This is a genomic window from Methylobacterium sp. Leaf104 (assembly GCF_001422885.1).
Lineage (GTDB): Bacteria > Pseudomonadota > Alphaproteobacteria > Rhizobiales > Beijerinckiaceae > Methylobacterium.
In genome coordinates this window covers 166901-222397 of the sequence record NZ_LMMZ01000012.1, presented here as the reverse complement: position 1 = coordinate 222397, position 55497 = coordinate 166901, and the positions used below count along the sequence as shown (strand labels likewise).

The window sequence follows — 55497 nt, the reverse complement described above, 5'->3', positions numbered from 1 at the left end:
GCGGACAGAAAGACCCAATGTCGTGACATCATGATCAGGTCTCCGTCCGAGAACAGGCGCAGAGACACGCGCATCGATTCGATGTCGCGCAATCATGATCGCGACAGGAATCCATGAAAACTGGAAACTTCGGGTCATGTACTCGAAAACAGGTTTATCTCTCTGTTGTCGACTGTCGGTGAGCGCGCGGCGGGTGTTCTGTCCTAGCGGCAATCCTCGCGGGATTCGACCGAGCCGTTCCGTGGGTCAGGATCGGCCGAGGGCGGCCTCGATCAGCCGGACGCCGTCGGCGCTGTCCCACTCGGCCGGTCCCTTCATCACCCCGAGGGTGCAGCCCCGCCCGTCGACCAGCAGGGTCGTGGGCAGGCCGAGCGACCCCGTGGCCTTCTGGACCGCCGGCAGGACGCGCCCGCCCGGATCGGCATAGTAGGCCAGCCGGGCGATGCCGTTCTGCTTGAGCCAGGCGGGCGGGGCGTCGAGGTTGCGGGTGTCGACGTTGATCGCCACCACCGCGAAGTCCGGTCCGCCGAGGCGGCCCTGGAGCCGGTCGAGGGCCGGCATCTCGGCCTTGCAGGGCGCGCACCAGGTCGCCCACAGGTTCACGAGGCGCAGGCCCGTCACGCCCGCCAGGGTGGCCTCGGCGCCCTCCGGTCCCCGGAAGGCGAGGGCGGGCGCGGGCACCGGCGGGGTCGCGACCTGGAGGGCGGCGATCTCCCCCCGGGCCAGGGGGGCGATGCGGGCCGCCGCGGCGGCCGAGTCCGCGCAGGGACCGGCGGAGTTGCCGCCGGTCGAGCCCGTCCCGTATACGGCAAGCCCCGCCGCGGATGCGGCGACGAGGACGGCCCCGGCGATCAGCGCGGATCGGCGGCCGGGCATCATCGTTGCGTCCGGGGGCGGGCGGGCAGGGCGGCTGGAAGGACGTTTGAGAACATGAGCAACCGGATGTGGGGCGGGCGCTTCGCGAGCGGTCCCGCCGAGATCATGGAGGAGATCAACGCCTCCATCGGGTTCGACAAGCGCCTCGCGCCCCAGGACATCCGCGGCTCGCTGGCGCATGTGGCGATGCTGGGCGAGGCCGGCATCCTGCCATCCGCCGATGTGGCCGCGATTCAGGACGGTCTCAAGGCCGTGCGCGCGGAAATCGAGGCGGGCGGCTTCGTGTTCCGCCGCGAACTCGAGGACATCCACATGTCCGTCGAGAGCCGCCTCACCGAGATCGTCGGCCCGGCGGCCGGGCGCCTGCACACGGCGCGCTCGCGCAACGACCAGGTCGCCACCGACATGAAGCTGTGGGTGCGCGACACTCTGGACGGCCTCGACGCGCAGGCGGCCGACCTGCAGCGGGCTCTGGCCGAGAAGGCCCTGGCCCATGCCGGCACGGTGATGCCGGGCTTCACCCACCTGCAATCGGCCCAGCCCGTCACCTTCGGGCACCATTGTCTCGCCTACGTGGAGATGCTGGCCCGCGACCGCGGACGTTTTCGCGATGCCCGCGCGCGGCTCAACGAGTGTCCGCTCGGCGCGGCGGCGCTCGCCGGCACCTCCTTCCCCATCGACCGGCACGCCACGGCCGCGGCGCTCGGCTTCGACCGGCCGACCGCGAACTCCCTCGATTCCGTGGCGGACCGCGACTTCGCCCTCGAGTCGCTCGCCGCCGCCTCGATCTGCGCCGTCCATCTCTCGCGCTTCGCCGAGGAGCTCGTGGTCTGGACCTCGGCCCAGTTCAACTTCGTGAAGCTCTCCGACGGCTACACCACCGGCTCGTCGATCATGCCCCAGAAGCGCAACCCGGACGCGGCGGAGCTGGTGCGCGCCAAGGCCGGCCGCGTCATCGGCGCGCTCACCGGGCTCCTGATCGTGATGAAGGGCCTGCCGCTCGCCTATTCGAAGGACATGCAGGAGGACAAGGAGGGCACCTTCGACGCCCTCCAGGCGCTCTCCCTGTGCCTGGCCGCCATGACCGGCATGGTGCGCGACCTCGAGCCCAACGCGCCGGTGCTCGCCCGCGCCGCCGGCTCCGGCTACGCCACGGCGACCGATCTCGCCGACTGGCTGGTGCGCGAGCTCGGCCTGCCGTTCCGCGAGGCGCACCACGTCACCGGCCGCCTCGTCGGCGCGGCCTCCGCCCGCAATGTCGGGCTGGAGGAGCTCTCGCTGCCGGAGATGCAGGCGGCCGAGCCGCGGATCACGCAGGCGGTCTACGCCGTGCTCGGCGTCGAGAACTCGGTCTCGAGCCGCACCAGCTACGGCGGCACCGCGCCGGACAATGTGCGGTCGCAGGCGGAGCGCTGGCTCGCGGCGCTCGGGCAGGCCTGAGGCGAAAAGAACCGGACTCGGGGCAGGTGCGTTCACGGCTCAGCTATGTGATGCTGTGTAGGACCCTGACCCGAGCCCCTCGGAGATCTTCCCATGCCCTCTGAAAGCTGGATTGCGCCGGATGACGTCCCCGCCCTCGCGGCCGAGGCCACGGCCCTGATCGACGCGACCCTGAGCCGCCTGCCCGAAGCCGACCGGGCCGCGTTCTGGGCCTCGGTGCGCAAGTGCTACAACACGCCCTACAACGACCCGAAGCCCCGCGCGCTGCCGCGCCTGCAGGTGTCCGAGGCGTCCGAGGCGGCGGGTCCGGCCCCCGCGGACGGCCCCTCCCTGTCGACGCTGGCCGCCCCCGCCCTCGCGAGCGTGATGGCGGCGCTGCCGGGCGTCTTCTCCGCCGAGCCCCACGCCGCCTGAGGGCTGCGGGTCGCGCAATCCTGAAACCGGCGTCCCGCGGCGCCGCACATCCGGACGGTCGGCCGGGTCTCCCGGCCCGGCGATGTCCCGAAGGGTCTTCCATGGTTCCTGTTCTGCGACACGGCCTCCGGCTCGGGGCCGCCTTGCTCGTCCTGTCCGGTCCCGCCGCCCTCGTCGGCGCCCCCCATCCCCTCGCGGTCGGCCGGGCTCAGGCCCAGGAGGCCGCCCCCGAGGAGACGCAGGCTCCGGGACGCAAGACATCGCGCCGGGCGCGCGAGCGGGCGTCGAAGGCTGCCGTGACGGCGCCCGGCATGCAGCAGGCGACGCCGGTGGCGATCTTCGGCGACTGGAACGTCTTCGCCAACGGCCAGGGCAAGGCCCGCGTCTGCTACGCCATCGCCCAGCCGCAGACGCGCTCGCCCAAGACCCTGAAGCGCGACACGGCCTACCTCTTCGTCACCGTGCGCAAGGCCGAGAACGTCGCCAACGAGGTCGCGGTGATGCTGGGCTTCCCGGCCAAGCCCGCCGGCAGCCAGGCCAAGGCCAATGCGGGCGCGGCGCCGACGGACCCGACCCTGAACCTCGGCGCCACCCGCTACGGCCTCGTCACCAAGGACAACAACGCCTGGCTCCAGAACCCGGCGGAGGAGACCCGCGTGGTCACCGAGATGACGCGCACGCCGAAGCTCCAGATCAAGACCACCTCGCTGCGCGGCAATCCCACCAGCGACGAGTACGCCCTGGCGGGGTTCGGCGACGCGATGAAGCGCGCCCGCGAGGAGTGCAAGTAGAGGGGCCTACGTCACCGCCCGGGCCGCCTCGGCCCGGATCGCCGCGAGGGTGAGGTGGGCCGGCGGGCCGTCGCCGGCCAGGTTCAGCCCGTCGGCCCCGGTGGCGAGGAGGAGCGACAGCGCCTCCCGCAGCGAGGCCCCGGCCGCGATCGCGGGGGCGTCCGGCAAGAGGCCGGGGCTCGCCAGGCTCCCGGCGGTGATGAGGGCGAGACGGCGCAGCGCCCGGTCCTGCCCGACGAAGCCGGCGACGAAGGCATCGGCCGGTGCGGCCAGGAGGCGCTCGGGGCGGTCGGCCTGGACGATGCGCCCCGCGCGCATGAGCACGACGCGGTCGCCCATCCGCATCGCTTCGTCGATGTCGTGGGTGACGATCAGCACGGTCTTGCCCAGGCGCCGCAGGATGGCGCCGATCTCGGCCTGCAGGCGGTCGCGGGCGACGGGGTCCACCGCACCGAAGGGCTCGTCCATGAGCAGGACCGGCGGGTCGGCGGCCAGGGCCCGGGCCACGCCGACGCGCTGGCGCTGGCCGCCGGACAGTTCGTGCGGGCGGCGCGCCCGGTACTGCGCCGGATCGAGGCCGACGAGGTCGAGCATCGCGTCGACCCGCGCGGCGATCCGCGCCCGGGGCCAGCCGAGCAGGCCCGGCACGGTGCCGATGTTGTCGGCGACGCTGCGGTGGGGAAACAGGCCGACGCCCTGGAGCACGTAGCCGATGCGCCGGCGCAGGGCGACGGGATCGCCCCGCATCACGTCCTGGCCGGCGACCAGGACGCGGCCGGCATCCGGCTCGACCAGCCGGTTGACCATGCGAAGGGTGGTGGACTTGCCGCAGCCGGACGGGCCGATCAGGGCGCAGACGCTGCCCTCGGCGACCGCGAGGTCGAGGGCGTCGACGGCGGGGCGCTCGGCTCCGGCGAACCGCTTGCTGACGCCCTCCAGGCGGATCACGGGGCCGGCGCGCGGCCCGGCGGCCGGGGCCTCAGCAGCCCCTGCACTCAGCAGCCCTTGCAGATCGAGCCCATGGTGGTGCGCATCTTGGTGTCCCAGGCCTTGTCGCGGGCGGCGGAGGCGCGCTGCGCCTTGGCCATGTCGCCCTCGGTGGAGGCGCGGGTATAGGGGGTCTTGCCCGCCTCCGCGCGGCCCGGCGGCTTGGTCACGCCGGTCGGGGCGACGTTGCGCTGGGGCGTGCCCGAGGACGGCTGCGCCAGGACCGGTGCGGCGCCGAGGGCGAGGGCCAGGACGGAGGCGGCGACGATGCGGGACATGATGGCGGGGAATCCCTGACAGGTGACGCGGTGCCGGGACGACCGAACGTGACAAGTCCCGCGACCCGCTGATCCCACGCGTCTACGACGGGGACCGTTCGGGATTATGGCATCTCGGCCGCACGGCGCGAAGGACGGGCCGGGCAGCGCGTGCGAAATGGCACCCGCGTCGGGGGGCATCGGATCGGACCGTGCTCAAGGTCCGCTGAGGAAGCCGATCCGCTCCCGCGCCGGCTGGCCGAGCCAGAGCAGGACGGCGCCGATCACGAGGGCGATCAGGGCGGCCGGCGCCAGGGTCAGGGGCAGGACCAGGATCTTCCAGAGCCAGGGGGCGACGCTCTCCACCGTGCCCTGGAGGGCGTTCGCCCGGTCCTTGAACAGCGTGAAGGCGAGGTCGCTGACGCTGGTGACCCGCAGGCCGTTGTTCGCGATGGAGCGGGCGCCGTCATAGACGAGGCAGACGAAGCCCGCCGCGAGGAAGACGAGGCCGAGGAAGCGGCTGAGGAAACGGACCATCGCACCCGATCGCACCCGCCGGCATCCGCGCCGGCCGAAGGGCTGAGTAGGAGGGCGCGCCGACGGGCGCAAGCCACCGAGGTCCCGGCCCGCCGGCCGCGCGGTTTGCGCCGGCTCGCGTTCGCGCCATATGCGGGCCTTGGGCCGCGCGGCAGGCGGGGTCCGGCCGCAACCCGAGACCCGACCCGAGCCCATGCGCGACGCCTCCACGCTCCTCGATCCCGCCGACCCCGATTCCGTCCACCCCTTGCCCGCACCCGGCGAGACCGCCCCGCCCCTCGGTCTGGTGATCTTCGATTGCGACGGGGTGCTGGTCGACAGCGAGCCGATCAGCCTGGCGCGCCTCACGGCCGGCCTCAACCGCATCGGCGTCCCCATCGACGTCGAGACCGTGCGGGCGCGCTTCGCCGGCACCTCGATGGCCTCGATCATGGGCCACATCGCGCAGGATTACGGGATCGCGGCGCCGGAGGGCTTCGTCGAGGCGGTGAAGGCGGACACCCTGCGCGCCTTCGACACGGAGCTGCGCGCGGTGGCGGGCGTCGCCGCGGCGGTGTCCGCCCTCGGCCTGCCCACCTGCGTCGCCTCCAGCAGCGATCCCGTGCGGCTGCGCCATTCCCTCGGGCTCACCGGGCTGCTGCCGCTGTTCGAGGGACGGATCTTCTCCTCGACCATGGTGGCGCGGGGCAAGCCGGCGCCGGACCTGTTCCTGCACGCCGCCGCCACGATGGGCGTGGCGCCCGAGGCCTGCCTCGTCATCGAGGACAGCGTTCCCGGGGTCACGGCAGCCCGGGCCGCCGGCATGCGCGTCGTCGGCTTCAGCGGCGGCGGCCACTGGTCCCACGACCCGGCCGCCGCGGACCTGACCCGGGCCGGCGCGGCCCGGATCTTTCGCGATTACCGGGACCTCGCCGCCGTCATCGCGGCCGTCTGACGGGGGTCGCGAAGGAAGCAGGCGTGCCGGGGACCGGGCGGGGCGGTTTCTGCCACGGACTGTGCTGCATTCGGAAGATCGATCCGTTGACGAAACGCAGCGGGATGAGCATCTTTGAGACGTTCGGCGACGCCATTTCGTGTCGCCGGGCCGCGGTGATTTGAAGTGTGTAGCTTGCGCCGCGTCATCAAACGCTAAAGCACCGCGATGCGCTCGCGCCTCGTGGTCCTTCTTGGAAAGGATGACTTGCCGTGACTGTCTGCAACGCATGCTGGCCGCGGGGCGATGCCTCGCTCCCCCGGACCTCGGATCTCCGGTCCCAACGCGGATGCTGTCGACGCTGACCGCCCCGTCGCGTCCCACCATTCGTCTTTCGCCGGCTCCGCGCCGGCCACCGGAGTCCTTGTCATGCCCCATCTTCAGATCGAGGCCGAGCGGGCGCTGAATCGCCTGCACGCGGTCCCCAGCTTCGTGGATCACCGGGCGGAGCGCGCCCGCAACCGCCTCCATGCCGAGCCCGCCCCGGCCCGGATCATCGAGATCGGCGAGGTCACCGCCGGGATCGCCGTCCCGGAACCCGGCGGCGTGCGCTTCTTCTCGTCGAGCCGCGACTTCGCCCCCCTCGACGGCACGGTCTTCCGCAGCGTCGAGCAGGCGGCCCGCGCCGCCCGGGACCGGTTCCGCAGCCGGACCCGTCCGGCCGCCGGCGCGCGGGCGCCCCGGCTCCAGGCCGTCTGACGGGACCGGGCCGCCCGCCTCAGACCGGCCAGGCCGCGTCGCGGTAGGCCCCGTCCCAGAACAGGTATTCGAGGCGGGTGGCCTGGGCGTAGGCGTGGTGCATGCGCGCCCGGACCTCCGGCGAGGCGCCCCGGGCCGCTTCGTCGGTGGCGGCGATCATGGCGGTCACCGCTTGGGCGAAGTCCTCGCCCGCGTAGGTGTCGATCCAGGCGCGGTACGGGTTGTCGGCCCGCACCCGGGAGACGATGTCCCGGCCGATCTCGGCGTAGATCCAGAAGCACGGCAGCAGCGCGCCGAGCACGACTTCGTAGGGCTCCGCATAGGCGGTGGCGATGAGGTAGGAGACGTAGTGGTCGCAGGGCGGCGAGAGCGGGGTCTTGGCGAAGGTCTCGGCGTCGATGCCGTAATCGCGGAAGAAGCCGCCGTGGAGCGAGCGCTCCACCACGATGGCGGTCTCGGCCGCCCGGGCGAACTGCACCATCCGGTCCGGGTTCGGCGCCTTGGCGGCGGCCAGCGCCAGGGCGCGGCCGAAGCCCACGAGGTAGTGCGCGTCCTGCACGATGTAGTGGATGAAGCGCGCCCGGGTCAGGGTGCCGGCGGCGAGCTCGGCGTTGAAGGGCATGGTGCGGATCGCCTCGTAGGCCGCCGCGTTGCGGGTCCAAGCGTCCGGCGAGAAAGCCCCGGATGACGAAGCGTCCGGCGAGAGAACGTCGGTCATGCCCGGCTCTCCCGCTCGAAGGACAGGGTGACGCCGTGGCGGGCGCGGGCTCCCGGCGCCAGCAGGCGCTGCGAATCCCGATCCTTGAGGTCGCCGGCGAAGCCCGCCCAGTCGGCGTGCCCGGTCCAGCATTCCAGCGAGAGGAACGGGGCCGTCGGCTTGGTCCAGACCGCCAGATGCGGGAAGTCCGACGCCGCGAGGCGGATCGCCGTGCCGTCGGGTCCGGTGAAGCGCATCCAGGCACTCGCCGCATCCCGGAAGACCAGGGCCTCGGTGAAGAGGGCCGGATCGAGGGGCAGGGTGTCGCCCGCCAGGGGAATCGGCCGCTCGTCGCGCAGGAGCAGGCCGCCCGGCCCGACCTCCGGCGCGAAGGGGCGCTCCGGGTGCTCGAAGCGGACCGCGTAGCCGCCTCCGGCCGCGCGGGTGCCGCCCGCGAAGGGCCAGGGGAAGGCCGGGTGGAATCCGAGCCCGTAGGGCAGGGGCGCCGTGTCGGTGTTCTCGATCCAGATCTCGAAATCGAGGAGCCCGGGGCCGACCCGCGCGGTGATGTCGAGGCGGAAGGCGAAGGGGTAGTGCACCCGGGTCGCTTCGCTGTCGGTGAGGCGCAGGCTCACGCCATCCTCGGACCGCTCGATCACCGTGAACGGCAGGTCGCGGGCGAAACCGTGCTGGGGCATCGGGTAGGCCGCCTCGCCCACATGGACCGTCGCGTCGGTGGAGGCGCCGACCACCGGGAAGAGCCAGGGCGCGTGCCGGTTCCAGTGCGCGGGATCGCCGCTCCAGAGATACTCGCGGCCTCCGACCTGCCAGGAGACGGGCTCGGCCCCGTCGGCGTCGATGACCGCCTGCGTGCCGTCGCCGGCCGTGATCGTGATCCGTTCGCCCATCGTCGTCCTGTCGTCCGGCTGGCCGCCCCCAGCGCGAGGGCGGCGGGAGAGATCCTCAGCGCGCCTTCAGCACCGCCCGGCAGGCGGCGGGAAGCGCCGCCATCGTCATGGGCGGCCTCGGGCGCGGCGGCGTCGTCGCGGGCTTCGGGTTCAGGATCGCGTCGCTGAACCAGTAGGCCAGCTCCTCGCCGCAACCGTCGCCGGAGGGCGGCGGCGCCTGGTCGCCGCACTGGTCCTGGCCGGCCGGGCAGGCGAGGCGGATGTGGTAATGGTAGTTGTGCCCGTACATCGGCCGCACCTTCGAGAGCCAGGCGCGGTCGCCGCCGGCCTCGCGGCACAGGGCCTTCTTGATCGCCGGGTTGACGAAGATGCGCGCCACCTCGCGCTCCTGCGCCGTCATCCGGATCAGCTTGAGGTGCTCGGGGGTCCAGACCTGCGGGTCGATGTCGAGGCGGTCGGGACGGACCACGTTGGTGGCGGAGGTCTCCTCGCGCTCGGCCCGGCTCATGCGGTGGTCGGGCATCGGGGTGAGCCAGATGTCGGCGTCGAGGCCGAGCTGGTGCGAGGCGTGGCCGGTGAGCATCGGGCCGCCGCGGGGCTGCGACATGTCGCCGACGAGGAGGCCGTTCCAGCCGATGCGGGGCGCCTTGGCGGCCAGGCGTTCCAGGAAGTCCACGAGGGGCGGGGTGCCCCACATCCGGTTGCGCGACAGGCGCATCACCTGCCAGTTCGGCCCGTCGACGGCCAGCGCCTCGCCGCCCGAGAAGCAGCCCTTGGCGTAGGAGCCGTAGGCGTGGGCGGGGCCGGGCGCCGGGGTGGTGGCGCGGCCGAACAGGGCCTTGGCCGGCGTGTCCGGCGCGTCCGGGTTGGCGAGCGGCGGCAGGGGCTTCGGGTTGACGCTGCCCCGGTCCTGGGCCTGGGCGGGCAGGCAGAGGCCGAGCAGCAGGAACGTCGCGAGGCGAAGGCAAAGGGTCAGCGGAGGGCTCCCGGGATCGCGTCCCCGCGGGGCGGGGCGCCGAGGATCTGTGACGGGCGAGGGGCGAAGTCTTGCGAGGAGTCGAGGTCTTGTGAGGAGTCGAGGTCTTGCGCCCACGCTAGTCCATCGGGGATCGCCCCGTCGAGGGTCCGCGGCGCCGCCCTATTCCACCGGCGCCACGGCGATCCGGATCGTGTCGGCGGGCGCGCCGCTGATCAGGAGGGTGATCGGCGCGGTGCCGAGCTGGAACCGCACGCTCTTGGCGAGCATCGGGCAGCCGGGACGCATCGTGCTGGCGGTCGGGGGGCGCGTGGTCCGGCCGTCCTGGCTGACATCGATCCAGGCCCGGTCGGACAGGGTGACCTGATAGGCGCCGGGGGCGAGCGGCGCCTCGAGGTGCAGCGCGCCGCCGTAGGAGCCGGGCGTCGGCTCCCGCGAGGGCGCGAAGGGCGGGGCGACCTCGGCCTGCGGCTTCAGGACGAGGATCGCGGCCGGCATCGCGGCCGGCAGGGTGCCGCCGGCCTCGACCCGCGGCAGGCCGGCGGCCGAGAACCAGGCCTGCTCGCGCAGGAGCGACCAGTCGAACCGGGTGCAGGCCGCCGGGTCCGCGGCCGGCAAGGCGCCGGGCTCGCGGGATGGCGGCTCCTGCGCCCAGGCCACGGGGGCGGACAGGGCGAGGAGCGCGATCGCGGCGAGACGGCGCATCGTCCTCAATCCACCGCGACCAGCACGTCGGAGGACTTCACCACGGCGTAGGCCTCGCCGCCCACGGTCAGCTTCAGGCTGTCGACGGATTCGTTGGTGATCGAGGCGGTGACCAGCTGGCCGCCGGCGATCTCGATCTTCACGTGGGCCGTGGTGGCACCCTTCTCGACCGAGACGACCTTGCCCTTGAGGACGTTGCGTGCGCTGATCCTCATGACGACGGATTTCCTACCTTGTCCCGGCCCGGACGGATGGGGCCGGCGCGGCGGGACGATGCCGTCCGGGCCGGCGCGGTGCAAGCCGTCCGGATGCAACCCAGCACCGGAGCCCACGCGACCGTGACCGGCCTCACGGGGCCTCGTCCTCCTGCGCGCTCTCCTCCGGCGCGCTCTCCTCCTCCGAGACCCGCCGGCGCGAACCCCATTCGGCGAGGACGGCATTGAGGTCGTCGAGCACGAAGTGGCGGGCGCTGTCGCGGTCGTAGCCCTCGTCCAGCAGGGTGTCGTACTCGGTGAAGACGTGGCGGGCATAGGCCACGAGGGCGAGCCAGGCCGCGTTGTCCGGACGCGCGTTGCGCAGGCCGGGACTGGCCAGGGCGCGGTCGATCACGGCCTCCGTCTCGAAGTCGGGCAGGCGCGGGGCAAGCTGCGCCAGGGCCGCCGCCACGGCGTCCCGCCGGTTCATCGCCCGTCTCCCATCAGCGCCGTCCTCCGCCCGTCCCGCTCGGCCACGGGGTGCGCGACGCCGCCGGAAAAGTCCACGCCCGCCGCTCGGGGGCAGCGCCGGCCGGCCGGCGGAAGGGCCGCTCCCGCCCGGATGCGGGCTCGCCTCCGAACCCGGCCGGGCGCGAGTGATTCGACGCTGTTTACAAGGTTTCTCGCCGCCACGGCGGACTGGTCTGTGCCAGGATGGGATTTCGAGAGGGCTGCGCACTTCACCCCTCCGCAGAGACCACGTAGATGATGCGTCACGACTGCCTGATGATTTGTCGTGAATTGTTCGATAATGAATTGGTGTCAAATGTTGAGGGTCGGGCTCAGGAGCCGGACCGCACACCACGTTGACGGACCCTCTCGTGACCCAGGACAATTCCGTTCTCATCGTCTCGGACAGGCCCCAGATCGCGGCCCTGCTCTGCCGCGCCGTCGAGAACGTGGTTGCCTGCCGCTGCATCGAGCCGCGCGAGGCCCTGCCGGCGACGCTGCCCCTCGTCGCGGTGGTCGACGTCAGCGGCGACCCGCGCCTCGCCGCCACCTGGATCGCCCGCTTCCACGGCTTCCGGATCGCGAGCCTGCAACTGACCAACCAGGCGCCCGCCACCCGCGGCCGGGCCGCCGTGGCCACGCGCACCCTGCCGGCGGACGCGCCCCGCACGACGGTCCTCGCCACCCTGTTCGCCCTCGTGGACACCTGGCAGGCGGCCCGCCGGAGCGCCGTCGCCGCCCCGGTCCGGAAGGTCCGCGACATCGCCGAGCGGGCGCGGGCCGCCGTCGGCCTGGTGGCGGGCGCGTTCCAGGCCGCCGGAACCGGGCGGCCCCTCAGCGCCGAGGAGATCGATACCGGGACGGAGCTGATCCTGGAGGCGGTCTCGGATTCCGGCATCCGCACCTGGCTCGACGTCATCCAGAGCCACGACCAGCAGCTCTACCAGCACTCCCTCAGCGTCGCCGGCTATGCCGCCGCCTTCGGGGCCGGCCTGCGCCTCGCCCGCGCCGACCAGAAGCGCCTGGCGCGCGCCGCCCTGCTGCACGACGTCGGCAAGGCGAAGATTCCCCTGGCGATCCTGAACAAGCCCGGCTGCCTCACGGACGAGGAGATGGCGGTGATGCGCACGCATCCGGTCGTCGGCGCCGACCTCCTCGCCGCCCAGGGCGGGTTCGACGAGGCGACCCTCGGGGTGGTGCGCTACCACCACGAGATGCTCGACGGCAGCGGCTATCCCGACGGCCTGAAGGGCGCGGCGATCCCCGACCTCGTGCGCCTCGTCACCATCTGCGACATCCACTCGGCCCTGACCGAGCGGCGCCCCTACCGCGATCCGCTGCCCCACGCGGAGGCCTATGCGCTGATGCAGGGCATGCTGCCCAGGCTCGACGCCGACCTCCTGGGGGCGTTCCGGCGGGTGGTGCTCCAGGGCGTGCTCGACGACGCCGTCGCCTGACGCCCCCGGTCCGGGGTCCGGATCGACCCGGGCGGTGAAAATCCTGGCATCATAATGCCTGTCGAACGGGATCATCTCCCGATGCGGCGCAGGCCGGAGAGATCCTCTCCCGGGTGCCCCGCATTCAAAAGAACGTTTCATTGATTCTCGGGCGTGCAACGGGCACGTTTTCGACAGATCGGCGCCACGGAAGTTCCGCGGCCCAACCTGTTGTTTCAGAGCGAAGACCTTCGAAATTTCCAGTGCCGACCGACGCTCGTCTTGAGCGGAGGCGCAGGCACGTCCGGATGTCTTGGCGCCTACGAGAGTCGTCCCATGTCGCTGCCCCGCATCGTCGGCTTCACCGCCAATCTCCAGCGCCCCTCCAAGACCCGGGCGCTCGCCGAATCCCTGGCCGAGGCGGTCGGCACGCAGGTGCGGGCCGATATCCGCCTCTACGACATGCTGGATGCCGGCACCGGGCTCGGCGCCGCCTGGTCGCGGGACCTGCTGCCGCTCCCGGCCCGCCGCATCGTCGAGGCCATCGAGGGCGCCGACGCGCTCATCGTGGGTTCGCCGGTCTACAAGGGCGCCTATACGGGCCTGTTCAAGCACCTCTTCGACTTCGTCGACCCGGCCGCCCTGGTGGGCAAGCCCGTGATCCTGTCGGCCACCGGCGGCGGCCCGCGCCACGCCCTCGTGGTCGAGCATGCCCTGCGTCCGCTCTTCGGGTTCTTCAGCGCCCACACCATCCCCAGCGCGGTCTACGGCTCCGACGCGGATTTTCGCGACGGAATCCTCGTCGACCCGGGCGTGAAGGCCCGCATCGCCGACGCGGCGGGCCAGCTCGCGGACCTGCTCCAGGCGCGGGCCGCCCGCGCCGGGACGCCGGAGGCCGCGGCCCCCGTCGCCGCCTTCGCCAGCGCCGGCTGACGGCGACCCGGCGATGCTCTCCCGACGCAACCTCGTCGCCGGCGCCCTCGCGGCGGCCGCCCTGCCCGGGCCGGCGCTCCGGGCCGCCGAGGGCGGCACCTTCCGGATCGGCTACCAGAAGAACGGCATCCTCGTCGTCGCCAGGCAGCAGGGCACCATCGAGCAGGCGCTGAAGCCCCTCGGCGTGTCCGTGCGCTGGACGGAGTTCTCGTTCGGACCTCCGGTCCTCGAGGCTCTGGGCATGGGCGCCATCGATTTCGGCCAGACCGGCGCGCCGCCCCCGGTCTTCGCCCAGGCCGCGGGCAACACCCTGCTCTACGTGGCGGCCCAGGATGCCGGCGGCTCCGGCGAGGCCATCCTGGTGCCGCAGGGCTCCTCCCTGACGACGCTCGCCGACCTCAAGGGCAAGCGCGTCGCCTTCGCCAAGGGGTCGAGCGCGCACTACCTCGTCGTCCGCGCGCTCGAGAAGGCGGGGCTCGCCTACACGGACATCGAGCCCGTGACCCTGGCGCCGGCGGACGCGGCGGCCGCCTTCGCGCGCGGCGCCGTCGACGCCTGGGCGATCTGGGACCCGTACTTCGCCATCGCCGAGCGCCAGCCCGGCACCCGCATCCTGGCCAGCGCCGCCGAGATCGAGAAGCCCACCAACTTCTTCCTCGGCAACCGGGACTTCACGCAGGCCAACGCCCCCGTGGTCCAGGCGGCGGTCTCCGCCCTGGCCGAGGTCGCGGGCTGGTGCGAGGCGCATCGCCCGGAGGTCGCCGCCCTGCTCTCGAAGGGCACCGGCGTGCCCCTCGACGCGACCCGGCGGGCCGTCGACCGCAGCGTCTACGTGATCGCACCGCTCTCCGAGCCGGTCATCGCCGGCCAGCAGCGCGTGGCCGACCGCTTCCAGGCCCTGGGCCTGATCGCCAATCCCATCCGCGTCCGCGATGCCGTGTGGACGCCGCCGGCTCCCCCGGCGAGCAAGGGCTGACATCCGATGACGACCTCCCTCAGCACCCGCACCCTCGAGCGCCTGACGCCCTGGCTGGTGCCGGCCGCGATCCTGCTCGGCTGGCAGGTCGCCGCCTCCACCGGCCTCGTCTCCACCCGCTTCATGCCGGCGCCCTCCGGCGTCGTCGCGGCGGGCTGGCAGGCGGCGCGCAGCGGCGAGCTCTGGACCAACCTCTCGATCAGCTTCGCCCGGGCGGCCGTCGGCTTCCTCATCGGCGGCGGCATCGGCTTCGCGCTCGGCCTCGCCAACGGCCTGTCGCGGCTCTCCGAGCGCCTCACCGACACGACGCTGCAGATGATCCGCAACATCCCGCACCTGTCGCTGATCCCGCTGGTGATCCTGTGGTTCGGCATCGACGAGGAGGCCAAGCTCTTCCTCGTGGCCATCGGGGTGTTCTTCCCCGTCTACGCCAACACCCTGCACGGCATCCGCTCGGTGGACCCGCAGCTCGTCGAGATGGGCCGGGTCTACGGCATGTCGCCCACCACCCTGTTCCGGCGCGTGGTCCTGCCCGGCGCGCTGCCGTCGATCTTCGTGGGCCTGCGCTACGCGCTCGGCATCATGTGGCTGACGCTGATCGTCGCCGAGACGATCTCGGCCTCCTCGGGCCTCGGCTACATGGCGATGCAGGCCCGCGAGTTCATGCTGGTGGACGTCGTGGTGCTGGCCATCGTGATCTATGCCGGCCTCGGCAAGGCCGCCGACGCCGTGACCCGTCTGCTGGAGCGGCGGTTCCTGGCCTGGAACCCGGCCTACCGGAACGCCTGACGCGGCGGCACCCCTCCCGAAATCCTCTTCTCCCCTTCGACGGTCCGTCCCATGCTCGCCACCGCCCTCCGCGTCCCCGAGGATTCCCAGATCCGCGACCCCAAACCCCGCGAGGTCGCCGCCCAGCGGGCGCCGGCCCGGACCGCCCCCGCGCCCTCCGCCACGGGCATCGGCGTCACCATCCGCGACCTGACCAAGGCCTTCGACGGCCACACGGTGATCGAGGGCCTCGACCTGCACATCCCGGCCGGTCAGTTCGTGGCCGTGGTCGGGCGCTCGGGCTGCGGCAAGAGCACCCTCCTGCGCCTGATCCTCGGCCTGGAGCAGCCGAGCGCCGGCCGCATCGCCCTCGAATCGCGGGCGGTGCGCACGCCGCCGAAGCGGATCATGTTCCAGGAGCCGCGCCTGCTGCCCTGGGCCCGGGTCGTGGACAACGTCGCGGTGGGCCTCGGCGAGGGCGGCCCCAGGGCGAAGCGCCGCGCCCGGGCCGAGTCGGCGCTGGCCGAGGTCGGCCTCACCGAGAAGGCCGGCAACTGGCCCGCGACCCTGTCGGGCGGCCAGCGCCAGCGGGTGGCGCTCGCCCGCGCCCTCGTCAGCCACCCGGGGCTCCTCGCCCTCGACGAGCCCCTCGGGGCGCTGGACGCCCTGACCCGCATCGACATGCAGGCGATGATCGAGCGGATCTGGCAGGCGCAGGCCTTCACCGCGATCCTCGTCACCCACGACGTCGCCGAAGCCGTGGCGATGGCCGACCGCATCCTCGTGGTGGAGGCCGGCCGCATCGCCCTCGACGTCGCCGTGGACGTGCCGCGCCCCCGCCGGCGGGGTGACGCCGACCTCGCGGCCCTGGAAGGCCGCATCCTCGACCACCTGTTGTCCGAGCGCGCGCCGTCCTGAGCGCCGCGCCCAGCCCCGAGAGAGTTTTCCCATGACCGGACAGACCGACGTTCTCTGGTTCCTCCCGACCCACGGCGACGGCCGCTACCTCGGCGCCCAGGAAGGCGCCCGCGACGTCTCGATCTCGTATCTCCGCCAGATCGCCCAGGCCGCGGACGAGCTCGGCTATTACGGCGTGCTCCTGCCCACCGGCCGCTCCTGCGAGGATTCCTGGGTGGTGGCCTCGGCCCTGGCGCCCCTGACGAAGCGCCTGCGCTTCCTCGTCGCCGTGCGCCCCGGCCTGCAGGAGCCGTCCATGGCCGCCCGCATGGCCGCGACCCTCGACCGGATCTCGGACGGGCGCCTGCTCATCAACGTCGTCACGGGCGGCGACCCCGTCGAGCTGCGCGGCGACGGCGTCTTCCTCGACCACGACGAGCGCTACGTCGTGACGGACGAGTTCCTGCACATCTGGCGCGGGCTGATGTCGGGCGAGACGGTGTCCTACGAGGGCAAGCACCTCAAGGTGGAGGAGGGCCGGGTGATCTTCCCCCCCGTGCAGGCGCCCTATCCGCCGCTGTATTTCGGCGGCTCCTCGCCGGCCGGCATCGAGGTCGCGGCCGAGCATTGCGAGGTCTACCTGACCTGGGGCGAGCCCCCGGCCGGCGTCGCCGAGAAGATCGCCAAGGCCCGCGAAGCCGCCGACCGCAAGGGCAAGACGTTCTCCTACGGCATCCGCCTGCACGTCATCGTGCGCGAGACGGAAGGGGAGGCCTGGGCGGCCGCCGAGAACCTGATCTCGCGCCTCGACGACGCGACCATCGCCAAGGCCCAGGCGACGCTGAAGCGCCAGGATTCCGTCGGCCAGAGCCGCATGATGGCCCTGCACGGGGGCGACCGCACCAAGCTCGAGGTCTCGCCGAACCTCTGGGCCGGCGTCGGCCTCGTGCGCGGCGGCGCCGGCACCGCCCTCGTCGGCTCGGCCGATCAGGTGGCCGACCGGATGAAGGAGTACATCGACCTCGGCATCGACCGCTTCATCCTCTCAGGGTATCCGCACCTGGAGGAGGCCTACCGCTTCGCCGAGCTGGTCTTCCCCAAGCTGCCCCTGCGCGCCACCACCGGCGTCGCGCCCACGGGCGCCCGCAACAACGGTCCGTTCGGCGAGGTCATCGCCAACGACATCGTGCCCAGCCGCCGCATCGCGGCGCATTGAGCGAGCACGCTCCTCGCAGGAGAAGGCAGCTTCCCTCCCCCCTTGCGGGGAGGGACTGAGGGTAGGGGCGCCGCCGCCGGCTTCCGCCCCGCGAGGCTCACCCAACCACCCCACTCCGACTCTCCCCGCAAGGGGGAGGAGGGTCATGCCGCGACGAGGAATCCCCCCATGCCCGCCGCCATCCGCGCCCACGCACTCCGCTCCGACGGCACCCGCCGCGCCTGGATCCTCCTCACCGCCCTGGCGCTCCTGACCTTCGGTGCCCTGCACGCCCGCGCGGACGAGAAGGTGATCCGGATCGGCTACCAGAAATACGGCACCCTGGTCCTCCTCAAGGGCAAGGGCCTCTTGGAGCAGCGCCTGAAGCCGCTCGGCTACCGCGTCACCTGGGCCGAGTTCCCCTCGGGGCCGCCCCTGATGGAGGCGCTGAACGCCGGCGCCGTCGATCTCGGCTCGGCCGGCGAGGCGCCGCCGATCTTCGCCCAGGCCGCCAACCCGGACCTGCTCTATGTCGGCCACGAGCCGGCCGCGCCGAAGGGCGAGGCGATCCTGGTGGCCAAGGACAGCCCGATCCGGACGGTCGCGGACCTGCGCGGCAGGAAGATCGCCCTCAACAAGGGCTCCAACGTCCACTACTTCCTGGTCCGGGCCCTGGAGCAGGCGGGCGTGCCCTACGAGGCGGTGACCCCGACCTTCCTGGCGCCGGCCGACGGGGCCGCCGCCTTCGCGCGGGGGGCCGTCGATGCCTGGGCGATCTGGGACCCCTACCTCGCCTCGGGCGAGCGCAGCACCGGCGGCCGCATCCTCGTCGACGGCACCGACCTCGTGCCCAACCGCCAGTTCTACCTCTCGACCCGCGCCTTCACGGCGGCCAACGGCCCGGCCCTCGACGCGACGCTCGCGGCGATCGGCGAGATCGACGCCTGGGCCAAGGACAACACCGACGCGGTGGCGGCCGAACTCAGCCCCTCCGTCGGCATCCCGGCGCCGATCCTCACGGTGGCCCTGCGCCGCCTCACCTACGGGGTCACGCCCCTGAATGCCGAGACCACCGCCGACCAGCAGAAGGTCGCCGACACCTTCCACCGCCTCGGCCTGCTGCCGAAGCCCGTGGACGTGGCCTCGGCAGTGAGGAAGCCCGGGAGCTGAGGCGGCTCAGCCCGGCAGCACCGGCGCCTTCACCCCCGGCAGGCGGTCGAGGTCGGCCGGGCTCAGGCGGGTATGCGCCGCCACCAGGGCGTGCGGGGTGAGGGCGAGCCACTGGCGCAGGGAGATGTCGGCGTAGGTCGGGCTGCGGAACATCTCCAGGAAGGTCAGGGGCGTCGTGCCGGTGTTCTCGATGTAGTGGCCCATGGCGAAGGGCACGTAGCCGACGTCGCCGGCCTGGTAGTCGAAGGTGCGGGCCTTCGATTCCGAGCCGAACACCGTCATGCGGCCCTGGCCCGCGATGTAGAACTGCCACTCGTCGCCGTTCGGGTGCCAGTGCAGCTCGCGCAATCCCCCGGGCTCCAGCTCCACCAGGGCGGCCGCGATGGTCTTCGAGGCCTTGAACACCGAGGAATCGGTGATGCGCACGGTCCCGCCCGGCAGGCTGAGGGGCGCCTGGGCCAGCATCCGGTGGCTGAAGGGTTCGGGCACCGGGCCGGCGCCGCCCATCCGGTCCGCGTCGAGGGGGCCGGGCGTCGGCCCCGGGAAGATGTAGAGCTCCTTCTCCGGCACGCCCGCGAAGGCGCTCTCCGGCAGGCCGAAATTCTTGGCCAGGATGTCTCTCGGCGTATGCGCCAGCCAGTCGGTCAGGAGGAAGGTGGAATCCTCCGAGAACCCGCCATCGTCGAAGACCAGCAGGAACTCGCAGCCGTCGACGCCGTCGGCCGACAGGCCCTGGATCGAATGCGGGATGCCCGAGGGAAAGTACCAGAGGTCGCCCGCGCCGACATCGTCCGCGAAGGTCCGCCCCTGCGCATCCACCGCGGTGATCCGGGCCTTGCCCTTCAGCATGTAGGCCCACTCGGCCTCCTTGTGCCAATGCATCTCGCGCACCACGCCGGCGCCGAGCCGCATGTTCACGCCCGCCATCGCCGTCGACACGGGCAGTTCCCGGATCGTCGTCTGCCGGGCCCAGCCGCCCTCCTCGAGGCGCATGTGGCTGTCGGCGAAGGACCATTTCAGGTTCGGCATCGTGCCGTGGTCGGTCCGGGGCGGGCGGAGGGTGAAGGGGTCCTCGGCCTCCCGGGCCGGGTTGCGCGGACCCAGGATCGCGGCGCCGTCCTTGCCCCGGATCGGGCTCTGGGCCGTGGGCTGAGCGTTCGCCCCGGCGACGGTGAGGAGGGATCCCCCGGCGGCGGTGGCGGCCAGGAGGCTTCGGCGGGACAGGTCCGTCATGGGCATCGGGTCTCGGGCATCGGGTCACGTGTGGCATCCGGGGACGCCGCTGGGCGCCCCCTCGCCTCCGGTCAATCGGCCCCGGCCGAGGCCGTTCCGTGCCTCACGGCCTCGTGCGGCCGCCCGTCAGGCCGCCATCTCGGCCGGAGCGGCCGGGCGCTCGCCCTGCGCTCGCAGGCGCTCCAGGAAGGCGGCCGCCAAGCGCCCGCGCGTCGCCGGGTCCGCGCTGCCCTGGCGCAGCAGCACCCGGTTGTCCTTGCGCACGATGTGGGCGTGGACGGGCACCTGCAGCGGCGGCGCGTTCGGCCGCAGGTCGGCGGCCAGACCCTGCGGCCCGCCGCTGAGGCGGTGGATGCCCAGCGCCAGGCAGCCGACCCGGAGGCGGGCGAGCGCGATCAGGTCCTCGAAGGGGGCGGGCGGCGGGCCGAAGCGGTCGACCACCTCGCTGCGCAGGGCCTCGACCTCTTCCGGGTTCGCGAGGCGCAGGGTGCGGGTGTAGAGGCTGAGCCGCACCTCCGGCTCGGGCACGTAGTCGGCCGGCACCGCGCCGGAGAGGCCGAGGCGGATCTCCGGGTTCCAGTCCTCGGCGGGCTCGCCCTTGGCGGCGCGCAGCGCCAGGTGCAGCAGGTGCTGGTAGAGCCCGAGGCCGATGAGCTTGACGTGGCCGGCCTGGTTCTCGCCCACGAGGTCGCCCGCCCCGCGCAGATCGAGATCCCGGGCGCTGATGGCGAAGCCCGCGCCGAGGCGGTCGAGGGCCTCCAGCGTCCGCAGGCGCTTCTCGGTGGCGGGCGTCAGCGGGCGGTCGGGGCGGCTGAGGAGGTAGACCACGCCGCGGCGCTGGCCGCGCCCGACCCGGCCGCGCAGCTGGTGCAGCTGCGACAGGCCGAAGCGCTCGGCATCCCAGACCAGCATGGTGTTGGCGCGCGGCACGTCGAGCCCGCTCTCGATGATGCTGGTGGCGAGCAGCACGTCGCCCTCGCCGTCGGCGAAGCGCACCATCACGTCGTCCATCTCGGCGGCGTTGAGGTCGCCATGGGCCACCCGGGTCTGCAGGTCCGGCACCAGCCTGGCGAGGCGGGCCGCCATCGGGGCGATGTCCTCGATGCGCGGGCAGACGACGAAGCTCTGGCCGCCCCGCCGGTGCTCGCGCGTGAGGGCGTCGCGCATCGTCTCGTCCTCGAAGGGCGCGATCACGGTGCGGATCGGCTGGCGCACGGAGGGCGGCGTGGCGATGACGCTGAGGCTCTGGAGCCCGACCAGCGCGCTCTGCAGCGTGCGGGGAATCGGGGTCGCGGTCAGCGTGAGCACGTGGCCGTCGCCCGCCGCCTCCCGCAGCCCCTGCTTGATCCTGGTGCCGAAGCGCTGCTCCTCGTCGACGACCATCAGGCCGAGATCCGCGAAGGCGACGCCCTTGGCCGCGAGGCAGTGGGTGCCGACCACGAGGCGGATCGCGCCGTCGGCCAGCCCCGCCTTCACCCGCTTGGCCTCGGGGGCCGAGACGAGGCGGGAGAGGTGGGCGACCTCGATGCCGAAGCGGGCGAAGCGCCGGGTGAAGGTCTGCACGTGCTGGCGCGCCAGCACCGTGGTCGGGGCCACGATCGCCACCTGCTTTCCGGCGAACACGGCCGCGGCGGCGGCGCGCAGGGCCACCTCGGTCTTGCCGAAGCCGACATCGCCGCAGACGAGGCGGTCCATCGGGCGGCCCGAGGCCAGGTCCGCCATCACGCCGGTGACGGCGCTCGCCTGGTCGGCGGTCAGCGCGAAGCCGAAGCCGGCGGCGAAGCGTTCCATTTCGCGGTCGGGCGGCACCAGCACCGGCGCCCGGACCGCCCGGCGCTTCTCGGCATCGGCCAGCATCACCCGGGCGGCCCGGGCCATGCAGGCCTCCGCCTCGAGCCGGCGGCGCCCCCAGCTCCCGCCCTCCAGCTTGTCGAGGGTCACGGCCTCGACCTCGGAGCCGTAGCGCCAGATCCGGTCGGCCTGCGAGACCGGCACCATCAGGATGCCGTCGCCCGCGAAGCGCAGGCGCAGGGCGTCCTCGCTCCCGCCGTCGCCGGTGCTCACCGCCTCCAGGCCCTCGAACACGCAGAGCCCGTTGTCGCGGTCGACGGCGACGTCGCCGATGCGCAGCTCGACCTCGCCGATGGGCAGGATGGCGCTCGGGCCTCCGGCCGTGACGGTGGCGGCGTGCCCGCCGAAGAGGTCGGCGGCGGCGATCACCGCCATCCCCGCGCCGGGCACCCGGAAGCCCGCCTCGATCGGGGCCTCCAGGGTGAGGAGCGCCCCGGGCTTCGCCGCGACGGCCTCGGCCCAGGCCCGCACCGGCCGGGCCTTGCGTCCCAGCGCCCGCTCGGCGATGCGGACCAGCCGCGCCAGCGGCTCGGCCGGCCCCGTGAGGAGGATGCGGTCGCCCGCCGTCAGGCGCTCGCGCAGGGTCTCGGCCAGGGCCGTGTTCGGCCGGGCCCTGCGCACGAAGACCGGCATGGTGAGGTCCCGGGCCTCGTCCGCCTGGGCCTCCGCGACCCGGCGCGCCGCGAGCTGGGCGGCCCAGTCCTCGGGGCCGAGGTAGAGGCCGCCATCGTCGGCCCCGCCGCGCCGGGACCGGGCCGCGGCCTCGCGGCCGTCCGCGATCTGCTCGAAGAAGGCCTGCGCCCGCTCCTCCGCCCCGTCCTCGACGACGAGGCGCGCCTCGGGCACCTGATCGAGGACGGTGACGAGGGACGGGTAGTACCGGGCGAGGCCGTGTTCCTGGCCGGTGAAGGGCACGAGCCGGCTCTCCGAGCCCTCGGGCAGGACGATCTCGGTGGCGGGGTCGATCACCAGCACGTCGGCATCGGCCAGCGAGCGCTGCGAGACCGGGTCGTAGGAGCGGATCGCGGTGACCCGGCCCGCCTCGTACTCGATGCGGCAGGGCCGGTCGGCGGCGGCCGGGAAGACGTCCACGGTGCGGCCCCAGACCGCGACCTCGCCGGGCTCGTCGACCCGGTCGTCGAGGATGTAGCCGAGGCGCTGCAGGAAGGCGGAGATTGCGGCGGGATCGAGGGCGTCGCCGACCCGCAGCTCCAGGCGCGCCTGCGCCCAGGTCTCGGCCGGGGGCACGCGCTGGATCAGGGCCGGGGCGGTGGTGAGGACGATGTCGGGCAGGGCGGCCGTGTCGGTGAGCCAGCGCAGCACGCCGGTGCGCGCGCCCATCACCCCGCGCGAGGGCGAGGCGCGGTCGTAGGGCAGGCAGTCCCATTCCGGGTAGATCGCGACGCTGCGCTCCGGCGACAGCGCCCGCAGGATCTTCGCGATGCGGTCGAGCCGGTGGCTCTCGCGGGCCATGTGGACCAGGGGCCTGCCGGTCCGGGTCAGGTCGAGGAGGGCGACCGCCAGGGCGCCGGTGGGCACGAGCGGCGCGACGGTCTCCGGGGCGGCGGCCGTCGGATTGGCCTCGGCGGCAGGCTTGGCCTCGGCGGCAGGCTTGGCCCCGGCCGTCGCCTTTGCCTTGGCGGAAGGTTTTGCCTTGGCGGAAGGCCTGGCCTTGGCCGTCGCTTTTGCCTTGGTCGGCCCCTTGGCCGGCTCCTTGGCCGTCGCGGTCGAAGCGGGAGACGACGCGGTCCTGCGTTTTGCCATATGGGGTGTGCGCTGCCCGGCTCGAGGATGGGACTCGGGAAACGCGGCCGGCGGGCCCCCGGCTCCGCGCTTTCGCCGTCCGTCCCCAGTTTGTCGCAGGCCTGTGGATCACATCTCCGGGTCGGGCGCCGCCTCCAGCCGGCCTTGCGCGATGGCGGCCTGGAAGGCGGCGAAGTCGGCCTCGTTCTGGTCGCCGTAGGCGAAGGCCCAGTCCGCCAGGGCCTCGCGCAGGTCGCAGTGCCGGTCGCGGCCGCAATAGCCCGCGATGGCGGCCGCGTCCCCCGTGCGGGCGTGCGCCCGGGCCAGCAGGGCGCCGTAGGCCCAGGAGAAGGTGATCAGCGGCTGCCCCGTGAGCCCGGCCACGGGGATGTCGCCCTTCATGTTCTTCATCTGGCGCACGTAGAACGGCCGGTCGTCGATGGTGGTCCAGCCCAGCAGCGGGTCGCCCACCGCCTGGAGCAGGCGCTGGCCGTAGATCACCCGCTCGCCCTCGTGGTCGCCGTAGGCGTCGGGCATGCCGGCGAGGTAGGGGGCGTGGGCCGGCGTCACCGCCTCCTTGACCTGGAGGAAGAGCACGTCCTGGTCGGAATTCCCGCACAGGAGGGCGACGTAGGCGCGGGTGCCGACGCTGCCGACCCCGACGACCCGGTGGGCGACGTCCACCACGTGGTAGCGGCTGAGCATGAACCGGCGCTCGCGCGGCAGGGTCTCGGCATAGTGCTCCAGGCCGCCGATCACCGCCTCGCGGGTCTCCGCGTCGACGCCGGTGAGGATCGGGGGCTCCTCCTTGAAGCGCCAGCCGCCGTCGGTGCGGCGCTCGCCGACCCGGGCGAGCAGGCTCTTGTTGTGCTTCCTGCGCGCCTTCTCCACCGCCTTGGCGATGACGGCCTCGGAATGGGCGTCGATGGTGAGGCCGGCGAAGTCGAGCTGGTCGGCCCGGGCCGCCTGGTGCCAGACATCGAGGGGTCCCTGCGGCGCCAGCTCGGTCATGGTGTGCTGGTAGCCCGCCACCGCCGCGCGGGTGGCTTCGCGGCGCTCGGCCTTGCCGACCCCGTCGGTGCGCGCCGCCACCTCGATGCTGGCCACGAGCCGCTTCAGGTCCCATTCCCAGGGGCCGATCGTGACCTCGTCGAAGTCGTTGAGGTCGAGGACGATGTCGCGCTGGGGCGTGCCGAACAGGCCGAAATTGGCCAGGTGCGCGTCACCGTTCATCACGACCGCGATGCCGCTGCGCGGGGTGTGGGCGAGGTCCCAGGCCATGACGTGCGCGGCCCCCCGCAGGAAGGCGAAGGGCGAGCTCGCCATGCGGGCGACCCGCAGGGGAATCAGCCGCTCCTGGCGTCCGCGATGCGCCGCCTCGATCAGGGAGACCGGGTCCGGCCGGTTGCCGGGCGGCGTCCAGGCGGCGTGGGCGGCGTGGGGCACGACCGCGCGCAGGGCCTTGCCGGCGTGCCGGCGCGTGTCCCAGGGCTCGCCCGCCTCGCGCAGGTTGATGCGGGGGATGTCGGCCAGGGGCGCCAGCAGGATGTCCTCGGCCTCCTGCTGGATCTCGGTCGCGCTCGATCCGTCGGCGCGAAGGCTGACATCCTGGGGGCATTCCATGCACGGTCCTCACACGCGAATTCGTGAAGGACAAATCTTGACCGTTTGCGATCGTTCCCGGGGCAACACGTCTCAGCACCGGCCTTCATCCCGGCCAAAAGTCGTGCGCACCCGTCGCCGGAGCTTTCGTGCGAGCGGACGTTGCGCCGTCCTGCAACGATCCGGTCGACCGTTCGATCACGTCGAAGATCGGAAGCCTTGCAGGGTGGAGGCCGGGGTCCGGATTTGAACCGGACGTGCGAATCCTTGCGGGGATCCTGGCTCTACACTCACCCACCTGGCCGAAGACCAACAAGCATGGATCTTTCGATGGATCAAGCGGACGACATCTTGGATGCGATGAATCCGTTAGCGAAGCATGAAGATCAATTCGGTCCATGCCGCGCCGCTATTCTGGACGATCCCGATGCCCGTCGGCGCGATGCTTCTCCCGGCCCCCGGCCGCGGCGGCCTGATCCCTGCCGGTGCCTCGCCGGCCATTCCTGCGGGCCGTCGCCGATTGACCCGCGCGGACAAACCGCGTTCTTGAGCGCGGCGATTCAGGAGTGCTCGACCGATGTCCGTAACGTCCGTCCCGACGACGCCCTATGACGACCAGAAGCCGGGCACGTCCGGCCTGCGCAAGAAGGTGCCGGTCTTCCAGCAGGCGCGCTACGTCGAGAACTTCGTCCAGGCGATCGTCGACTGCATCCCCGACCGGGCGGGCACGACCCTGGTGCTCGGCGGCGACGGGCGCTTCCTGAACCGCCAGGTGGTGCAGACCACCCTGAAGATCGCCGCCGCCAACGGCTTCGCCCGCGTGCTGGTGGGCCGGGGCGGCCTGCTCTCGACCCCGGCCGCCTCCTGCGTCATCCGCAAGCACGGCGCCATCGGCGGCGTCATCCTGTCGGCGAGCCACAACCCGGGCGGGCCGGAGGGCGATTTCGGCATCAAGTTCAACACCGCCAATGGCGGCCCGGCCCCCGAGACCGTCACGGCGGCGATCTACGCGCGCACCCGGGCCCTGACCGAATACCGGATCGTCGAGGGTCCCGACCTCGACCTCGACACGATCGGCGAGACCCGGCTCGGCGACATGACCGTCGCGGTCATCGACCCGGTGGCCGACTACCTCGCGCTGATGCGCGAGCTCATCGACTTCGACGCGATCACCCGCCTGTTCGCGAGCGGCTTCCGCATGCGCTTCGACGCCATGAGCGCGGTCACCGGTCCCTATGCCCACGCCATCCTGGAGGGCGTGTTCGGGGCCGAGCCCGGCACCGTCCTCAACGGCACGCCGCGGGAGGATTTCGGCGGTCACCATCCGGACCCGAACCCCGTCCACGCCCACGACCTCTACGCGCTGATGCTGAGCCCCCAGGCGCCGAATCTCGGCGCGGCCTCGGACGGCGACGGCGACCGCAACATGATCGTGGCGCCCGGCCTGTTCGTGACCCCGAGCGACAGCCTGGCGATCCTGGCGGCCCATGCCCACCTCGCCCCCGGCTATGCCGAGGGGCTGGCGGGCGTCGCCCGCTCCATGCCGACGAGCCGGGCGCTCGACCGGGTGGCGGCGTCGCTGGGCATCGCGGCCTACGAGACCCCCACCGGCTGGAAGTTCTTCGGCAACCTGCTCGATGCCGGCCTGATCACCCTCTGCGGCGAGGAGAGCGCCGGCACCGGCTCGAACCACGTCCGCGAGAAGGACGGGCTCTGGGCCGTGCTGATCTGGCTCAACATCCTGGCGGTCACGGGCAAGCCGGCCGACGCCGTGGTGCGGGACCACTGGACCCGGTTCGGGCGCGACTACTACACCCGGCACGATTACGAGGAGATCGATTCGGAGGCCGCCAAGCGCCTGATGGAGGGCCTGCGCGCCAAGCTCGCCGGCCTGCCGGGCCGGAGGCTCGGCGACCTCACCGTCGCGGCGGCGGACGACTTCCGCTACGTCGATCCCGTCGACGGCTCCGTCACCGAGCAGCAGGGCGTGCGCGTCACCTTCGCGGAGGATGCCCGGGTGGTCTACCGACTCTCCGGCACCGGCACGGCGGGCGCGACCCTGCGGGTCTATGTCGAGCGCTACGAATCCGCCCCCGACCGGCTCGAACTGCCGGTGGCGGAGGTGCTGGCCCCGGTGGTGGCGGTGGCCAACGCACTCGCCGACATCGCCGCGCTCACCGGCCGCTCCGAGCCGAGCGTCGTCACCTGAGGCGCGAGGGGGCGCACCGGCGCCCGTGATCCGGCGCCCGTGATCCGGCGTCCGTGATCCGGCGTCGCGGTCCGGAACAGGGCCGGGCGCCGGTGCCTTGTCCCCGCATCGATCGAAACGGTGCGAGGAGACGGGCCGACATGACGCTGCAAGGCAGGCACGCGCTGATCACGGGCGCGGATTCCGGGATCGGGCAGGCGACGGCCGAGCTGTTCGCCCGCCAGGGCGCCGACGTCGCCATCACCTACAACACCGACGCGGACGGCGCCCGCGAGACCGCCCGCCGGGTCGAGGCGGCCGGCCGCCGCTGCCTCGTGATCCAGAACGATGTCGGCGACCCGGCCTCGGTGGAGGCGACCTTCGCGCAGGTGGCCCGGGAACTCGGCGTCCTCGACATCCTGGTGAACAATGCCGGCCAGGCCATGAGCGGCATGCCGGTGGCCGAGATGGACGACGGCAAGCTCGAGCAGATCCTGCGCGTCAACCTGATGGCCCCGGTCTTCTGCGCCAGGGCCTTCATCAAGGTCCGCCGGGCCCAGGGCGGGCGCGGCAAGATCGTCATCGTCTCCTCGGTGGCCCAGCACCTGCCGACCCCGGAGAGCGCCCCCTACGGCATGTCGAAGGCGGGCGTCGGCTCCCTCTGCCGCAGCCTGGCGCGGGAGCTCGCCGAGGACCGGATCAACGTCAACAACGTGGCGCCCGGCCTGATCGAGACGCCGATGACCCGCGACCGCTTCGAGAACCCGGACAAGCTCGCCCAGTCCCTCGAGCGCATTCCCTGGCACCGGGCCGGCCAGCCCGACGAGATCGCCAAGGCGATCCTCTACCTCGCCTCGGACGATGCCGACTACGTCACCGGCCACACCCTGGTGGTCGATGGCGGCCTGACCATGCAGTGGGGCGGCGCCTGAGGCACCAGGCGCGGGAGGACCGGCGCCCCGGTCCGGCCGTTCGCTCGGGGGAAGCCGTCGTGGGCTTCCGGCGCAACGGGTCCCGTGACCGACGGGGGCCCCGGCGGCGCGGGCCGCTTCCTAGCGCGGGTTCCGCCAGGAGGTCGCGGCGGGGGCCGTGGTGACCGGGGCGAGACTGCCGGTGGCGACCGGGGCGGCCGGGCGGACCGGTGCCGCGCGCTCCTCGGCCACCCGCAGCTTGCGCGGCGCGACCGCGGCCCGCCGGGCGGCGCGGACCCGGCGGCGGCGCGGGCGCGGGCTCTCGGAGGTGGCGCCGATATAGCCGCCGACGATGCCGCCCACGACCGCGCCCACCGGGCCGCCGACCAGGGCGCCCGCCACCGCGCCGGTGCCGACGCCCACGGTGGTCTTGCTCGCGGCCATTGCCGCCTGCGGCGCCGCGAGGACGCCGATAAGCAGCAGTGCGGAGGTGAATGCCTTCATGGTACCCGTAACCCCTTGATTCCGGCCGTGGTCCCTGGCGGTCCACCGTGACGAAATCGGGGCCGCACCGGGCGCGGGCGGGGTTTCGGCGGATCGAATGCCGACGACGCCCAGCGGCTGTGCTTTGCGTGCATCAGTCGTCGGGGGCACCGCGCGTGCGCGACGCCTCGATCGTCGGGAGGCGGGCGAGGAGGTCCGGGAAATCCGGGCGCGCGTCGATCCGCGGCACGGTGCAGGCCCGCTCCAGGTCGCGCCAGGGGCCGGAACCGAGGCCCGCGAGGTCGAGGAGTTCGCCCAGCAGCAGCCCCCAGGCCCGCACCTCGACCCGGCGCAGGGCCGCGCCGGCCGCGCCCTCGGGCAGGATCGAGGCGGCGCCGAAATCGCTGACGACGGCCCGCCCGTCCGTGCCGTCCCACAGGATGTTGTGGCCGTAGAGGTCGCCGTGCAGGAGGCCGCGGGCGTGGAGATGGGCGCAGGCCTCCGCGGCGCCGCGGGCGATGCGCAGGGCCGTCGCGGGCGCCAGGGCGAGGCCGGGCGCGTAGACGTCCCGGCTGCAGCTCTCCAGGCTCGGCGGGCCGGCCAGCACCCGCCAATCCGCCGGCAGCAGCGGCATCAGCAGCCCCTCCGTGCCCTCCGGGTGATCGACGACGCGCCCGAGGGCGCCGGTGAGGTGCGGGTGCGCCCCCGCCGCGAGGCAGGCGGCCATCTCGCGCTCGGGCAGGCCGTCGCTGGTCATGGCGCCCTTGAACAGCTTCAGGGCGACTGCCTCGGCCGCGGCCCCGCCGCGGCGCCAGAGCGCCCTGTGCACGCGCCCCGAGGCGCCCTCGCCCAGGAGGTCGCCGGGTTCGAGATCGCCCCAGGGGACGCCCGGCACGTCGAGGGGGCCGGGCGCGTCGTCGAGGGGATTGCCGGCGAAGGAGGTCCAGGCCAGGGCCGGCAGGCTGGTCAGCCAGGCCGGCAGCGCCTCCAGGCGGTTGGCGGCCAGGCGCACCAGTTCGAGGTTCGGCGCCCCCGCCAGGCTCTCGGGCAAGGCCGCCAGGGCATTGCCCGAGAGCATGAGCTTCTGCAGGTGCGGGCGCGCCCCGAGGGCGTCGGGCAGGGTCGCGATGCGGTTGTCCGTGAGCGTGAGCCAGCGCAGGGCGGGGGGCAGGGCCTCGCCCGGCACCTCCACGAGCCCGGTGCCGCGGAAGCCGACCTGACTCAGGGACGGGCACTCCCCCAGCACTGGCGGCAGGCGGGTGAAGCGGCTGCCCGAGCAGAACAGCACGCGCAGGTGTCGCAGGCGCCCGAAATCCGCGGGCAGCGCATCGAGGTGGCTGCCGCTCAGGTCCAGGAGTTCGAGGGTGTCGGCGAGCCCGAGGATCTCGCGCGGGAACTCGGCGAGGCCGGGGGGAAAGCGCAGCGCCCGGGCGCCGGCGCAGTCGCCCCGGCGCAGGGCGGCCAGCAGGTCTCGGGTCATCGCGGGGCGGCGGGGAGGCGGGTCATGCCGCCGGTCCTAGCGCGGGCGGGGGACCGGGCGCACGGCTTTTCTCGCGCAGGACCGCCGCCCGGGCGGGGCCGGTGCCGGCGCGCGGATGGGCGGCGTCGAAGGCCTCCATCAGGCGGGCGGCGTCGATCTTGGTGTAGAGCTGCGTCGTGGAGAGCGAGGCGTGGCCGAGCAGCTCCTGGATCGCCCGCAACTCGCCCCGGCGCGCCAGGAGGTGGGTGGCGAAGGAGTGGCGCAGGGCGTGGGGCGTGGCGCTCTCGGGCAGGCCGAGGCCGCCCCGCATCGCCGCCACCGCGTACTGGATGACGCGCGGCGAGAGCGGGCCGCCCTTGGCGCCGACGAAGAGCGGGCCGTCCGGCGCCAGGTCGTAGGGACAGGCCGCGCGGTACGCCGCCACCGCCGCCGCCACCACGGGCAGCACCGGGACCATCCGCATCTTGCCGCCCTTGCCGAGCACCGTGACGGCATCGACCCCCGGCACCGGTGCGTCCCGGGCGGTGAGCCCGAGGGCTTCCGAGATGCGCAGGCCGGAGCCGTAGAGCAGGGCCAGCACGGCCGCGTCGCGGGCCAGGATCCAGGGCTCGCGGGTCTCGCCGGCCCGCAAATCCGGCCCGGTCATCGCCCGGGCGGCGGCGACGGGGATCGGGCGCGGCAGGCGCCGCTCCACCTTGGGCGAGCGCACGGCGCCCAGCGCCGCCACGGTGCCGTGGCCCTGGCGCTCGAGGTGGCGGGCGAAGGAGCGCAGGCCCGCCAGGGCCCGCATCAGCGAGCGCCCGCCGACCCCCTCCGCCCGGCGCGCGGCCATGAAGGCGCGCACGTCCCGGGGCTTGAGGGCGACGAGAGCGGCGATGCCGGGGGGGCCGTGCCGCCCGGCGCGATGGGCCAGGAACTGGCGCAGGTCCCGGGCATAGGCCTCGACGGTGTTGGGCGAGAGGCGCCGCTCCCGCGCGAGCTCGTCCTGCCAGGCCAGGGCCTCGGCGCGCAGGGCCGCATCCCCCGGAAAGGCCAGGGCGTCGGCGGGCAGCGGGGACGGGCCGTGTGCGGAGGATGCCATCCCGCCACTGAAGCCCGAGAGGCGTTGACGCTCCGTTGCCGTGGCGCGCCGCTCCGGACCCCGGCCGGCCCGTCGGCTTCGGGACGAGGACGGGCGGACGAGGCGCTTAACGTCGCGCCAACCATGTCGACGACTCGGATGGAACCGTAGGAGATCTTGCAACCGCCGGCCGGTAAGCTCTGCTCCGAGACAGGCAGAGCTATGCAGATCGATCTCCAAACCCTCTGGTACTTGACGGTCGGGACGCTGCTGGTGTCGGCTTCGCTGCTGCTCTGGGAACGGCAGGCCCATCCGGCGCGCGCCGGGCTCCTCGGAATCCTGGCCGCGGGGCTCTTCGCCTTCGTCCTCGGCTGCCTCGTCGCGATGAACCGCAGCCGCTTCCCCGTCGCCCTCGGCATGGGGGCGACCAACCTCCTGATGGTGACGGGCTACCTCCTGGTCCTCAACGCCGCGGCGGGTTTCGACGGCCGGCGGCATGTCCGGGCATCCGTCGCGGCGCTGGGCGTCCTGGCCCTCGTCTGGGCGGTCGCCGGCACGCAGTTCCCGACCGCCTTCTGGAACCACGTCTCGGCCCTGCCCATCGCGCTGGCCTGCGGGCTGACGGCCTGGATTCTCCTGCGCAGCCGCACGGTGCGGGGCCTGCGGTCCCGGCCGGTCGCGGCGGCGATCTCGGCCGTCCACGCCGTGTTCTACCTCGGCCGGGCCTTCGTCGCCCCCCTCCTGGTGCAGCGCTACGGGCCGGACATGCTCGCCGTCGTCGCGAAGGCGACGATGTACGAGGCGGTCCTCTACTCGGTGGCGATGCCGATGTCCTTCCTGGCCCTGGTCCGCGAGGAGGAGAAGCGGCACCTCCTGCGCCTGTCGCACACCGACCAGCTGACGGGGCTCGCGAACCGTCACGCCTTCTTCGCGCAGGGCGCCCGGATGCTCGCCGGTCGCCCCGTCTCGCTCCTCGCCTTCGACCTCGACCACTTCAAGGCGATCAACGACCGCTACGGCCATCCGGCCGGCGACGCGATCCTGAAGCTGTTCGCCGAGACCGCCCGCGACGGGGCGGGACCCGACGCGCTCCTGGTCCGGCTGGGGGGCGAGGAATTCGCCGCGCTCCTGCCCGGATGCGACCGCCAGCAGGCGCTGAGCCGCGGCACCGCGATCGCGAGCCGGTTCGCTGCCGCGGCCGCGCGGGCGGACGGCCCCGGAATCCCCGCCACGGTCAGCATCGGCCTCGCCGCCCCGGACGCCCGCGACCTCGCCGAACTGCTCGCGAGCGCCGACGGTGCGCTCTACCGGGCGAAGCTCCTGGGCCGCAACCGGATCGAGGCCGCAGCGCCCCGCGGCTGGGCCGCCGCGGCCTAGGGGCGCGTTCCGGGCCCGCCGCGCCCGCGCCGAGCGGACACGGCGATCCGTGCCGGCACGCCGTCCAACGAGACCGCTCCGGCACTCCGAGGACCGGTGAGTGTCCGATCCTTCTCATGGCATCGGCGTGACACACTTATCAGCGAGCGCCGGGCGATCGAGCGCCGCGTTCGATACCGCCGTCCGGACCGGCCCGAGGGACCAGGGGCCTGCGAAGACTCGGTGAGAAGTCCCGTCGGGCGCTTCCCCGCGAATGGAGCCACCATGCGTGCTTGTGACGTCTCGAGGTTCCGCTCCATCGGAAGACAAGGCCCGATCATCGGGATCGTGGCCCTGAATCTCTTACTCGCGAATATCCCGATCGCGAATTCAGGCGAACCGGCCGACGCGCAGGCGGGAATCATCGCGATTCCGGCCGATGATTTTCTGAACTCGCTCGGAATCTGCATCCATCACGCGCAGGGCGTCGACGCGCAATCCTATGTCGCGCCCTTGAAGTATCTCGGCGTGCGAAACATTCGAGACGATTTCGGCAAGCCGCAAGGTTACGTCTACCTGAAGAAACAAACCGGCGTGAAAGCGAATCTCATTGCGAGCTCGAAGGACCTGGGCGTCACGATCGAGAGCCTGCGATACATCGCCCGCGACGATGCGCTGCTCTCAGTCGAGGGGCCGAACGAGCCGAACAACTTCCCGATAACCTACAAGGGAGAGACGGGCGGGGGCTTTCAAAGGCTGTTCGGGAAGCCGGCGGATTGGACGGCCGTGGCGCGCTTCCAGAGGGATCTCTACAATGCGGTCAAGAGCGACCCGCTGCTGGCGAAATATCCGGTCTTCAATGTTTCGGAGGTCGGCGCTCAGAGTCCGAATCTCGGCCTGCAGTATCTGGAGATCCCGCAAGGCGCGGAGACGGTCTTTCCCGCGGGCACGCGATTCGCCGATTACCTGAATGTCCACAATTACGTCGCCGGGACCCAGAAGCGATACGTCGACAATCAGGCCTGGAACGCCGCCGATCCGCTGATGAATGCAGGCTGGGATGGTCTCTTCGGGAACCACGGCACGTTGTGGGGACACGGCTATCGCGGCTACGGCAGCGCGGAATTGCCTCACGTTCCGAAGGTCACGACCGAAACGGGCTGGGACTCGCATTCGGACTTCGGAGGGGAAAAGGTCCAGGGAACGGTGCTCCTGAACACCTATCTTGCCCAATACAAGCGAGGCTGGAAATACACCTTCCTATACATGCTCAGGGATGGCGAGGGCGGGGCAGGAAACCAGGGGGTCTACAATGCGGATTCCAGTCCAAAGCTCGCCGCGCATTACATACACAATTTCACGTCCATTCTCTCCGACCAGGAAGCGATCAAGACGCCGCGCCGGTTCCGGTATCGGATCGAAAACGCGTCCGGTACGACCCATGATCTCCTCCTGCAGGGAAAGCCGAACGCGTTTTTCCTGGTCGTCTGGGGCGAGCGCACGTCCGGCGGAGAGGATGTGGAGATCAGAATGCCATCCAAGGTGAGATCGGTGAGGATCTATGACCCGACGCTCGGGACCGACCCCATCGAGACGGCGGATGAAACCGACCGTCTGAAGCTATGGCTCACGGATCACCCGATCATCGTCAAATTCGTCGCCGACGCGTCTTGAGGTGCTGCACAAAGCGCCTGGCCACGACCGGTTCCAGCCCTGAGCACGGCGGTGCGAGGGGCGTTTCGTGAGAGACCCTCAGGGCCGGTCGGCGCAGCCCCGGACCGTCACCCCCGCGCCACCCGCGCCATCCGTTCTTGCAGGCATCCGTTCTTGCAGGAACGCCCGGATCCGATCTTCGGCCCGGCGGGATTCCGGCAGGCCCAGCAGCGGGTAGACGTGCATCAGGCCGGGCTCCTCGCGGTAGGCGAGGGGGGCCTCCTCCGCCCGGGCCAGGGCGGCGAGGCGGCGGGCATCGGCCACCAGGATGTCGTGGGTGCCGCAGAAGAGTTCGATCGGCGGCAGGCCCCGCAGGGTGCCGAAGAGGGGGCTCACCCGCTCGTCCGTGGGGTCCCGGTCGCCCGCGTACCAGCGCCCGAGGGTCCGCACGCCCGGGCGCATCAGCATCACGTCCAGGGGCTCGATCCGGGCCTGGGACGGGTCGGAGGTGGTGACGTCGAGCCAGGGCGAGATCAGGACGAGGCCGGCGGGGCCGGGCAGCTCGGCCTGCCCGGCCCCGTCGCGGAGCTGCATCGCCAGGGACAGGGCGAGGCCGCCCCCGGCGGAATCGCCCATCAGGGCGATCGGCGCCGCGGGATCGGCCTCCACGCAGGCCCGGTAGAGCGCCAGCGCGAAGGCACAGATGTCGGCGCAGGCGTGCTCCGGCGTCAGCGGATAGAGCGGCACCGTGACGGTGAGGCCGGTGGCGGCGACCAGCCGGGCGATGAAGCGCCAGTGGATGCGGGTGATCGGGCTCGTATAGGCGCCCCCGTGCAGGTAGATCACGTGGCCCGCCCGGGCGCCCGTGCGCGGCGCGAGACGGTAGACCTCGAAGCCGTCGCGGATCTCCCAGGTCACCGCCAGGGTCCGGCGCATGGCGGGCGTCGGCCGGGCCGGGCGCGGGCGCCCGGCCACCGCCGCCTCGGGGTCGCGGTCCGCCTCGGCGAGGCCGCGCCGGCGCCCGCTGAGGCGGATCGCCAGGCCGAGGAGGCGCGCGGGCAGGCTGGTCACAGCCGGGCCGCGATGTGGTCGCCCACCCGCAGGGCGTTGGCGATGATCGTCAGCGTCGGGTTCACGGCCCCGATCGAGGGGAAGAAGCTCGCATCGGTGACGTAGAGGTTGTCGATGCCGTGGGCGCGGCAATCGAGGTCGAGCACCGAGGTCGCCGGGTCCTCGCCGAAGCGCAGGGTGCCGGCCTGGTGCGCCGTGCCGCCGATCGGCGTGTCCTTGCCCAGATAGAGCGAGCGGTCGAACAGGTGCGGGTGCACGTCGAGCTTGCCGCAGAGGTCGCGCAGCTTCCGTTTCAGGCGGGCATGCCCCTCCATGTTGCTCTCGGTGAGGTCGAGGCGGACCCGGCCGCCCTCGTAGAAGATCCGGTTCTCGGGCCGGGGCAGATCCTCCGAGGTCAGCCAGAAGTCGAGGGAATGCTTCGCGATCCAGTCGAAGGGCTTCTCGGGAAACCATTGCAGGAAGCCCGGCAGGCCCTCGCCGTGGATCTGGGTACCGTCGGACTTGCCGACCATCTGGATGTGGCCCAGCGGAAAGTCCCAGTCGTCCGCACCGAAGTAGAAGTCGTTCAGCCCGAGGGTCTTCTGGAACTTGGTCGGGTTCGGGGTGCGCGAGACGGCGAGCACGGTGGCGTTGTTGTGGCGCATGTAGTTGCGCCCGACCTGGCCCGAGGCGTTGGCGAGACCCTGCGGGTGCGCGTCGTTGGCCGAGCGCAGCATCAGCAGCGCCGAGGAGAGGGCGCCGCAGGCCACCACGACGATGTCGCCCGTCACCGTGCGGCGCTGCCCGTCGCGGACGAGCTCGACCCCGGTGATCGCGCGCCCGCTCGGGCCGGTCAGGAGGCGCTCCACGTAGGCGCCGGTCCAGAGGGTGAGGTTCGGGTGCCGGGCCAGGGCCGGGTCGACGCAGACGACCTGCGCATCGGCCTTGCCGTTGGTCAGGCAGGGATAGCCGTCGAAGGCGTCGCAGCGGATGCAGGCCGAGTGCGGTAGGGCCTTTCCGTCGCGCTCGTCGAGCAGCACCCCCACCGGCAGGTGGAAGGGCCGGTGTCCCTCGCGCTTGAGCCCGTCGAAGAGCTCCTGGATGCGCGGCTCGTGGGAGACCGGCGGGTAGGCGTAGGGCTTGGCCGCCGGCGGCTCGGTGGGGTCTTCCCCGCGCAGGCCGTGCACGTGGTAGAGTTCCTCGGCCGCCTGGTAGTAGGGCGCGAAGGTGTCGTACTTCACCGGCCATTCGGGCGCGTCGCCGTCGGGGTGGCGCACCACGTCGAAGTCGCGGGCGCGCAGGCGCAGCAGCACCGAGCCGTAGACCTTGCTGTTGCCGCCCACGTAGTAGTGCAGGCCGGGGTGGAAGGTGCGCCCGTCGGCGCCGTACCAGGTCTCGGGCGCCTGGTAGCGCGCATCCACGAACACGGCCTGGCTGTCCCAGTTCTCGCGCTCGCGCGGCAGGTAGCCGCCGCGCTCCAGCAGCAGCACGCGCTTGCCGGTCTGCGCCAGGCGCCAGGCCATGGTGCCGCCGCCCGGCCCCGAGCCCACGATGACCACGTCGTACTGCTCGTCGCTCATGGGGGTCCTTCGCGGGTCCATCGAGAATCCGTGCCGCGGCCCGGGCGGGCCACGGATGCCGGCGCCGTGCCGGCCGCCCGGCGGCGGCGCGCGCCGCCGCGAGGCCTCCGACGCTCCGAACGTTTGAACCGGCGCGCGGGTGCCGCGTTCAACCGCCGATGGCATCACGTTCGCGCGCCTTCGTCATCGCCGGCCGACATCATCACCCGTCACCGGCCCGCCAGCGTCCCCTTCGGACCGCGCCTTGGAGGACCGCTCCGTGCTCACCCTCAGCCTCGTCGTCGCCTTCGCGGTCCGGCTCCTCCTGGTGCTGCTGTTCCTGCCCTTCAGCGCCCTCGACAAGATCCTGAACTTCCGGGGCGCCGTGGGGCAGGCGCGCGAGCGGGTCGCCAGTGCCGGGCTCGCCCGGGCGCTCATCCTCGCCGGGCTGTTCGTCGAGATCGTGATGTCCCTGGGCATCCTCACCGGCATCGCCGACCGGGCCGCCGCCTTCGTGCTCGCCGGCTATTGCGGCGTCACGGCGCTGCTGTGGAAGCAGTTCTGGCGCCCCGGCGATTTCTGGGCCGGCGGCGACAGCAAGGGCCGGAGCCTGTTCTGGGATTTCCTGAAGAACTTCGCGCTCGCCGGCGGGTTTCTGCTCATCACCTTCGGCACCGGGGCGGACACCGTGCGGCTCTTCCTCGCCGATCCGCTCGCCTCGTCGCAGCCCTACCGCACCGCCCCCGTTTCCGAGCCCGCCAGGACAAGCCCATGAGTGATTCCACGCGCGACGAGGGCGCCCCCGAGAAACCCCGCGTGCCCTACTGGCACCTCTGGACCGACGCCGAGGGCGTCAGCCACCAGACCCGCTGCGCGCTGACCGACTTCGACATGAAGTCGATGCAGCCGCCGGCCGACCCGCAATGGCAGGGGACCCAGACCCATGACGGCGCCACCGTGATGGTCACGGTGCAGCCGGTGGGCTGGACCGGGGCCTGGCACGAGAACCCGAAGCCGCAATGGATCATCCCGCTCTCGGGCCGCTGGTTCGTCGAATCGATGGACGGCACCCGCGTCGAGATGGGACCCGGCGAGATCTCCTTCGGGGAGGACCAGAACACGAGGCCGCGGGACGGGCGCCAGGGGCACCTCTCCGGCACCGTCGGGTCCGAGCCCGCCGTGCTGATGGTGGTGCAGTTCGATTCGCCGCCGACCCTCGCCACCCCGTGCCGGTTCCGCTAGCGGCATGGCGGGCTTCGAGATCGTCGATCCGCGCTTCGCCGGGTACCTGCTCGGCAATGCCGAACTCGAGGAGATCGCCACCGGCTTCCGCTGGATCGAGGGGCCGGTCTGGTTCGGGGATGCCGATTGCCTCCTGTTCCAGGACCTGCCCCGCGACCGCACCCTGCGCTGGAGCGAGGCCGAGGGGCTGTCGGTCTACCGGGCGCCCTCGCACTTCGCCAACGGCCAGACCCGCGACCGCCAGGGCCGGCTGATCGCCTGCTCGCACCGGAACCGCTGCCTGTCTCGCACCGAGTACGACGGCGCCGTCACCACCCTGGTCACCCACCATGCCGGGCGCCGCCTCAACGCCCCGAACGACGTGGTGGTGGCCTCCGACGGCGGGATCTGGTTCACCGATCCGGTCTACGGCATTGCCAACGACTACGAGGGCGGCCGCCAGGTCTCGGAGCAGCCGCCGGCGCTCTACCGCCTGGATCCGGGCTCGGGCGCGATCCGCGCCATGGCCACCGATTTCGACGGGCCGAACGGACTCGCCTTCTCCCCCGACGAGCGAAGGCTCTACGTCTCCGAGACCGGCGACCAGAGCCGGCCGAACCCGCGCCAGTTCATCCGCGTCTTCGATGTCGGGCCGGACTTCGCCCTCTCGGGCGGCGGGGTCTTCCACACCGTCGCGCCGGGCTATTGCGACGGGATGCGGGTCGACGAGGACGGCAACGTCTGGAGCAGCGCCGCCGACGGCGTCCACTGCATCGACCCGTCCGGCCACCTGATGGGCAAGATCTTCGTGCCGCACCGGGTCTCGAACCTCGCCTTCGGCGGCCGGATGAAGAACCGCCTGTTCATCGGCGGCTCGCACACCCTCTACGCGATCTTCCTCAACCGGCGCGGCGCGCAGACCCCATGACGGATGGCGCGAGGCCGGACATCGGAGCCGGAACGCTGTGCCTGGACCGGATCCGCCTCGTCAGCGCCGATCCTGAAATACTGGCGCGGTATTTCACGGCGGCGCTCGGGTTTTCCCGCGTGACCTCGACACGACCCCTGGTCGACCGGCGAACCACTTTTGGCGAGTCCGTGGTGTCCCTCCGCCTCGGCGCACAGCACGTCGACCTCGTCGGATTCGACCGGCCGGGCCGGCCCTATCCCGACGACGTGCCGGGCTGGAGCCCCCTGTTCCAGCACATCGCTATCGTGGTCTCGGACATGGCGGCCGCGTTCGCACGCCTGTCGGCGACGCCGGGCTGGCGCCCGATCTCCACGGCCGGACCGGAGCGCCTACCCGCGGCCTCGGGCGGGGTGAGCGCCTTCAAGTTCCGCGACCCCGAGGGGCATCCCCTTGAATTCCTTGAGTTTCCGCTTGATGGCATACCCGATGCCTGGCGCCGGGCGGGGCCGGATCCCTGCCTCGGCATCGACCACTCGGCCCTCTCGGTGGCGGACACCGCCGCGAGCCTCGCCTTCTACGAAGCCCTCGGCTTCACGATGGGGGCGCGCTCCACCAATGTCGGTCCCGAACAGGCCCGGCTCGATCGCGTGCCCGACCCGCACGTCACCGTCACCGGCCTGCACCCGCCGGGGGCACCGACGCCGCACGTCGAACTCCTTGACTATGCAGGGAAATTTCCCCGAGGCGGCCAGGCCTGCGGCGACCACGACATCGCCGCCACCGTCCTGGTCTTCGCCGGCGCCGGTGGGGTCCCCCGCCAGATCCGCGACCCGGACGGCCACCGCCTGCGGCTGACCTGAGACCCGGCTCCGGACCGGCGCACCCCCCGGTCCGGTTGGCCGGACACCGGGCGCGACGCTCCTCGGAAGCGCCATTCTCGTCGCTCTCGGCCGGGCTGCGCGGACGCCGTCGCGTACCGGTTAGCCGGTAGAGGGTACGTCCTGCGCCGCGATCCAGGTCAGCGCCTCGGCCAGATCGAGGAAGGGGGCCGGCCGCGGCGACCCCAGCCTGCCGAAACCCACCTCCAGGAACCAGCATCCGGCCTCCGCGCCGTGGTCCGACGAGAGCCGGACCAGGATCGCGACGAGGATCCCTTCGGCCAGCACCAGCCGGCCTTCCTCGTCGCTGCTCTCGGTCCGGATCCGGACGGGCTGGAGGCTCAGGGTCATGGCACGGCGGGCCGCTTCTGATGCAGATAGGCCGGGTCGAACTCAGCGCGGTTCGTCAGCGCGTCCCAGTCGTGGATGACGAGGCGCTGACCCTGGAGCGTCAGCAGGCCCTGCCCGCGCAGTTCCTGCAGGACGCGGTTGACGTGGACGTTCGAGACGCCGATCGCGTCGGCGATGTCGCCCTGCGTCAGGGCCATCTCACAGGTGAAGTCCCGCGCCAGCCCCACGGCATGGAGCTTCAGGTAGATTTCGCAGAACAAGTGCGTGATCCGGCCGAGGGTCGAGCGCCGGCCGATATTGGTCATCCATTCCCGGAAGATCGCGGCATCCACCAGGGTATCGCGCCAGAGGGCGGCCGTGATGCCGGGATGCGTGCGGGTGAGTTCGAGCAGCGCCTCATGCGGAATGAAGGCCAGGGTGCAGGCCGTCAGGGTGCTGAGGCTGTGGTCCATCACCGGCAGGTGGAGGCTCTGCAGGTCGGGGATGTCGCCCGGGATGTGCACCGACAGGATCTGGCGCTTGCCCTCGTCGAGGAGCTTGTAGCGGAAGGTCCAGCCATCCAGCAGGAGGCAGCACTGCTTGGGATGGTCGCCATCGCGCACGATGTCCTGGTGCGCGCCGAGTTGTCGGCGCGTCACCGGCAGGCCTTCGATCGCCCGACGCTCCGCGTCGGAGACCGTGATGATCGTCTCCAACTTCCGAATGAGCATGCTGAGATCGGCGCCAGCGGCGAGGCTCATTGCGAAGATGCCTTTCTTGGGCGGGTCTGATGACGGCGAGTTCGACCGTTCAAGGTTAAACCTCGGACCGTCCAACGCGGGCAGGGATGGCGCATCGGAACCCCGTGGATCGATCGGGCTGTACCGTCGTCACCTTGTAGCATGAAGACCGATGGGGAGGCGCCAACTTTGGCCATCGCCGTCGGTAACGCGGTCGGATCGGTGGCGCTACGGGGTGTCGACGCCCGAATACGCCTGCATTACGCCTTTGTCCCGGTTCCGGGGAGATGCAGGCGATCAACGCCGATCGCCTGATGGCTGCGATGGATGCCGCGTCCCCTCTCCGCACCCATCTGCCTCGGTTCGTCCAAATCCAGATCATACAAATCGGGCAAACCGCCTGCGGGCACGCGACACTGCCTCGGCACGGACGGATCACGGCGCGGGATCGCGAGGGGCCCTGGAGGCCCTCGCCGCCAGCAGCGACGGCCTGCCCGAGGCCGAGTATGACCGTCTGATTCCGCCTGGCCCCAATCCGGAGCGCAACACGGGAGTCCGACGGATGCCGTCGCGCCAGCTTCCGGCAACAGGGCAGGGCCGGGCGGTTGCAGTTGTTGAGACCTGAGCCGCCCGGCCCCTATCGGAGCGCTGACCTTGGGAAGGAGGCACTTCGATCGGGGAAGGGAAGATCCGCGCGCGAGTACGGGATCTCCCGAAGTCACCCGAGAGGTCGGCATCGGGGCTGCGAGATTCAACCGCCCTTGAGGCCTGGCCATGACAGGGCGCTGACGCGTGGCGGAATTCAGTCTTCGCCGACGCTTGTGTTCCTGGATTCATCGATATCTGCGCATCAAATCCGACGTGTTGATACCGAGCGTCGATGAAGATGGACCGGATGACGGAAAAGATGAAGTGAATGCCGTTCGGAGACGTTGCCGTACCGCGGCTCGATCCGGGAGCGTCCTGTCGCGAGAAATGGCTGTGGACTTGGTCGACCACGGCACCGTACAACCATTCCAATGACGGAGCCGCCCCCGCGGAGATCTGGCGGAGCACGGCTCACGACTGGGCGAAACGGCAGGAAACGCATGATCCGGTTGAACCTGAACGGCACCGTCCGCGAGGTCGAGGCCGAACCTGACACCCCGCTCCTCTGGGTCATCCGCGAGCAGGCGGGCCTGACCGGCACGAAGTACGGCTGCGGCATCGCCCAGTGCGGCGCCTGCACGGTGCATATCGACGGCACGGCGGTGCGCTCCTGTTCGATGCCGGTGTCCAGCGTGACGCCGGACCAGAAGATCGTGACGATCGAGGGTCTGTCGAAGGATCGCTCGCACCCGGTGCAGAAGGCCTGGGCCGAGCTCGATGTGCCGCAATGCGGCTTTTGCCAATCCGGGATGATCATGGCGTCGGCGGCGCTGCTGGCCCAGAACCCGCGCCCCAGCGAGGCGCAGATCCGCTCCGAGATCACCAATATCTGCCGCTGCGGCACCTACAGCCGCGTCCTGGCCGGCATCAAGCTCGCCGCCGATGGCGGCCAGGCCGGTTGAGGAGAGAGCCATGAACGCCCCCGTGACGAATCTCTCCCGCCGCGCTTTCGTGGCCGGCACGGCCGCTGCCGGCCTCAGCCTCGGCTTCCACGTGCCTTTCTCCGAAGCCGCCGCGCAAGGGGCCGCCTCTGCGCTCACGCCCGAGGTCAATGCCTGGGTGGTGATCAAGCCGGACGAGACCGTGGTCATCCGCATCGCCCGCTCCGAGATGGGGCAGGGGACCCTCACGGGCCTCGCACAACTCGTGGCCGAGGAACTCGGCTGCGACTGGTCGAAGGTGGTCACCGAGTACCCGACGCCGGGCCAGAACGTCGCCCGCGGCCGGGTCTGGGGCGATTTCGGCACCGGCGGCAGCCGCGGCATCCGTGAATCGCAGGACTACGTCCGCAAGGGGGGCGCGGCCGCCCGCATCATGCTGGTCGAGGCCGCCGCCAAGGGCTGGGGCGTCGCCCTGTCCGAGTGCCGCGTCGAGAAGGGCGTGATCAGCCATGCGGATTCCGGCCGCACCACCACCTTCGGCGCGGTCGCGATGGAGGCGGCAAAGGTCGCGCCGCCGAAGGACATCGTCCTCAAGGATCCGAAGGACTGGACCATCGCCGGCAAGCCGGTGAAGCGTCTCGACACCGTCGAGAAGACGGATGGTAGCCAAATCTACGGCATCGACCTGACGATGCCAGGCCTCCTGAACGCAGCGATCCGCGACTGCCCGGTCTTCGGCGGTACGGTGAAGAGCTTCGACGCCAAGGCGGTCGAGGGTATGCCGGGCGTGAAGAGGGTCGTGGCGGTGGGTGATTCCGGCGTGGCGGTGATCGCCGACACGTTCTGGCGTGCCAAGACCGCGGTGGAGGCCCTGCCGATCGTCTGGGACGAGGGCCCGAACGGCCAGGTCTCGAGCGAGACCATCGCGGCGACCCTGCGCGAGGGGCTCGACGCCAAGGAAGCCTATGTGGGCAACAAGGGCGGGGACGTCACGAGCGCTCTGAAGGGAGCGACCCGGGTCGTGGAGGCGACCTACGGCGTGCCGTTCCAGAATCACGCCACCATGGAGCCGATGAACGCCACGGTGCGCTGGACGCCGGAGCGCTGCGAGGCCTGGGCACCGACCCAGAACGGCGAGGCGGCGCTGGCCGCCGTCGCCGAGGCCGCCGGCCTCTCGGCGAACCAGTGCGACGTCTACAAGCTCCTGCTCGGCGGCGGCTTCGGCCGGCGCGGCGCCACCCACGACTGGCTGCGCCAGGCCGTCCTCATCGCGAAGGAAATGCCCGGGACCCCGATCAAGCTGATCTGGACCCGTGAGGAGGACATGACCCACGGGCGCTACCACCCCATCACCCAGTGCCGGATGCGCGCCGGCCTCGACGAGGGCGGCAACCTCACCGGGCTGCACATGCGCATCTCGGGCCAGTCGATCCTCGTTTCGGTGGCGCCGAACCGGATGGTGGACGGCAAGGACCCCGTGGTGTTCCAGGGCCTCAATCCCGGCGGCGCCGAGGCGGCGATCGGCTACGCCATCCCGAACATCCTGGTCGATCACGCGATGCGCAACCCGCACGTACCGCCGGGGTTCTGGCGCGGCGTGAACATGAACCCGAACGCCATCTACCTGGAATGCTTCATGGACGAACTCGCCCATGCGGCGGGGCAGGATCCCCTGGCCTTCCGGCTGAAGCTGATGGACAAGCATCCCAAGCACCGGGCGGTGCTGCAGGCTGTGGCGGACAAGGCCGGCTGGGGCTCGAAGCCTCCGCAAGGCATCCACCGCGGCCTCGCTCAGATGATGGGTTTCGGCTCGTACGTGGCGGCGGTGGCCGAGGTCTCGGTCGGCGATGACGGGGCGGTCAAGGTCCACCGCATCGTCGCGGCCACCGATCCGGGCCACGCCCTCAATCCGCAGCAGATCGATGCCCAGATCGCGGGCTCCTTCGTGTACGGCCTGTCGGCGGCCCTCTACCAGGAATGCACGGTCAAGGACGGCCGCATCGAGCAGACGAACTTCGACACCTATCCGGTGATGCGCCTCGAAGAGATGCCGGTGGTCGAGACCATCGTGATGCCGTCGGGCGGATTCTGGGGCGGCGTCGGCGAGCCCACCATCGCGGTGGCGGCCCCCGCCGTGCTGAACGCCATCTTCGCGGCAACGGGAAAGCGCGTGCGCCAGATGCCCGTGAAGAACACGGATCTGCGGCGGGCGTGATGCGCGTCGCCGTCGTCGTAGTCTGGCTGCTGGCCGGCCCGGTCGGGTCGGCCTCGGCGGCGGAGCGCCCGCCGCCGGGGGCAACCTCCTGTGCCGGATGCCATGCCGAGGGCGCCGCGATGGGGGCGATCGAGGGCCGTCCCGAGGCCGATATCGCGGCGGCGCTGGCCGAGTACCGCTCGGGCGTGCGACCCGCGAGCGTCATGAGCCGCATCGCCAAGGGCTTCTCGGAGGAAGAGAGCCGGGCCATCGCGGCCTATCTCGCACGGCAGGGGCAGCCATGACCACGACACGCCGTGCGCTCCTCGCCACCGGTGCAGCCCTCGCCTTGGCGCGGCCGGCGCTGGCCCAGGCCGCCGCGAAGGTGGTGGTGATCGGCGGCGGCTTCGGCGGAGCCACGGCGGCGCGCGTACTCAATCGTGGTGGCCTCGACGTGACGCTCGTGGAGGTGAGCCCGACCTACGTCTCCTGCCCGTTCAGCAACGAGGTCATCGCCGGCCTCCAGCCCATGGCGGCGCAGCGCTTCGGCTACGAAGGGCTCGCCCGTGCGGGTATCCAGGTGGTGCACGCCGCCGCCACCGGAATCGAGGCGGGGCCGCGCCAAGTCACCCTCGCTGACGGCACCGCGCTCGCCTATGACCGCCTCGTGCTCTCGCCGGGGATCGACCTGCGCTTCGACGCCATTCCCGGTTACGACGCGGCGGCGGCCGAGCGCATGCCCCATGCCTGGAAGGCGGGCGCGCAGACGCTGCTCCTCGCCCGGCAGCTCGCCGCGATGCCCGACGGCGGTACCGTGGTACTGGCGGTGCCGGGCAATCCTTATCGCTGCCCGCCCGGCCCCTACGAGCGGGCGAGCCTGATCGCTCATGTGCTCAAGACCACCAAGCCGCGCGCCAAGCTGATCCTCCTCGACGCCAAGGACACCTTCTCGAAGCAGCGCCTGTTCCAGTCGGCCTGGAAGGCGCTCTATCCGACCCAGCTTGAATACGTGCCGCTGGCGGAGGGCGGCCAGGTCAGCGCCGTCGACCCGGACGCCATGATCGTCCGTACCGACTTCTCGGACTACAAGGCGGACGTGGCCTGCATCATCCCGCCCCAACGGGCCGGCCGGATCGCTGTTGTTGCGGGAGTCGCCGACCGCAGCGGCTGGTGCCCGATCGACCCCGTCACCTTCGAATCCCGACTGGTGCCCGGCATCCACGTCATCGGCGACGCGGCCATCGCCGGAGCGATGCCGAAATCCGCCTTCTCGGCCAACGTCCAGGCCAAGGTCTGCGCCGATGCGGTGATCGACCTCCTGGCCGGCCGGGCGCCCGGAACGCCGAAGCTGATCAACACCTGCTACAGCCTGGTGGCGCCCGGCTACGGGATCTCGATCGCGGGCGTCTACCACCCGGCCGGCGGTGTCCTCGCCGATGTGGAAGGCGCCGGCGGGATCAGTCCGCTCGATGCGCCGATGGCCCTGCGCGAGCAGGAAGCGCTCTATGCCGCCGACTGGTACCGCACGATCACCCGGCAGGTCTTCGGGTGAGGCGGGTCGCCGGATGGGTCTGGATCGGCTGCACGATCCTCGTCGTGCGGGCGGAGGCCGAGCCGGGCGCGGAGCGCTTGCGGTCCGTCGCCATCGTCGACCACACCATACCGGCGAGCCTGACCGGGGTGCCGGGCGATCCCGCGCGGGGCCGCGCCCTCGTCGTCGACCGCACGAAGGGGCTCTGCCTGCTCTGCCATGCCGGACCGTTCCCGGAGGAGCGCTTCCCTGGTAATCTCGGCCCCGATCTCACGGGCGTCGGCGACCGGTTCGCGCCCGGCGCCCTGCGCCTGCGCCTCGTCGATGGCCGGGTCTTGAACCCGGACACCATCATGCCCTCCTATTACAGTCTCGCGGGTACCACGCGGATAGGTGCGGCGTGGCGGGGCCGGCCGGTGCTGGAACCTCAGGAGATCGAGGACGTCGTCGCCTTCCTGGCGACCCTGCGCGACACCCCTTCGGAGAGGCCGGCGCCGTGAGCCCGCAGACACCCCACGCCCCGAGCCGCCGCCGTCTCCTCGCCCTCGGGCCGGGCCTCGCCGCGACGCTCGCCCTGCGCCCGGTGGCGGCCGGGGCCGCCATCCGCACCGAGAGCACGGCCGAGGCCATCCGGCGCTTCGCGGGCGACGCCGAGATCTACCCGGGACGCATCCGGCTCGACCTGCCGCCGCTGGTCGAGAACGGCAACGCGGTGACGATCACCGTGACGGTGGACAGCCCGATGACCCCGGAGGACCATGTCCGCCGCATCGCGGTGTTCAACGACAAGAATCCGCAGCCGAATGTCATCACCGCATACCTGGGGTCGTGTGGAGGTCGCGCCGCGATCACGACCCGCATCCGGCTGGCCGACACGCAGCGCATCACCGCCGTCGCGGAGACCAGCGACGGGCGCTACTGGTCGACCACGGCCGACGCCATCGTCACCCTCGCCGCCTGCCTGGAGGGCTGAGCCGCCATGGCCCGCACCCTGATCAACGTGCCGAAGACCGCCCAGGCCGGCGAGGTCGTCACGATCAAGACCCTGATCTCCCACCCGATGGAGACCGGCTTCCGGCCGGGGGCCGACGGGCGCATCCGCCCGCGGGACATCATCACCGAGTTCACCTGCCTCTACGAGGGCGAGACGGTGTTTCGGGCCGAGCTGTTTCCCGCGACCGCCGCCAACCCCTACCTGACCTTCACCCTGCGGGCGACGCGGACGGGCACGCTCACCCTGACCTGGCGCGGCGACAACGGGTTTGCGCAGACCGAGACCGCGACCTTGACGGTGACGTGAGGCGACCCGCGCTCCTGATGCTCGCGGCCCTGGCGGCGGGACCGGCGCGGGCGGCCGAGATCCCGCCGGCCGAGCGGCGCTCGAGCTTCGAGACCATGAGCCCGGACATCCAGGCGATGCAGCGCGACGGGATGGCGAACCCGGCCCTGCTCTGGCTCGAGGACGGCGCCGACCTCTGGGGCAGGCCGCCGGCCCCGGACCGGCCCGCCTGCGCGGGCTGCCACGGCGAGGCGGCGGCCACGATGCGCGGCGTCGCCGCCCGCTACCCGGCCTGGGACGCCGAGACCGCGGCCCCGATCGACCTCCAGGGCCGGATCAACGCCTGCCGCCGGCGCCACCAGGGCGCGGAGCCCTATCCGTACGAGAGCCGCGAGCTCCTCGGGCTCACCGCCTACGTCGCCGCCCAATCCGCGGGCCTGCCGATCACGGTCCCGGACGATCCCCGACTCGGCCCCGCCCGGGCGGCCGGCCGGGCGCTGTTCACGCAGCGCATGGGCCAGCTCGGCCTGTCCTGCGCCGCCTGCCACGACGACCATCACGGGCTCCGCCTGGGCGCCGCCCTGATCCCGCAGGGACACCCGACCGGCTACCCGCTCTACCGCCTCGAATGGCAGGGGGTCGGCTCGGTGCAGCGGCGGCTGCGCAACTGCATGACGGGGATGCGGGCCGAGCCCTTCGCCTACGGCGCGGCGGAGTTCGTCGCCCTGGAGCGCTACCTCATGGACCGGGCCGCGCCCCTGCCGGTCGAGACCCCGGCGGTGCGCCCGTGAGCCTCAGCGGAGCTGGGCCAGCACGAGCCCGCCGGCCGCGGTGACGAGGACGACGATCCAGGGCGGCGCCCGCCCCACGGTGAGCAGCACGAAGGCCAGGACCGCGAGGGCGAAGTCGCGGGCATTGCCCACCGCGCTGACCCAGACGGGATCGTAGAGGGCGGCTCCGAGGATGCCGACCACGGCGGCGTTGGTGCCGCGCATCGCCGCCTGGGCCAGGGGCCGGGCACGCAGGCCGTCCCAGTAGGGCAGGGCGCCGTAGACCAGGAGCAGGCCCGGCAGGAAGATCGCCACCAGGGCGATGGCCGCCCCGGGCAGGCCGTTCGGCACCGGCCCGACCGCGGCGCCGAGATAGGCCGCCACGGTGAAGAGCGGCCCCGGCACCGCCTGGGCGGCGCCGTAGCCGGCCAGGAACCGGGCCGGGTCGATCCAGCCGGGGCCGACCACCTCCGCCTGCAGCAGCGGCAGCACGACGTGGCCGCCGCCGAACACCAGGGCGCCCGAGCGGTAGAAGGCGTCGAACAGGGCGAGCCCCTGGCCCGCCGGACCGGCGCCGCCGCTCTGTGCGCCCAGGGCCGGCACGAGGAGAGCCGGGCCGACGAGCAGCCCCGCGAACAGGATGAGCGCCGCCGCGCCGGCCCGGCGCGAGACCGGCACCGCCAGGCGGCGGCCCCCGGTCGCCATGGGCTCGGCCCGGCACAGGAGCAGCCCGGCCGCGGCGCCGAGGGCGATCACCAGCACCTGACCGACGGCCCCGGGCAGGAAGACCACCCCCATCAGCGCCGCGACGGCGATGCCGGCGCGGGGACGGTCCGGGGTGAGCGCGCGGGCCATGCCCCAGACGGCCTGGGCCACCACCGCCACGGCCACGAGCTTGAGGCCGTGCAGCACGGCCCCCGCCCAGGGTCCCGTCAGGGAGCCGGCCCCGAGGGCGAAGGCGAGGAGCACCAGGGCGGAGGGCAGCGTGAAGGCCGTCCAGGCGGCGAGTCCGCCGAGGAGCCCGCCGCCCCGCAGCAGCCCGAGGGAGAATCCGACCTGGCTGGAGGCCGGCCCCGGCAGGAACTGGCACAGGGCCACGAGGTCGGCATAGCCCGCCTCGTCGATCCAGCGCCGCCGATGCACCAGCTCCTCCCGGAAGTAACCGAGATGCGCGATCGGACCGCCGAAGGACGTCAGGCCGAGCTTCAAGAACACGCGGAACACCTCGGCGGCCCGGCCGGCTGTCGAACCGGGGCGGATGGCCGGCTCCGGGGGCTGTCCCTGCAGATTCACCCGTCGCTCCCCGCCGTCCGATACGCTGGCCGGGCCGGACGGCCCGATGCGCAAGCTGTACCGGATCGGAGGCCGGATGCCATGGCGGGATTGGCTTCACCCTCCGCCGACGTCGGCGCGGGCGCTCCGCCGATGCGGGACGCGACGGTCGAGGCGGCCTCGACGAAGCCGTCCGGCACGGCACGCTCCGCCGGCCCGCGCCAGCCCGCTCCTCCGCCGGCCGGTCTCCCCCGGATCAGGCGTGAAGCAGGCCGTGATCCTGGATATGGACGTTCTCGGCCGTCAGCAGAGCCTTCTCCACGCCCTTGAGCAGGATCGTGTCGTGGGCGCCCAGCGTCAGCAGGGTATCGGCTCCCGCATCCGTCATGTGATCCTGAAGCGCCGCGAAGCTCGAGACCTGGGCCTTGTCCAGCCGCAGGATGTCGTGTCCGCTGCCCGCGCCCGCATGGAATCCCGTGATGGTGTCCTGTCCGAAGCCGGACGCGAACACGAACGTATCGCCGCCGGCGCTCTTGAGGATGTCGCTCACGCCGGGCGTGGAAACCAGCGTCTGATCGGCCTGATAGGCGGTCTGGACATGCGAACCGTCCGGTTTCGTCCGGTCCACGAAGCCGATCTTGCCATTGGCAGCGTAGCGGGCGTGTTCGGCGACATGGTCCTTGCCGGTGAGGCCGGCCAGGTAGACATCGGAGGTCTTGTCCGGGTGCTGAACCACCGTCCTGATGGCCGCGCCGCCGGCGTCGTAGGTCTCGGTGGTTATGTCCGTCCCGCTGATCTTGCGCATCATCAGGCTGCCATCGTCACGGAACTGCTCCTGCAGGACGATCTTGCCGGTCCCGTCGTAGCGGGTGTGAGCCGAGGCGTAGGCCTTGCCGGCCAGGCCGTCGACATAGACGTCGTAGGACGTGTCGGCGTGCTGCACGACCTTGCTGGCGAGTTTGCCGGAGGCGTCGTAGGTGGACATGACCCGGTCGCCGTCGACGAGCGCACGCTCGGTTCGGGCCGGTTCGCTCGGGATCGGCGCCGGTGCCGCGGCCTGTTTGAGAGCGGGCTCGAGGGTCGAGGCGGGCGTGGCGATCTGGGTCGAGGCGGATGTCGGCATCGTCCCCGTCACGGCGTGCGATGCGGCGAAGGCCGGCCCCGTTTGCGTCGCGGCGACGAGCGTCGATCCGGCACCACTCGCCTGCGCCGCGAGGGCCTGGACGATCGAGGACGTGCCGGCGGATGCGAGCGTCGCGAATTTTTCGCCGCTCCCGAGCGTCATGCCCCAATCATTGTAGAGATGCGTTGCGCTCGAAAGTTTATAGAAGACATTGTTGCTGTGATAAGCGCCGGACTGCTTGAAGAACGAGTCGCCGGCATTCAGGTAGATGATGCTGTCATGAAAAGAAAGCTGTCCCGCTTTGTAGGCCGCATCCAGGAAAACGCTTGCCAAGCTCTTTGCGGTGTTCTTCTGCTCGACGATCGTATTGTGAGATAGGTCCACGTTCCTGAACGTGCTGGCGAAGTTGCCCCCGCCGTTGTGCAGGACGAGGAAGCCGTTGTTGTTCAGGCTGACGTTGTTCGTGATGGAGATGTTCGTCAGAGAATTCTTGTAACCGCCGGCCTCGATGAAGCCGACGGTGTTCTCGATCCAGTTGTCGTGGATCTTGACGTTGTTCATCGTGCCGAACAGCTCGATGCCGCCGCCATCGTGGCCGTAGTCGAAGCTCGGCGCCTTGGCGTTGACGATCCTGGTGTACGAGACCTCGTTGTTGCTGTTGCCGATCATCACGCCGACCGCGCCGTAATCGTCGTCGTACACGTTGGCCGTGTTCTTGATCATCTTCAGATCATGAAAGTAGCTGCGCGTGACGAGGTTGTCGGTGCCGTTGAGCATCACGCCCTCACCGACCTGGCTCGCCTCCACGTTCCGGATCGTGATGTGGCTGGCCGACTTGGTGACGTTGACGCCGGCCTGCGCGGCGCCGGTGATGGTCAGCCCGTCGATGACGACGTACTTGGCATTGGCCACGTTGATGGCGTCCGAGTAGCCCGCCGCGCTGTTGGCGATCGTGGCGGCCGGCCCCGTGCCGTAGGTGGTGAAGGTGATCGGGGCCTTCTCGGTGCCCGAGGCGGTGATGTTGAGGGCGCCCGTGCCCGCGGCCGAGGCGGTGTAGGCGGTGCCGGCCTTGAAGGCGACGGTGTCACCGGCCTGGAGCTTGAGCTTGTTGACCGCCTCGAGGCTGGTGAGGGGGGCCGCTGCCGATGTGCCGGGATTTCGGTCCGAAGCAAACTTGGAAGACTTATCGACGTAGTAAATCGTCACAATAACGTCCGTTCGCTGGCGTGCTTCCGTGCGATCGTTTTCGCTTTCTGCACAAAACTGCAAATTTGCAAAACATCTTGTCGAGACGAGATGTTTGCTGTGAAACGCATGTTCTCAAACAGAATTGGCAGCATATGGGTAAAATCTGTGCAATCAAGAATATTATTTCAAATATTATACTGCGTTAAAGAGGAGAAAATATGCGTATTCACAGACAATACGCTAGGAATTCTGTTCTCGAAGCAAGGAAAATCATGGGAGTGTGAGTGGAGGCCGGGATTATGGGGCGTGCATTTCCGGCGTGAGATATTCGCACGCGCGAGAACGACCGGTCAGTCTTAGCTTAGCCATTGATGCCTGCAGCAAGACGCGCGTGCCAAGTCGTTTTGCAAATCGCGGCGATCAGTCCGCGCCGCAATACAAGCGCATCGGCGCAAAAGGCATTTTGTCGCACCGGGAATGATGTGCGTCGTCGCTGGCGCGCCGAGCAACCCTCAAGACGAGGCCTGTTGATGCCGCTGCCGCCGGCGGACTTGGTCGTCCGGATTCGGTGGCACAGGCGGACTCGCCGATCCGCAGGTCTCCGCGTCAGCGGACGTATCCGCGTCCGCTCACGACCCCGCGCCGTTCGTTCCCTGCCGGCTCAGCAGGTCCTTGCGGAACTTGGCGTCGAGGCGCTGCATGAAGTGCTCGGCGCAGCACATGTGGTCGTGCATCTCGCGGCGGACGGCCTCGGCGTCCTCGGCGCGGTAGGCGGCCACGAGGGCGCGGTGGCTGGCGAGGTTGTGGGCGCCGAAGGCCTCGTGCTCGGTGAGGCTGTCGCTGCGGAACTCCACGAGGTCGCGCAGAAGGCTGTTCAGGAACCGGCACATGAAGGCCAGCAGCGGGTTGTCGCTGGCGTCGCACAGGATGTCGTGGAAATCGACCTCGACCACGCGGCCGAGGCCCCGGCCATCGCCGGCATTGGCGGCCTCGCAGGCGGCCATGTTCTCCTCCAGACGGCGGAACTCCGCCTCGCCGAGGCGACCGACCACGCTGACGCCGAGCGTCACCTCCAGGCTGCGGCGCAGGGCATAGACCTGGGCGAAGTCGAGCTCCTGGAAGTGCAGGAACCGGCGCAGCTGCTGTGCGGCGGCGTCCACCGAGATCGGGCGGATCTCCGGGCCGCCATTGGGACCGGACTGCATCGTCACCAGCCCCTGGACCTCCAGGGCCTTCAGGGCCTCGCGGATCGTGCCCTTGGCGCAGCCGTAATGCTGCATCAGGGCGCGCTCGTTCGGCAGGCGGTCGCCGGGGGCCAGCCGCTCGCGGGCGATCCGGTTGCAGAGGTCCTCCGCGATCTGGTCCGACAGCTTGATCCGCCGCATCGGCGCGGGCGGGCCGTCCGCTTCCCGCGTGCTCATCGCGCCGACCGGCTCATCGCGGCGTCCAGGCCACGCCGGCATCGAGCGGGAAGATCGGGCGGGCGAGCCTGGCGAACGGGAACAGCCCGTAATCGGAGCTGGTGACGCCCCGGCTCGCGCATTCCACCACCGCCCGGGCGATGGGCTCGAAGACCGGGCGGCAATACATCCGCGACTTCAGGATCAGCACCCGGGCCGCGGCCGGGTCGAGGCCCGAGCCCGTGAACACGCCGAGGTCCCAGGGCTCGTGCGGCTCCTCCGTGACGAGGATGCGGGCCGCACCCGTGTCGAGCACCGCCGCCCGGCCCATGCGGCAGCGCTGGCCCGTATAGGTCGGGCCGGTGATGACGTATTCGCCGTCGCCCAGGGCCGTCACCGTCCCGGTGACGGGGAGGGGGGCCTGGCGCTCGAAGCCCGGCAGGGCCACGCGGTTGCCGAGGCCGCGTTCGACCCGGGCGCCGACGCCCGCCGCGTGCAGGGCCGCGACGGCCTCCGGATCGCAGATCGGGCCGGCGAGGATGCCGTCCATCCCGGCCGCCAGGGCGGCGGCGAGGACGTCCATCACGTCGCAGGTGCCGCCCGACATGCAGTTGTCGCCGTGGTCGAGGAGGAGCACGGGACCGACCCCCGGACCGGCCAGCGCCGCCTGCGCCGCCGCGATGGACGCGGCCAGCGGCGCCTCCGCGTAGACGAAGTCGTCGCGCGCCTCCCAGAGCCCGGCCGCGAGGTCGCGGGCCGCCGCGTCGGCGGCGCCCTGCGTCTCCGCCGTCACCGTGACGGAGACGCCGGCCTCGGCGAGGTCGGCCAGGGAGAATCCGCCGAAGATCGTCGCGGCGAGCACGCCGGGCCGGGCCTCCACGGCCTTGGCCGCCCTCACGGCGTCCCGCATCGGGCCGGGCACGCGGGTGTCCATGCGCAGGGTGTGGGCGAGCATGGGCGGATGGACCCGGGCCCGGCGCGGCGCCAGGCCCTCGTCGAGCATGCGCCCGACGATGCCGGCCACCCGCTCCCCCGTCTCGGCCATGTCGACGTGCGGGTAGGTCTTGAAGCCGGCGATCGCGTCGCAGTTCGCCACCATCCGGTCGGTGACGTTGCCGTGGAGGTCGAGGGCGACGCCGAGCGGCACGCCGGGCGCCAGGGCGCGGATGCGGGCCAGGAGCTCGCCCTCGCCGTCGTCGTGGCTCTGCGTCACCATCGCCCCGTGCAGGTCGAGGAGGATGGCGTCGCAGCCGGGGCGGATCGCGTCGAGGATCGCCGCGGCGAGCGCCTCGAAGGCCGCGTCCGCCACCGGGCCGCTCGGGTTGGCATGGGCCGAGACCGGCACCGCGACGGTGGCGCCGCGCGCCTCCCCGAAGCGGATGAAGGCGCCGAGCGCCGTGGTGCTGTCGCGCCCGGCCGCCAGGGCCGCCTCGCCCCAGAGCGGGTCGAAGGCGGCCAGTGGGGTCGCCAGGGGCGAGAAGGTGTTGGTCTCGTGGTTCACCCGGGCGGTGACGATACGCATGCGCTTCGAAGCCTTGCTGGGATCGGGATCAGGCCGCGGGGGCGTGGCGGGAATCGTAGTCGAGCACCGCGTCGAGCAGGACCTGCGCGCCGGCGGCGCATTCGGACGGGGCGGTCGATTCGGCCGGGTTGTGGCTGAGGCCCCCGGCGCTCGGCACGAACACCATGGTGGTGGGCACCAGGGCGGCCACGTGGGCGGCGTCGTGCCCGGCCCCCGAGACCATGTCGCGGGTGGCGTGGCCGCCCTTCTCGGCCGCGCGCCGGACGGAGGCGATGCAGCCGGAATCGAAGGCGACGGGCGCGGTCCGGGCGATGACCTGGAGCGTGCCCGTGAGCGAGAGGCCGGCCGTGACGCGGTCGAGGGCGTCGCGCAGAGCCGCCTCCATGGCGTCGAGCACCGCGTCCTGCGGGTGGCGCAGGTCCACGGTGAGGAAGACGCGGCCCGGGATGACGTTGTTGGAGTTCGGCGTCACCGTGAGGTGGCCGACGGTGCCGACCGCATCGGGGGCATGCGCCTGGGCGGCGGCATCCACCGCCTCGACCAGGCGGGCGGCGCCGAGGAGCGCGTTGCGCCGCATCGGCATCGGGGTCGAGCCCGTATGGGCGGACTGACCCTCCAGGGTGACCTCGTACCAGCGCATGCCCTGCACGCCCTGCACCACGCCGATGGTGGCGCCTTCCGCCTCCAGGATCGGGCCCTGCTCGATGTGCAGCTCGAACATCGCCCCGAACGGCACCGACCCGGGCCGGGCCTCGCCGCGATAGCCGATCGCGTCGAGGGCCGCGCCGAAGCGCGTGCCGGCGCTGTCCTGGCGCGCCTCGGCCCAGTCGCCATCATAGATGCCCGCATAGACGCCGGAGCCCAGCATGGCGGGGGCGAAGCGCGCGCCCTCCTCGTTGGTCCAGTTCACCAGCAGGAGCGGCGCCTCGGTGACGTAGCCGGCCCCGTCGAGGGTGCGCAGCACCTCGAGCCCGGCCAGCACGCCGAGCACGCCGTCGAACTTGCCGCCGGTGGGCTGGGTGTCGAGGTGGCTGCCCAGGGCGATCGGCTTCAGCTCCGGGTTCCGGCCGGGGCGCAGGGCGAACATGTTGCCGACCGCATC

Annotated in this window: 53 protein-coding genes and 1 tRNA gene (1 of these 54 running past the window's edge); 28 read left to right on the top strand and 26 right to left on the bottom strand. The window is 71.9% G+C overall.

The genetic code is table 11. The features are described from left to right. Positions 1–246: 246 nt before the first annotated feature. On the bottom strand, positions 247–876 hold the full coding sequence (gene tlpA / locus ASF49_RS10455; RefSeq protein WP_056472683.1) for a thiol:disulfide interchange protein TlpA: 630 nt from the start codon (positions 874–876) through the stop codon (positions 247–249). Positions 877–930: 54 nt separating this feature from the next. Here tlpA and argH point away from each other — a divergent pair, with 54 nt between their 5' ends. The 3 genes from argH (at position 931) to ASF49_RS10440 (ending at position 3521) form a co-directional block, all read left to right on the top strand. After that, on the top strand, positions 931–2316 hold the full coding sequence (argH, locus tag ASF49_RS10450) for an argininosuccinate lyase (RefSeq protein ID WP_056471811.1): 1386 nt from the start codon (positions 931–933) through the stop codon (positions 2314–2316). Between the two features lie 93 nt (positions 2317–2409). Then, positions 2410–2730, top strand: a complete 321-nt coding sequence (locus tag ASF49_RS10445) for a hypothetical protein (RefSeq protein ID WP_056471807.1) — start codon at positions 2410–2412, stop codon at positions 2728–2730. A gap of 101 nt (positions 2731–2831) precedes the next feature. Further along, entirely contained in the window at positions 2832–3521 is a 690-nt protein-coding gene (locus ASF49_RS10440; RefSeq protein ID WP_056471802.1) for a hypothetical protein, read from the top strand. Between the two features lie 6 nt (positions 3522–3527). Here ASF49_RS10440 and ASF49_RS10435 read toward each other — a convergent pair whose 3' ends face one another. The 3 genes from ASF49_RS10435 to ASF49_RS10425 form a co-directional block, all read right to left on the bottom strand. Further along, entirely contained in the window at positions 3528–4469 is a 942-nt protein-coding gene (locus tag ASF49_RS10435) for an ABC transporter ATP-binding protein (RefSeq protein WP_056471799.1), read from the bottom strand. A gap of 47 nt (positions 4470–4516) precedes the next feature. After that, a complete protein-coding gene (locus ASF49_RS10430) occupies positions 4517–4786 on the bottom strand; it encodes a hypothetical protein (RefSeq protein ID WP_056471794.1) in 270 nt (89 codons plus the stop codon). A 195-nt stretch (positions 4787–4981) separates the two neighbouring features. Further along, positions 4982–5302, bottom strand: a complete 321-nt coding sequence (locus ASF49_RS10425) for a hypothetical protein (protein WP_056471791.1) — start codon at positions 5300–5302, stop codon at positions 4982–4984. A gap of 193 nt (positions 5303–5495) precedes the next feature. Here ASF49_RS10425 and ASF49_RS10420 point away from each other — a divergent pair, with 193 nt between their 5' ends. Both ASF49_RS10420 and ASF49_RS10415 read left to right on the top strand, forming a co-directional pair. Beyond that, positions 5496–6236, top strand: coding sequence for an HAD family hydrolase (locus ASF49_RS10420; RefSeq protein WP_082511117.1), 741 nt, complete (start codon positions 5496–5498; stop codon positions 6234–6236). A 408-nt stretch (positions 6237–6644) separates the two neighbouring features. Beyond that, positions 6645–6974, top strand: coding sequence for a hypothetical protein (locus ASF49_RS10415; protein ID WP_056471785.1), 330 nt, complete (start codon positions 6645–6647; stop codon positions 6972–6974). Positions 6975–6993: 19 nt separating this feature from the next. Here the strand turns inward: ASF49_RS10415 and tenA are convergent, their stop codons facing one another. From tenA to ASF49_RS10385, 6 genes are all read right to left on the bottom strand, one after another. After that, complete coding sequence (gene tenA, locus ASF49_RS10410; protein WP_056471783.1) at positions 6994–7692, bottom strand: thiaminase II; 699 nt, start codon at positions 7690–7692, stop codon at positions 6994–6996. Next, on the bottom strand, positions 7689–8579 hold the full coding sequence (locus ASF49_RS10405; protein ID WP_056471780.1) for an aldose 1-epimerase family protein: 891 nt from the start codon (positions 8577–8579) through the stop codon (positions 7689–7691). The genes tenA and ASF49_RS10405 overlap by 4 nt, the downstream gene beginning before the upstream one ends. A 55-nt stretch (positions 8580–8634) precedes the next feature. Next, positions 8635–9555 (bottom strand): penicillin-insensitive murein endopeptidase, encoded by a 921-nt coding sequence (gene mepA, locus ASF49_RS10400; protein WP_056472674.1) that lies wholly within the window; start codon positions 9553–9555, stop codon positions 8635–8637. Positions 9556–9717: 162 nt separating this feature from the next. Further along, positions 9718–10260, bottom strand: a complete 543-nt coding sequence (locus ASF49_RS10395; RefSeq protein WP_056471778.1) for a hypothetical protein — start codon at positions 10258–10260, stop codon at positions 9718–9720. Positions 10261–10265: 5 nt separating this feature from the next. Next, on the bottom strand, positions 10266–10475 hold the full coding sequence (locus ASF49_RS10390; RefSeq protein WP_056471777.1) for a TOBE domain-containing protein: 210 nt from the start codon (positions 10473–10475) through the stop codon (positions 10266–10268). Between the two features lie 133 nt (positions 10476–10608). Then, positions 10609–10944 carry a DUF2293 domain-containing protein gene (locus tag ASF49_RS10385; RefSeq protein WP_056471775.1) on the bottom strand — a complete coding sequence of 112 codons (336 nt, stop codon included), beginning with the start codon at positions 10942–10944 and terminating at the stop codon, positions 10609–10611. 376 nt (positions 10945–11320) lie between these two features. On the opposite strand from ASF49_RS10385, the gene ASF49_RS10380 reads away from it, so the two are divergent. The 7 genes from ASF49_RS10380 to ASF49_RS10350 all read left to right on the top strand — a co-directional run bounded on the left by ASF49_RS10380 (position 11321) and on the right by ASF49_RS10350 (position 18339). Then, on the top strand, positions 11321–12421 hold the full coding sequence (locus ASF49_RS10380) for an HD-GYP domain-containing protein (RefSeq protein ID WP_243214529.1): 1101 nt from the start codon (positions 11321–11323) through the stop codon (positions 12419–12421). A gap of 315 nt (positions 12422–12736) precedes the next feature. After that, positions 12737–13333, top strand: coding sequence for an FMN reductase (msuE, locus tag ASF49_RS10375; protein ID WP_200930035.1), 597 nt, complete (start codon positions 12737–12739; stop codon positions 13331–13333). Positions 13334–13346: 13 nt separating this feature from the next. Beyond that, complete coding sequence (locus ASF49_RS10370; RefSeq protein ID WP_056471769.1) at positions 13347–14309, top strand: aliphatic sulfonate ABC transporter substrate-binding protein; 963 nt, start codon at positions 13347–13349, stop codon at positions 14307–14309. 6 nt (positions 14310–14315) lie between these two features. Beyond that, a complete protein-coding gene (gene ssuC, locus ASF49_RS10365; protein WP_056471765.1) occupies positions 14316–15098 on the top strand; it encodes an aliphatic sulfonate ABC transporter permease SsuC in 783 nt (260 codons plus the stop codon). 51 nt (positions 15099–15149) lie between these two features. Then, complete coding sequence (locus ASF49_RS10360) at positions 15150–15995, top strand: ATP-binding cassette domain-containing protein (protein ID WP_082511115.1); 846 nt, start codon at positions 15150–15152, stop codon at positions 15993–15995. A gap of 31 nt (positions 15996–16026) precedes the next feature. Continuing rightward, the gene (ssuD, locus tag ASF49_RS10355) at positions 16027–17190 is read left to right on the top strand and encodes an FMNH2-dependent alkanesulfonate monooxygenase (RefSeq protein ID WP_056471762.1); all 1164 of its coding nucleotides are present in this window, start codon (positions 16027–16029) and stop codon (positions 17188–17190) included. Between the two features lie 168 nt (positions 17191–17358). Further along, positions 17359–18339 carry a sulfonate ABC transporter substrate-binding protein gene (locus tag ASF49_RS10350; protein ID WP_056471760.1) on the top strand — a complete coding sequence of 327 codons (981 nt, stop codon included), beginning with the start codon at positions 17359–17361 and terminating at the stop codon, positions 18337–18339. A 6-nt stretch (positions 18340–18345) separates the two neighbouring features. On the opposite strand, the gene ASF49_RS10345 is transcribed toward ASF49_RS10350, so the two are convergent. The 4 genes from ASF49_RS10345 to ASF49_RS23620 form a co-directional block, all read right to left on the bottom strand. Next, complete coding sequence (locus ASF49_RS10345) at positions 18346–19572, bottom strand: oxalate decarboxylase family bicupin (protein WP_056472664.1); 1227 nt, start codon at positions 19570–19572, stop codon at positions 18346–18348. Positions 19573–19698: 126 nt separating this feature from the next. Then, positions 19699–23187: a helicase-related protein gene (locus ASF49_RS10340; protein WP_082511113.1), complete on the bottom strand. Its 3489-nt coding sequence runs from the start codon at positions 23185–23187 to the stop codon at positions 19699–19701. A 108-nt stretch (positions 23188–23295) separates the two neighbouring features. Beyond that, positions 23296–24789: a DUF2252 domain-containing protein gene (locus ASF49_RS10335; protein ID WP_056471756.1), complete on the bottom strand. Its 1494-nt coding sequence runs from the start codon at positions 24787–24789 to the stop codon at positions 23296–23298. Positions 24790–24995: 206 nt separating this feature from the next. Next, a tRNA-OTHER gene (locus ASF49_RS23620) sits at positions 24996–25072 on the bottom strand. Between the two features lie 273 nt (positions 25073–25345). Here ASF49_RS23620 and ASF49_RS10330 point away from each other — a divergent pair. Both ASF49_RS10330 and ASF49_RS10325 read left to right on the top strand, forming a co-directional pair. Then, the gene (locus ASF49_RS10330; protein WP_056471753.1) at positions 25346–26977 is read left to right on the top strand and encodes an alpha-D-glucose phosphate-specific phosphoglucomutase; all 1632 of its coding nucleotides are present in this window, start codon (positions 25346–25348) and stop codon (positions 26975–26977) included. 140 nt (positions 26978–27117) lie between these two features. Further along, positions 27118–27888 carry an SDR family NAD(P)-dependent oxidoreductase gene (locus tag ASF49_RS10325; protein WP_056471750.1) on the top strand — a complete coding sequence of 257 codons (771 nt, stop codon included), beginning with the start codon at positions 27118–27120 and terminating at the stop codon, positions 27886–27888. A 120-nt stretch (positions 27889–28008) separates the two neighbouring features. Here the strand turns inward: ASF49_RS10325 and ASF49_RS10320 are convergent, their stop codons facing one another. From ASF49_RS10320 to ASF49_RS10310, 3 genes are all read right to left on the bottom strand, one after another. Next, positions 28009–28371 carry a hypothetical protein gene (locus ASF49_RS10320; RefSeq protein ID WP_056471747.1) on the bottom strand — a complete coding sequence of 121 codons (363 nt, stop codon included), beginning with the start codon at positions 28369–28371 and terminating at the stop codon, positions 28009–28011. 133 nt (positions 28372–28504) lie between these two features. After that, entirely contained in the window at positions 28505–29830 is a 1326-nt protein-coding gene (locus tag ASF49_RS10315) for a leucine-rich repeat-containing protein kinase family protein (RefSeq protein ID WP_056471744.1), read from the bottom strand. Positions 29831–29852: 22 nt separating this feature from the next. Further along, positions 29853–30911, bottom strand: a complete 1059-nt coding sequence (locus ASF49_RS10310; protein ID WP_056471741.1) for a tyrosine recombinase XerC — start codon at positions 30909–30911, stop codon at positions 29853–29855. A 201-nt stretch (positions 30912–31112) separates the two neighbouring features. Here ASF49_RS10310 and ASF49_RS10305 point away from each other — a divergent pair, with 201 nt between their 5' ends. Together ASF49_RS10305 and ASF49_RS10300 are read left to right on the top strand one after the other, a co-directional pair. After that, entirely contained in the window at positions 31113–32267 is a 1155-nt protein-coding gene (locus tag ASF49_RS10305) for a GGDEF domain-containing protein (protein ID WP_056471737.1), read from the top strand. Positions 32268–32594: 327 nt separating this feature from the next. Then, positions 32595–33920, top strand: coding sequence for a hypothetical protein (locus ASF49_RS10300; protein WP_056471734.1), 1326 nt, complete (start codon positions 32595–32597; stop codon positions 33918–33920). A 78-nt stretch (positions 33921–33998) separates the two neighbouring features. Here the strand turns inward: ASF49_RS10300 and ASF49_RS10295 are convergent, their stop codons facing one another. Beyond that, positions 33999–34970, bottom strand: coding sequence for an alpha/beta hydrolase fold domain-containing protein (locus ASF49_RS10295; protein ID WP_056471732.1), 972 nt, complete (start codon positions 34968–34970; stop codon positions 33999–34001). Continuing rightward, a complete protein-coding gene (locus ASF49_RS10290) occupies positions 34967–36529 on the bottom strand; it encodes a GMC family oxidoreductase (protein WP_056471729.1) in 1563 nt (520 codons plus the stop codon). The genes ASF49_RS10295 and ASF49_RS10290 overlap by 4 nt, the downstream gene beginning before the upstream one ends. Before the next feature lie 259 nt (positions 36530–36788). Between ASF49_RS10290 and ASF49_RS10285 the strand changes: the two genes are divergently transcribed. The 4 genes from ASF49_RS10285 to ASF49_RS10270 are packed head-to-tail and all read left to right on the top strand — an operon-like array spanning position 36789 to position 39499. Further along, on the top strand, positions 36789–37283 hold the full coding sequence (locus ASF49_RS10285; protein WP_056472656.1) for a DoxX family membrane protein: 495 nt from the start codon (positions 36789–36791) through the stop codon (positions 37281–37283). Then, positions 37280–37750, top strand: coding sequence for a hypothetical protein (locus tag ASF49_RS10280; RefSeq protein ID WP_056471716.1), 471 nt, complete (start codon positions 37280–37282; stop codon positions 37748–37750). Before ASF49_RS10285 ends, ASF49_RS10280 begins: the two co-directional genes overlap by 4 nt. Positions 37751–37754: 4 nt before the next feature. Next, a complete protein-coding gene (locus ASF49_RS10275) occupies positions 37755–38657 on the top strand; it encodes an SMP-30/gluconolactonase/LRE family protein (protein ID WP_056471711.1) in 903 nt (300 codons plus the stop codon). Further along, a complete protein-coding gene (locus tag ASF49_RS10270; RefSeq protein WP_056471708.1) occupies positions 38654–39499 on the top strand; it encodes a VOC family protein in 846 nt (281 codons plus the stop codon). Before ASF49_RS10275 ends, ASF49_RS10270 begins: the two co-directional genes overlap by 4 nt. 120 nt (positions 39500–39619) lie before the next feature. On the opposite strand, the gene ASF49_RS10265 is transcribed toward ASF49_RS10270, so the two are convergent. After that, a complete protein-coding gene (locus tag ASF49_RS10265) occupies positions 39620–39868 on the bottom strand; it encodes a hypothetical protein (RefSeq protein ID WP_056471705.1) in 249 nt (82 codons plus the stop codon). Beyond that, positions 39865–40578 (bottom strand): Crp/Fnr family transcriptional regulator, encoded by a 714-nt coding sequence (locus ASF49_RS10260; protein WP_243214531.1) that lies wholly within the window; start codon positions 40576–40578, stop codon positions 39865–39867. Before ASF49_RS10260 ends, ASF49_RS10265 begins: the two co-directional genes overlap by 4 nt. Before the next feature lie 1097 nt (positions 40579–41675). On the opposite strand from ASF49_RS10260, the gene ASF49_RS10255 reads away from it, so the two are divergent. Genes ASF49_RS10255 through soxA form a run of 8 tightly spaced genes read left to right on the top strand, consistent with a single transcriptional unit; the run spans position 41676 to position 47911 of the window. Then, entirely contained in the window at positions 41676–42137 is a 462-nt protein-coding gene (locus tag ASF49_RS10255) for a (2Fe-2S)-binding protein (RefSeq protein ID WP_056471700.1), read from the top strand. A 10-nt stretch (positions 42138–42147) separates the two neighbouring features. Next, entirely contained in the window at positions 42148–44331 is a 2184-nt protein-coding gene (locus ASF49_RS10250; protein WP_056471697.1) for a xanthine dehydrogenase family protein molybdopterin-binding subunit, read from the top strand. Next, positions 44331–44615, top strand: coding sequence for a c-type cytochrome (locus ASF49_RS10245; RefSeq protein WP_056471696.1), 285 nt, complete (start codon positions 44331–44333; stop codon positions 44613–44615). Before ASF49_RS10250 ends, ASF49_RS10245 begins: the two co-directional genes overlap by 1 nt. Continuing rightward, on the top strand, positions 44612–45862 hold the full coding sequence (locus ASF49_RS10240) for an NAD(P)/FAD-dependent oxidoreductase (RefSeq protein ID WP_056471693.1): 1251 nt from the start codon (positions 44612–44614) through the stop codon (positions 45860–45862). Before ASF49_RS10245 ends, ASF49_RS10240 begins: the two co-directional genes overlap by 4 nt. Next, complete coding sequence (gene soxX, locus ASF49_RS10235) at positions 45859–46341, top strand: sulfur oxidation c-type cytochrome SoxX (RefSeq protein ID WP_431739893.1); 483 nt, start codon at positions 45859–45861, stop codon at positions 46339–46341. The genes ASF49_RS10240 and soxX overlap by 4 nt, the downstream gene beginning before the upstream one ends. Next, positions 46338–46814, top strand: a complete 477-nt coding sequence (locus ASF49_RS10230) for a SoxY-related AACIE arm protein (RefSeq protein WP_056471691.1) — start codon at positions 46338–46340, stop codon at positions 46812–46814. The genes soxX and ASF49_RS10230 overlap by 4 nt, the downstream gene beginning before the upstream one ends. Before the next feature lie 6 nt (positions 46815–46820). Continuing rightward, a complete protein-coding gene (gene soxZ / locus ASF49_RS10225; protein ID WP_056471689.1) occupies positions 46821–47141 on the top strand; it encodes a thiosulfate oxidation carrier complex protein SoxZ in 321 nt (106 codons plus the stop codon). After that, positions 47138–47911, top strand: coding sequence for a sulfur oxidation c-type cytochrome SoxA (gene soxA / locus ASF49_RS10220; RefSeq protein WP_056471687.1), 774 nt, complete (start codon positions 47138–47140; stop codon positions 47909–47911). Before soxZ ends, soxA begins: the two co-directional genes overlap by 4 nt. 3 nt (positions 47912–47914) lie before the next feature. On the opposite strand, the gene chrA is transcribed toward soxA, so the two are convergent. From chrA to ASF49_RS10195, 5 genes are all read right to left on the bottom strand, one after another. Further along, positions 47915–49177, bottom strand: a complete 1263-nt coding sequence (gene chrA / locus ASF49_RS10215) for a chromate efflux transporter (RefSeq protein ID WP_243214554.1) — start codon at positions 49175–49177, stop codon at positions 47915–47917. Between the two features lie 241 nt (positions 49178–49418). Continuing rightward, positions 49419–51554 carry a right-handed parallel beta-helix repeat-containing protein gene (locus ASF49_RS10210; RefSeq protein ID WP_082511107.1) on the bottom strand — a complete coding sequence of 712 codons (2136 nt, stop codon included), beginning with the start codon at positions 51552–51554 and terminating at the stop codon, positions 49419–49421. Positions 51555–52102: 548 nt separating this feature from the next. After that, entirely contained in the window at positions 52103–52894 is a 792-nt protein-coding gene (locus ASF49_RS10205) for a FadR/GntR family transcriptional regulator (protein WP_056472648.1), read from the bottom strand. A 13-nt stretch (positions 52895–52907) separates the two neighbouring features. Then, complete coding sequence (locus ASF49_RS10200; RefSeq protein ID WP_056471678.1) at positions 52908–54395, bottom strand: M81 family metallopeptidase; 1488 nt, start codon at positions 54393–54395, stop codon at positions 52908–52910. A 28-nt stretch (positions 54396–54423) separates the two neighbouring features. Beyond that, positions 54424–55497, bottom strand: partial view of a Zn-dependent hydrolase gene (locus ASF49_RS10195; protein WP_056471675.1) — the 3' portion only. The gene runs 174 nt beyond the window's last position; only the last 1074 of its 1248 coding nucleotides appear in the window; the start codon falls outside the window, past its right edge — the gene reads right to left on this strand; its stop codon occupies positions 54424–54426.

What these genes read in the sequence shown, in the direction of transcription:
- tlpA (WP_056472683.1), bottom strand. Translation starts at nt 876, where the DNA reads ATGCCCGGCCGCCGATCCGCGCTGATCGCCGGGGCCGTCCTCGTCGCC.
- argH (WP_056471811.1), top strand. Translation starts at nt 931, where the DNA reads ATGAGCAACCGGATGTGGGGCGGGCGCTTCGCGAGCGGTCCCGCCGAG.
- ASF49_RS10445 (WP_056471807.1), top strand. Translation starts at nt 2,410, where the DNA reads ATGCCCTCTGAAAGCTGGATTGCGCCGGATGACGTCCCCGCCCTCGCG.
- ASF49_RS10440 (WP_056471802.1), top strand. Translation starts at nt 2,832, where the DNA reads ATGGTTCCTGTTCTGCGACACGGCCTCCGGCTCGGGGCCGCCTTGCTC.
- ASF49_RS10430 (WP_056471794.1), bottom strand. Translation starts at nt 4,786, where the DNA reads ATGTCCCGCATCGTCGCCGCCTCCGTCCTGGCCCTCGCCCTCGGCGCC.
- ASF49_RS10425 (WP_056471791.1), bottom strand. Translation starts at nt 5,302, where the DNA reads ATGGTCCGTTTCCTCAGCCGCTTCCTCGGCCTCGTCTTCCTCGCGGCG.
- ASF49_RS10420 (WP_082511117.1), top strand. Translation starts at nt 5,496, where the DNA reads ATGCGCGACGCCTCCACGCTCCTCGATCCCGCCGACCCCGATTCCGTC.
- ASF49_RS10415 (WP_056471785.1), top strand. Translation starts at nt 6,645, where the DNA reads ATGCCCCATCTTCAGATCGAGGCCGAGCGGGCGCTGAATCGCCTGCAC.
- tenA (WP_056471783.1), bottom strand. Translation starts at nt 7,692, where the DNA reads ATGACCGACGTTCTCTCGCCGGACGCTTCGTCATCCGGGGCTTTCTCG.
- ASF49_RS10405 (WP_056471780.1), bottom strand. Translation starts at nt 8,579, where the DNA reads ATGGGCGAACGGATCACGATCACGGCCGGCGACGGCACGCAGGCGGTC.
- ASF49_RS10395 (WP_056471778.1), bottom strand. Translation starts at nt 10,260, where the DNA reads ATGCGCCGTCTCGCCGCGATCGCGCTCCTCGCCCTGTCCGCCCCCGTG.
- ASF49_RS10390 (WP_056471777.1), bottom strand. Translation starts at nt 10,475, where the DNA reads ATGAGGATCAGCGCACGCAACGTCCTCAAGGGCAAGGTCGTCTCGGTC.
- ASF49_RS10385 (WP_056471775.1), bottom strand. Translation starts at nt 10,944, where the DNA reads ATGAACCGGCGGGACGCCGTGGCGGCGGCCCTGGCGCAGCTTGCCCCG.
- msuE (WP_200930035.1), top strand. Translation starts at nt 12,737, where the DNA reads ATGTCGCTGCCCCGCATCGTCGGCTTCACCGCCAATCTCCAGCGCCCC.
- ASF49_RS10370 (WP_056471769.1), top strand. Translation starts at nt 13,347, where the DNA reads ATGCTCTCCCGACGCAACCTCGTCGCCGGCGCCCTCGCGGCGGCCGCC.
- ssuC (WP_056471765.1), top strand. Translation starts at nt 14,316, where the DNA reads ATGACGACCTCCCTCAGCACCCGCACCCTCGAGCGCCTGACGCCCTGG.
- ASF49_RS10360 (WP_082511115.1), top strand. Translation starts at nt 15,150, where the DNA reads ATGCTCGCCACCGCCCTCCGCGTCCCCGAGGATTCCCAGATCCGCGAC.
- ssuD (WP_056471762.1), top strand. Translation starts at nt 16,027, where the DNA reads ATGACCGGACAGACCGACGTTCTCTGGTTCCTCCCGACCCACGGCGAC.
- ASF49_RS10350 (WP_056471760.1), top strand. Translation starts at nt 17,359, where the DNA reads ATGCCCGCCGCCATCCGCGCCCACGCACTCCGCTCCGACGGCACCCGC.
- ASF49_RS10345 (WP_056472664.1), bottom strand. Translation starts at nt 19,572, where the DNA reads ATGACGGACCTGTCCCGCCGAAGCCTCCTGGCCGCCACCGCCGCCGGG.
- ASF49_RS10340 (WP_082511113.1), bottom strand. Translation starts at nt 23,187, where the DNA reads ATGGCAAAACGCAGGACCGCGTCGTCTCCCGCTTCGACCGCGACGGCC.
- ASF49_RS10335 (WP_056471756.1), bottom strand. Translation starts at nt 24,789, where the DNA reads ATGGAATGCCCCCAGGATGTCAGCCTTCGCGCCGACGGATCGAGCGCG.
- ASF49_RS10330 (WP_056471753.1), top strand. Translation starts at nt 25,346, where the DNA reads ATGTCCGTAACGTCCGTCCCGACGACGCCCTATGACGACCAGAAGCCG.
- ASF49_RS10325 (WP_056471750.1), top strand. Translation starts at nt 27,118, where the DNA reads ATGACGCTGCAAGGCAGGCACGCGCTGATCACGGGCGCGGATTCCGGG.
- ASF49_RS10320 (WP_056471747.1), bottom strand. Translation starts at nt 28,371, where the DNA reads ATGAAGGCATTCACCTCCGCACTGCTGCTTATCGGCGTCCTCGCGGCG.
- ASF49_RS10315 (WP_056471744.1), bottom strand. Translation starts at nt 29,830, where the DNA reads ATGACCCGAGACCTGCTGGCCGCCCTGCGCCGGGGCGACTGCGCCGGC.
- ASF49_RS10310 (WP_056471741.1), bottom strand. Translation starts at nt 30,911, where the DNA reads ATGGCATCCTCCGCACACGGCCCGTCCCCGCTGCCCGCCGACGCCCTG.
- ASF49_RS10305 (WP_056471737.1), top strand. Translation starts at nt 31,113, where the DNA reads ATGCAGATCGATCTCCAAACCCTCTGGTACTTGACGGTCGGGACGCTG.
- ASF49_RS10290 (WP_056471729.1), bottom strand. Translation starts at nt 36,529, where the DNA reads ATGAGCGACGAGCAGTACGACGTGGTCATCGTGGGCTCGGGGCCGGGC.
- ASF49_RS10280 (WP_056471716.1), top strand. Translation starts at nt 37,280, where the DNA reads ATGAGTGATTCCACGCGCGACGAGGGCGCCCCCGAGAAACCCCGCGTG.
- ASF49_RS10275 (WP_056471711.1), top strand. Translation starts at nt 37,755, where the DNA reads ATGGCGGGCTTCGAGATCGTCGATCCGCGCTTCGCCGGGTACCTGCTC.
- ASF49_RS10270 (WP_056471708.1), top strand. Translation starts at nt 38,654, where the DNA reads ATGACGGATGGCGCGAGGCCGGACATCGGAGCCGGAACGCTGTGCCTG.
- ASF49_RS10265 (WP_056471705.1), bottom strand. Translation starts at nt 39,868, where the DNA reads ATGACCCTGAGCCTCCAGCCCGTCCGGATCCGGACCGAGAGCAGCGAC.
- ASF49_RS10260 (WP_243214531.1), bottom strand. Translation starts at nt 40,578, where the DNA reads ATGCTCATTCGGAAGTTGGAGACGATCATCACGGTCTCCGACGCGGAG.
- ASF49_RS10255 (WP_056471700.1), top strand. Translation starts at nt 41,676, where the DNA reads ATGATCCGGTTGAACCTGAACGGCACCGTCCGCGAGGTCGAGGCCGAA.
- ASF49_RS10250 (WP_056471697.1), top strand. Translation starts at nt 42,148, where the DNA reads ATGAACGCCCCCGTGACGAATCTCTCCCGCCGCGCTTTCGTGGCCGGC.
- ASF49_RS10245 (WP_056471696.1), top strand. Translation starts at nt 44,331, where the DNA reads ATGCGCGTCGCCGTCGTCGTAGTCTGGCTGCTGGCCGGCCCGGTCGGG.
- ASF49_RS10240 (WP_056471693.1), top strand. Translation starts at nt 44,612, where the DNA reads ATGACCACGACACGCCGTGCGCTCCTCGCCACCGGTGCAGCCCTCGCC.
- soxZ (WP_056471689.1), top strand. Translation starts at nt 46,821, where the DNA reads ATGGCCCGCACCCTGATCAACGTGCCGAAGACCGCCCAGGCCGGCGAG.
- ASF49_RS10205 (WP_056472648.1), bottom strand. Translation starts at nt 52,894, where the DNA reads ATGAGCACGCGGGAAGCGGACGGCCCGCCCGCGCCGATGCGGCGGATC.
- ASF49_RS10200 (WP_056471678.1), bottom strand. Translation starts at nt 54,395, where the DNA reads ATGCGTATCGTCACCGCCCGGGTGAACCACGAGACCAACACCTTCTCG.